The organism is Flavobacterium magnesitis (assembly GCF_041729735.1).
Classification (GTDB): Bacteria; Bacteroidota; Bacteroidia; order Flavobacteriales; family Flavobacteriaceae; genus Flavobacterium; species Flavobacterium magnesitis.
In genome coordinates this window covers 57,672-115,342 of sequence record NZ_JBCFQK010000005.1, presented here as the reverse complement: position 1 = coordinate 115,342, position 57,671 = coordinate 57,672, and the positions used below count along the sequence as shown (strand labels likewise).

At 33.4% G+C, this 57,671-nt stretch carries 47 protein-coding genes (2 of these 47 cut by a window edge); 12 read left to right on the top strand and 35 right to left on the bottom strand.

The genetic code is table 11. The features are described from left to right. From AAGV33_RS05580 to AAGV33_RS05560, 5 genes are all read right to left on the bottom strand, one after another. Positions 1-861: the 5' portion of a dienelactone hydrolase family protein gene (locus AAGV33_RS05580; RefSeq protein WP_373390966.1), read on the bottom strand. It extends 27 nt beyond the left edge of the window; only the first 861 of its 888 coding nucleotides appear in the window; the start codon lies at positions 859-861; its stop codon lies off the left edge, out of view. Positions 862-971: 110 nt separating this feature from the next. Then, positions 972-2,369: an alpha/beta hydrolase family protein gene (locus tag AAGV33_RS05575; RefSeq protein ID WP_373390965.1), complete on the bottom strand. Its 1,398-nt coding sequence runs from the start codon at positions 2,367-2,369 to the stop codon at positions 972-974. Between the two features lie 245 nt (positions 2,370-2,614). Further along, complete coding sequence (gene lysA / locus AAGV33_RS05570) at positions 2,615-3,835, bottom strand: diaminopimelate decarboxylase (protein WP_373390964.1); 1,221 nt, start codon at positions 3,833-3,835, stop codon at positions 2,615-2,617. A gap of 167 nt (positions 3,836-4,002) precedes the next feature. Beyond that, entirely contained in the window at positions 4,003-6,876 is a 2,874-nt protein-coding gene (locus AAGV33_RS05565; protein ID WP_373390963.1) for a type I restriction endonuclease subunit R, read from the bottom strand. Positions 6,877-6,982: 106 nt separating this feature from the next. Then, positions 6,983-7,909, bottom strand: coding sequence for a tyrosine-type recombinase/integrase (locus AAGV33_RS05560; protein ID WP_373390962.1), 927 nt, complete (start codon positions 7,907-7,909; stop codon positions 6,983-6,985). Between the two features lie 77 nt (positions 7,910-7,986). On the opposite strand from AAGV33_RS05560, the gene AAGV33_RS05555 reads away from it, so the two are divergent. After that, a complete protein-coding gene (locus AAGV33_RS05555; RefSeq protein ID WP_373390961.1) occupies positions 7,987-9,210 on the top strand; it encodes a restriction endonuclease subunit S in 1,224 nt (407 codons plus the stop codon). On the opposite strand, the gene AAGV33_RS05550 is transcribed toward AAGV33_RS05555, so the two are convergent. The 6 genes from AAGV33_RS05550 to gltB all read right to left on the bottom strand — a co-directional run bounded on the left by AAGV33_RS05550 (position 9,203) and on the right by gltB (position 19,704). Further along, the gene (locus AAGV33_RS05550; RefSeq protein WP_373390960.1) at positions 9,203-10,360 is read right to left on the bottom strand and encodes a restriction endonuclease subunit S; all 1,158 of its coding nucleotides are present in this window, start codon (positions 10,358-10,360) and stop codon (positions 9,203-9,205) included. The two genes, AAGV33_RS05555 and AAGV33_RS05550, sit on opposite strands and share 8 nt — an antisense overlap. Before the next feature lie 131 nt (positions 10,361-10,491). Continuing rightward, positions 10,492-10,992 (bottom strand): hypothetical protein, encoded by a 501-nt coding sequence (locus tag AAGV33_RS05545; RefSeq protein ID WP_373390959.1) that lies wholly within the window; start codon positions 10,990-10,992, stop codon positions 10,492-10,494. Beyond that, positions 10,989-11,735, bottom strand: a complete 747-nt coding sequence (locus AAGV33_RS05540; RefSeq protein ID WP_373390958.1) for a DUF3800 domain-containing protein — start codon at positions 11,733-11,735, stop codon at positions 10,989-10,991. The genes AAGV33_RS05545 and AAGV33_RS05540 overlap by 4 nt, the downstream gene beginning before the upstream one ends. 240 nt (positions 11,736-11,975) lie before the next feature. Then, a complete protein-coding gene (locus tag AAGV33_RS05535; protein ID WP_373390957.1) occupies positions 11,976-13,532 on the bottom strand; it encodes a type I restriction-modification system subunit M in 1,557 nt (518 codons plus the stop codon). Positions 13,533-13,724: 192 nt separating this feature from the next. Next, positions 13,725-15,185, bottom strand: coding sequence for a glutamate synthase subunit beta (locus AAGV33_RS05530; RefSeq protein ID WP_373390956.1), 1,461 nt, complete (start codon positions 15,183-15,185; stop codon positions 13,725-13,727). A gap of 4 nt (positions 15,186-15,189) precedes the next feature. Further along, a complete protein-coding gene (gene gltB, locus AAGV33_RS05525) occupies positions 15,190-19,704 on the bottom strand; it encodes a glutamate synthase large subunit (RefSeq protein ID WP_373390955.1) in 4,515 nt (1,504 codons plus the stop codon). Positions 19,705-20,127: 423 nt separating this feature from the next. Here gltB and sucC point away from each other — a divergent pair, with 423 nt between their 5' ends. The 3 genes from sucC (at position 20,128) to AAGV33_RS05510 (ending at position 22,673) form a co-directional block, all read left to right on the top strand. Next, positions 20,128-21,321, top strand: coding sequence for an ADP-forming succinate--CoA ligase subunit beta (gene sucC, locus AAGV33_RS05520; RefSeq protein WP_373390954.1), 1,194 nt, complete (start codon positions 20,128-20,130; stop codon positions 21,319-21,321). Between the two features lie 379 nt (positions 21,322-21,700). Further along, a complete protein-coding gene (locus AAGV33_RS05515; RefSeq protein ID WP_373390953.1) occupies positions 21,701-22,000 on the top strand; it encodes a hypothetical protein in 300 nt (99 codons plus the stop codon). Between the two features lie 331 nt (positions 22,001-22,331). Beyond that, positions 22,332-22,673 carry a hypothetical protein gene (locus tag AAGV33_RS05510; protein ID WP_373390952.1) on the top strand — a complete coding sequence of 114 codons (342 nt, stop codon included), beginning with the start codon at positions 22,332-22,334 and terminating at the stop codon, positions 22,671-22,673. 95 nt (positions 22,674-22,768) lie between these two features. On the opposite strand, the gene AAGV33_RS05505 is transcribed toward AAGV33_RS05510, so the two are convergent. From AAGV33_RS05505 to AAGV33_RS05495, 3 genes are read right to left on the bottom strand one after another with little or no spacing between them, the layout of a single operon-like run. Next, positions 22,769-23,236, bottom strand: coding sequence for a DUF1456 family protein (locus AAGV33_RS05505; protein ID WP_373390951.1), 468 nt, complete (start codon positions 23,234-23,236; stop codon positions 22,769-22,771). 39 nt (positions 23,237-23,275) lie between these two features. Continuing rightward, positions 23,276-24,316, bottom strand: a complete 1,041-nt coding sequence (locus AAGV33_RS05500) for an aminotransferase class I/II-fold pyridoxal phosphate-dependent enzyme (RefSeq protein WP_373390950.1) — start codon at positions 24,314-24,316, stop codon at positions 23,276-23,278. Between the two features lie 6 nt (positions 24,317-24,322). After that, entirely contained in the window at positions 24,323-25,333 is a 1,011-nt protein-coding gene (locus tag AAGV33_RS05495) for a dipeptide epimerase (protein ID WP_373390949.1), read from the bottom strand. Between the two features lie 322 nt (positions 25,334-25,655). Between AAGV33_RS05495 and AAGV33_RS05490 the strand changes: the two genes are divergently transcribed. Continuing rightward, positions 25,656-26,060, top strand: a complete 405-nt coding sequence (locus tag AAGV33_RS05490) for an excinuclease ABC subunit B (RefSeq protein ID WP_373390948.1) — start codon at positions 25,656-25,658, stop codon at positions 26,058-26,060. Here AAGV33_RS05490 and uvrB read toward each other — a convergent pair. From uvrB to trmD, 13 genes are all read right to left on the bottom strand, one after another. Next, complete coding sequence (uvrB, locus tag AAGV33_RS05485) at positions 26,057-28,048, bottom strand: excinuclease ABC subunit UvrB (protein WP_373390947.1); 1,992 nt, start codon at positions 28,046-28,048, stop codon at positions 26,057-26,059. The genes AAGV33_RS05490 and uvrB overlap by 4 nt on opposite strands. Before the next feature lie 171 nt (positions 28,049-28,219). Beyond that, complete coding sequence (locus tag AAGV33_RS05480) at positions 28,220-30,736, bottom strand: glycoside hydrolase family 95 protein (protein WP_373390946.1); 2,517 nt, start codon at positions 30,734-30,736, stop codon at positions 28,220-28,222. A 192-nt stretch (positions 30,737-30,928) separates the two neighbouring features. Next, positions 30,929-31,639: an endonuclease/exonuclease/phosphatase family protein gene (locus AAGV33_RS05475; protein ID WP_373390945.1), complete on the bottom strand. Its 711-nt coding sequence runs from the start codon at positions 31,637-31,639 to the stop codon at positions 30,929-30,931. A 115-nt stretch (positions 31,640-31,754) separates the two neighbouring features. Continuing rightward, positions 31,755-32,717: a 23S rRNA (adenine(1618)-N(6))-methyltransferase RlmF gene (gene rlmF / locus AAGV33_RS05470; RefSeq protein WP_373390944.1), complete on the bottom strand. Its 963-nt coding sequence runs from the start codon at positions 32,715-32,717 to the stop codon at positions 31,755-31,757. 231 nt (positions 32,718-32,948) lie between these two features. After that, positions 32,949-33,611: a thiamine diphosphokinase gene (locus AAGV33_RS05465; RefSeq protein WP_373390943.1), complete on the bottom strand. Its 663-nt coding sequence runs from the start codon at positions 33,609-33,611 to the stop codon at positions 32,949-32,951. Between the two features lie 277 nt (positions 33,612-33,888). After that, on the bottom strand, positions 33,889-34,707 hold the full coding sequence (locus AAGV33_RS05460; RefSeq protein ID WP_373390942.1) for a DUF4249 domain-containing protein: 819 nt from the start codon (positions 34,705-34,707) through the stop codon (positions 33,889-33,891). A gap of 28 nt (positions 34,708-34,735) precedes the next feature. Further along, the gene (locus AAGV33_RS05455; RefSeq protein ID WP_373390941.1) at positions 34,736-37,117 is read right to left on the bottom strand and encodes a TonB-dependent receptor; all 2,382 of its coding nucleotides are present in this window, start codon (positions 37,115-37,117) and stop codon (positions 34,736-34,738) included. Positions 37,118-37,223: 106 nt separating this feature from the next. Further along, a complete protein-coding gene (locus tag AAGV33_RS05450) occupies positions 37,224-38,495 on the bottom strand; it encodes an MFS transporter (RefSeq protein ID WP_373390940.1) in 1,272 nt (423 codons plus the stop codon). Positions 38,496-38,499: 4 nt separating this feature from the next. Further along, the gene (locus tag AAGV33_RS05445; RefSeq protein ID WP_373390939.1) at positions 38,500-38,730 is read right to left on the bottom strand and encodes a hypothetical protein; all 231 of its coding nucleotides are present in this window, start codon (positions 38,728-38,730) and stop codon (positions 38,500-38,502) included. 11 nt (positions 38,731-38,741) lie between these two features. Next, on the bottom strand, positions 38,742-39,332 hold the full coding sequence (locus AAGV33_RS05440) for a TetR/AcrR family transcriptional regulator (protein ID WP_373390938.1): 591 nt from the start codon (positions 39,330-39,332) through the stop codon (positions 38,742-38,744). 135 nt (positions 39,333-39,467) lie between these two features. Beyond that, positions 39,468-41,705, bottom strand: a complete 2,238-nt coding sequence (locus tag AAGV33_RS05435) for an NADP-dependent isocitrate dehydrogenase (protein WP_373390937.1) — start codon at positions 41,703-41,705, stop codon at positions 39,468-39,470. 272 nt (positions 41,706-41,977) lie between these two features. Continuing rightward, positions 41,978-42,328 carry a 50S ribosomal protein L19 gene (rplS, locus tag AAGV33_RS05430; RefSeq protein ID WP_373390936.1) on the bottom strand — a complete coding sequence of 117 codons (351 nt, stop codon included), beginning with the start codon at positions 42,326-42,328 and terminating at the stop codon, positions 41,978-41,980. 216 nt (positions 42,329-42,544) lie between these two features. Next, entirely contained in the window at positions 42,545-43,219 is a 675-nt protein-coding gene (gene trmD, locus AAGV33_RS05425; protein WP_373391031.1) for a tRNA (guanosine(37)-N1)-methyltransferase TrmD, read from the bottom strand. A 190-nt stretch (positions 43,220-43,409) separates the two neighbouring features. Here trmD and AAGV33_RS05420 point away from each other — a divergent pair, with 190 nt between their 5' ends. From AAGV33_RS05420 to AAGV33_RS05405, 4 genes are all read left to right on the top strand, one after another. Then, positions 43,410-44,408: an alpha/beta fold hydrolase gene (locus AAGV33_RS05420; protein WP_373390935.1), complete on the top strand. Its 999-nt coding sequence runs from the start codon at positions 43,410-43,412 to the stop codon at positions 44,406-44,408. 89 nt (positions 44,409-44,497) lie between these two features. Beyond that, the gene (locus AAGV33_RS05415; RefSeq protein ID WP_373391030.1) at positions 44,498-46,570 is read left to right on the top strand and encodes a M3 family metallopeptidase; all 2,073 of its coding nucleotides are present in this window, start codon (positions 44,498-44,500) and stop codon (positions 46,568-46,570) included. 138 nt (positions 46,571-46,708) lie between these two features. Further along, positions 46,709-47,863: an MFS transporter gene (locus tag AAGV33_RS05410; protein WP_373390934.1), complete on the top strand. Its 1,155-nt coding sequence runs from the start codon at positions 46,709-46,711 to the stop codon at positions 47,861-47,863. Between the two features lie 43 nt (positions 47,864-47,906). Further along, positions 47,907-48,839, top strand: a complete 933-nt coding sequence (locus tag AAGV33_RS05405) for a peptidylprolyl isomerase (RefSeq protein ID WP_373390933.1) — start codon at positions 47,907-47,909, stop codon at positions 48,837-48,839. A 147-nt stretch (positions 48,840-48,986) separates the two neighbouring features. On the opposite strand, the gene AAGV33_RS05400 is transcribed toward AAGV33_RS05405, so the two are convergent. Together AAGV33_RS05400 and AAGV33_RS05395 are read right to left on the bottom strand one after the other, a co-directional pair. Beyond that, the gene (locus AAGV33_RS05400) at positions 48,987-49,376 is read right to left on the bottom strand and encodes a GreA/GreB family elongation factor (RefSeq protein WP_373390932.1); all 390 of its coding nucleotides are present in this window, start codon (positions 49,374-49,376) and stop codon (positions 48,987-48,989) included. A gap of 339 nt (positions 49,377-49,715) precedes the next feature. Beyond that, positions 49,716-50,273 (bottom strand): thioredoxin family protein, encoded by a 558-nt coding sequence (locus tag AAGV33_RS05395; RefSeq protein WP_373390931.1) that lies wholly within the window; start codon positions 50,271-50,273, stop codon positions 49,716-49,718. A gap of 93 nt (positions 50,274-50,366) precedes the next feature. Between AAGV33_RS05395 and AAGV33_RS05390 the strand changes: the two genes are divergently transcribed. Further along, entirely contained in the window at positions 50,367-50,708 is a 342-nt protein-coding gene (locus tag AAGV33_RS05390) for a tRNA-binding protein (protein ID WP_373390930.1), read from the top strand. Between the two features lie 9 nt (positions 50,709-50,717). On the opposite strand, the gene AAGV33_RS05385 is transcribed toward AAGV33_RS05390, so the two are convergent. From AAGV33_RS05385 to AAGV33_RS05370, 4 genes are all read right to left on the bottom strand, one after another. Then, positions 50,718-51,527: a sulfurtransferase gene (locus AAGV33_RS05385; protein WP_373390929.1), complete on the bottom strand. Its 810-nt coding sequence runs from the start codon at positions 51,525-51,527 to the stop codon at positions 50,718-50,720. A 44-nt stretch (positions 51,528-51,571) separates the two neighbouring features. After that, positions 51,572-52,495, bottom strand: coding sequence for a mechanosensitive ion channel family protein (locus tag AAGV33_RS05380; RefSeq protein ID WP_373390928.1), 924 nt, complete (start codon positions 52,493-52,495; stop codon positions 51,572-51,574). 76 nt (positions 52,496-52,571) lie between these two features. Continuing rightward, a complete protein-coding gene (locus tag AAGV33_RS05375; protein WP_373390927.1) occupies positions 52,572-52,958 on the bottom strand; it encodes a PUR family DNA/RNA-binding protein in 387 nt (128 codons plus the stop codon). A gap of 72 nt (positions 52,959-53,030) precedes the next feature. After that, positions 53,031-54,791 carry an ABC transporter ATP-binding protein gene (locus tag AAGV33_RS05370; protein ID WP_373390926.1) on the bottom strand — a complete coding sequence of 587 codons (1,761 nt, stop codon included), beginning with the start codon at positions 54,789-54,791 and terminating at the stop codon, positions 53,031-53,033. A gap of 356 nt (positions 54,792-55,147) precedes the next feature. Between AAGV33_RS05370 and nusB the strand changes: the two genes are divergently transcribed. Further along, positions 55,148-56,059 (top strand): transcription antitermination factor NusB, encoded by a 912-nt coding sequence (gene nusB, locus AAGV33_RS05365; RefSeq protein ID WP_373390925.1) that lies wholly within the window; start codon positions 55,148-55,150, stop codon positions 56,057-56,059. 31 nt (positions 56,060-56,090) lie between these two features. Beyond that, complete coding sequence (gene yajC, locus AAGV33_RS05360; protein WP_373390924.1) at positions 56,091-56,363, top strand: preprotein translocase subunit YajC; 273 nt, start codon at positions 56,091-56,093, stop codon at positions 56,361-56,363. A gap of 67 nt (positions 56,364-56,430) precedes the next feature. Here the strand turns inward: yajC and AAGV33_RS05355 are convergent, their stop codons facing one another. After that, positions 56,431-56,889: a hypothetical protein gene (locus AAGV33_RS05355; protein WP_373390923.1), complete on the bottom strand. Its 459-nt coding sequence runs from the start codon at positions 56,887-56,889 to the stop codon at positions 56,431-56,433. A gap of 284 nt (positions 56,890-57,173) precedes the next feature. Next, positions 57,174-57,671, bottom strand: partial view of a peptidase T gene (gene pepT / locus AAGV33_RS05350; RefSeq protein ID WP_373390922.1) — the end only. The gene runs 774 nt beyond the window's last position; only the last 498 of its 1,272 coding nucleotides appear in the window; its start codon lies beyond the right edge, outside the window — the gene reads right to left on this strand; it ends in the stop codon at positions 57,174-57,176.

Genomic DNA, 57,671 nt, shown 5'->3' with positions numbered 1-57,671 from the left:
AATTGTTCTTGTCCATGCTAAAGTGGCTGCTTTTTCATCATATCGCGGCGTGGTATTATTATGAAAGCCATGATTGACATTTGGATAAAAATAAGCGGTGTTTGAAACTTTATTTTGGTTTAAAATCACTTCAAAAGCAGGCCAGTCTTCATTTACTCTGGTGTCTAAACCAGCATATTGCAACAATAAAGGAGCTTTAATTTGAGCGGCTTCTTCGGAAGTGGGCTGTCCACCATAAAAAGGAACAGCAGCGTTTAATGTTGGAATTTTAACCGCCATCAAATTAGCAATCCATCCACCGAAGCAAAAACCAACTACACCAATGTGTCCATTGCAATCAGGATGATTTTTTAAATAATGATAAGCTGCTATAAAATCTTCGAGCATTTCGTATCGGTCTCTTTTTTTCTGCATTTCTCGGCCTTCATCATCATTTCCAGGATAACCGCCTAACGGAGTTAAAGCATCAGGAGCCAAACTGATAAAACCTTCCACGGCAGTACGGCGACCTACATCTTCAATGTATGGATTCAAACCGCGGTTTTCGTGTACCACAATTACTCCAGGTAAATTTTTATTGTTTTTGCTGGGTTTCGAAAGTAAAGCTTTGATTTTTCCTCCTCCTTTTGGAGAATCATAAGTAATATAATCGGAATCAATTCTCGGATCATCTGGTTTTATGAGTATCGTATTTACATAATCAGGAGTGATAAAACTCAACAAGGAAGGTAGTGTAAGTGTTCCAACAGCAAATACCGAAAGTTTTTCGATAAACTGTCTTCTTTCAATTTTGTTATGAGCGTAATCATCGTACAAGTCAAATATTTCCTGACTTATATCTTCTTTGGTTATTTTTTTCATGATGGGAATCAATTGGTTTTCAGGATAGTTTAAATATACTTATTTATTTGGTAATTTTTGGAACAAAAAAAAGCTCCCGAAAGAGGAGCTATGGTAGATTGAAATTACAGTTATTTTTTTGTTTTGTCCAATTTTGGAGGGTTAAGATAGTTTTTAAAAAAACTATAAAGTGTATTGAGATCCTTTGCTGTTTGGGGAATAGCGTGTCCTTTTCCATAATTGATAAGAGAAGTTGTTGGAACAGCTAACTGGTCTAATTTCTTTTTTAAATGAATAATTTGATCTTCATAATAAGCATCGTCGTCAGTATTGTAAAAAAATAGAGTAGGAGCTGTTGCTTTGGTTTCAACCAAATAAGAAGAACCCATTGATTCCCATAATTTTCTGTTTTCTTCCAATGAACCCCAAACCCAAGGACATCTCAATTCTAAATTTTTGTCACCATCATCTGTAGTGTTGTAAATAAGAGTGTAATCAAAAACACCTGGTCCAAGTGCGGCAGCTTGTACATCATCGGAAATTCCAATGTGAAATCCAGTGTTTTCTAAACTTTCTACTTTTTTATCTCCAATAGCCATAGAACCTGCAGTTGATCCTCTGGAAAAACCAAAAATCCCTATTTTGTCCGAAAGCCCCATTTGCTTACCTAAAACACGCAAGGTTCGAATGGCCGATTTTACTTTTTGAGCAGCATCTGGATTAGTTTGAAATGATTTGTAGGTATCGTTAGCTCCGTTTACGGGTTTCCCTTTTCCCCAAGGACAGTATTTTGGATGATCAGCAATTGCCCACGCCATGCCATTAGCTGGAGCTCCTTCGAGAAAAGAATCATTAAAACCAGCAAACGAATAAGCTAGATTGAGTCTTTGGTCTTTAAAAGCATCCGTTAGCATTCCTTTATCCTTATCATAATTAGCATAGCTATTGCTGTATGAAAAAGACAAGATGGTAGGTACTTTGACCTTAGCATTTGCAGGATAAATAATATCCATGTGCAAAGAATCACCAACAATGTATTGTTCTGGTGTATTGTAAACTTTTGGATCATCAATAAAATAGCTAACATCTCGTGCTATTCGGTAGCCTTCAAACAAAACATACGATTTGTATTGAGAACAGTTTTTTAAACCGCAAAAACTTCCTGCTGCAATGGAGTCATTAATTGCTATGATGTCTTCATTTATTTTAAGAGCCTTGGCATTGCGGTTTTTCGAATAATTCAGTTCGATAACCCGATAACCTTCAGCAAGCAACCAATTCACGTCTTTTTTAATGCTATTTCGACCAATTTTTTTAATGGCAAGATTTTTTAAATATACTACCGTTAAGTAATTTCCATTAAAATCTTTAATTGGATTTTTAGATTCGGTTGTTTTGTATTCAATAGTTCCACCCGTAACTTTGCTAGTCCATTTTCCACAAGCTGCCCATAAATTTAAAGTTGCCAGAAGACTGAAAAAGAGTATAGAAATATGTTTTCTTGAAGAAGAGATAGAGAGGTATTTCATTATTTTCTTGTTTCGAGCAATGATTTTTATAGTTACAAAAATAACTTTTTAAAGTTTGATTTGGATAGGAATAGAAAAATTGAAAATAAGATTATGGCATTTTTTTACATGAAATTTTTATTATAGAAATCTTTGAAAAAATAAGTACTCTAATTGATAATTGCAATTTACTGACAGAGATTTTGGAAAGTAGAAAATATAAAAAAAGGAACTTAATTAAAAGTCCCTTTTTTTATGATTTGTATTTATTGTTTTGCTACCGAAGCTGGTAGTGGAATTTGATTTTTTAATAAATCTTCGAAAGTTTCATGAGCTCTAATAAGATGTCCTTCGCCATTAATCCACAATACTTCAGCTGGTTTGTATCTCGAGTTATAGTTTGAAGACATAGAATAGCAATAGGCTCCAGCGTTTCTGAAACAAAGGATATCACCTTCGGCAATTTCCTGAATTCTACGGTTGCTTGCAAAAGTATCTGTTTCGCAAATATATCCAACTACGGAGTAAAAACGCTCTTTTCCTTTTGGATTCGAAATGTTTTCAATATAGTGTTGTGAACCATAGAACATAGGACGAATTAAATGGTTGAATCCAGAATCAATTCCTGCAAAAACAGTAGAAGTAGTTTGTTTTACTACATTTACTTTTGCTAAAAAGAAACCTGCTTCACTCACTAAAAACTTTCCTGGTTCGAAAATTAAAGTCAATTCTTTACCATATTCTTCACAGAAAGCATTGAATCTTTTTGATAATTTTTTACCTAATTCTTCAATATCGGTTTCGATATCGTCTTTTTTGTAAGGAACTTTAAATCCGCTACCAAAATCCAAGAATTCCAGATTTTTGAAATTTCTAGCTGCATCAAATAAGATTTCGGCAGCATACAAGAACACTTCGATATCTAAAATATCAGAACCAGTGTGCATGTGAATACCCACGATGTTCATTTTTGTATTTTCAACAATACGCACTAAATGTGGTAATTGGTGAACGGAGATACCAAATTTACTATCAATATGTCCTACTGAAATGTTTTCGTTTCCACCCGCCATAACGTGAGGATTGATACGAATACAAACAGGAACAGTTGGATGTTTTGTACCAAATTGCTCTAGAATAGAAAGATTATCGATATTAATTTGAACTCCTAAAGAATGTACTTCTTCAATTTCTTCAAGAGAAACACCGTTTGGAGTAAAAAATATTTGATCAGGAGAATATCCAGCGTGAAGTCCTAGTTGTACTTCTTGAATAGAAACCGCATCCAAACAAGATCCCAAATCTCTCAACAATTGAAGAATGGCAACGTTAGACAGCGCCTTCATAGCATAATTGATACGTAGTTTTTCTACTTTAGAAAAAGCTTTCGTTAATCTCTCATATTGTGATTTTATTTTCTCGGCATCGTATACATATAGTGGACTGCCAAATTGATCTGCTAATTGAAGTAAGTCTTTTGATTGCATTGCTATTATTTTTACACAAATTTATTATTCTTTATCGATACCACAATAGATAAATATAAAACTAACAAATTGTAACAAATTGTTTTAAAATAAACATACAACGTTGTAATTATTAATTTTAGAACAAAATATAGTCGAAATAATAATGCTTATTGATAGTAATTTGTTTATTTTCCAGTTACTCCATTGACAAAAGTATCTACAAAACTTATAATCTTACTCAAAATCCGGTCTCCTGTTTTTTTACGCTGTAAAATAGATGGTTTTTCGCCTTCAATTAATTCTAAAATTTCATCACGTAATGGTTCTCTTTCAGCAAAAAGATAGTTTTCCAATAATTTTTCCGTTTTTTCTTCCGAAAGTTTTTCTTCGTCTACTAAAGCTTTAAAAGCTTTTATTTGCTCTTCATTCCAAAATTTTTCAAACTCGTCTGGAATAGTGTCAGTATCTTCAATTACGGGTAAGTTTTCCTGAATAAATTTATCAATTAGTTCTCGTTTACTTCTTAATGAAACTTGGCTATTTAATAGATTAGCGACTTCCTTTTCGATATTTTCTTTGTCTTTTGAATTGTTTTTAGATTTTAATTTAATCAATAATTGAATAATGTAAGTTACATTGATTGTATCGCTTTGAATTAATTCCAATTCAAAATCAATATCATTAAGTATGGATGTTTTACCATTACCTAGATGTTTTATAGTCTCTTTTAAATCTTGATATTTACCACTATAACTATCAAAAAGTTGTTCGTCAATACCCAAATCATCCCAAGTAAACTCTGTATAATGACTCATTTTTTTATAGAAACGCATTAGATTTCTAAAGGCAATGATAAATTGCATTTTATCATCCTCGGTGTATAAGTCATCCACAGAACGAACTTCTGGCACTAGTTTTAGCATTTTTTCTGCCGTTTCATTAAATTTTGCTACATAGTGCTCATAAGGTTCTAAAATAATTTCATCTATTGCTTCTTTGTTACTGAATAGAGTTATTGCTTCATCGGTTCTATCTTTTAAATTACGAAAACAGACAATATTTCCTTGTGTTTTGTTTTTGTCTAAAATTCGATTGGTACGACTAAAAGCTTGTATCAAACCGTGGTATTGCAGATTTTTATCTACATATAATGTATTTAGGTTTTTACTATCATAACCAGTTAGAAACATATTGGCAACCAAAAGGATATCAGTTTCGTGTTTTGGATGTTTTGATTTTCTGGCAACAGCATTGTAATAATTGTAAAACCCTTCGTTATCTTTAATGTTTTCTGACATCCCAAACATTTCGTTGAAATCATGGACATACGTTTCTAATAATTCTCTACGATGGGGGATATAATTATTTCCATATTCTGTTTGAGGTTCTGCAGCCATATTCAACTGCTGAACAACTCGTTCTTCCATTGGATCTTCATTTTGTGCATAACTAAAAATTGTAGCTATTTTTAGATTATGTTCTCCATTAAGTTTCTTTCGTTTAAAAATTTCGTAGTATTCAATCACTGCATCAATGTCTTGTACACACATCATTGCACAAAATTTTCCGCTTTGTGTCTTTTGGTCGTGATGCTGCACGATATAATCAACAATTGCATTTTTGCGTTGGGGTGCTTCAAATACTTCGGTTTCATTGATTTGTTCAATTTTTAAATCTATAATATGCTCTTTTTGTTTGAAAGTTTTGATATACTCTACTGAGAAACGTAATACATTTTCATCCCGTATAGCATCGGTAATGACATATTTGTGTAAACATTTTCCAAATAAACTGGTGGTAGTTTTTTCTCCATTGGCATTTTCTGCTAAAATTGGCGTACCCGTAAATCCAAAAAGTTGGATATTGGTAAAATGACTGACTATGTTTTGGTGTGTGTCTCCAAACTGTGAACGATGGCATTCATCAAAAATAAAAACCATTCGTTGGTGCAGAATATTCTTCATTTTGTAAAGATTTCTACCCGAAATGGCATTGTTTAATTTTTGAATCGTGGTTACAATAACTTTATTATTTGGTTCATTAAATTTACGAATCAGGTCATCTGTATTTGTTGCTGAACTGACACAACCTTTACTGAATTTATCATATTCTTTATTGGTTTGATAGTCCAAATCTTTTCTATCCACCACAAATACTACTTTTTCAATCGCTGGAATAGTCGATAAAATCTGGCTGGCTTTAAAGCTGGTTAATGTTTTGCCAGAACCTGTTGTATGCCAGATATAACCGTTCTTTCCAATGTCATAACCGTTTAAAATGGTGTTTTCAGATACTTTTTTAATGATGTTTTCGACCGCAAAATATTGGTACGGACGTAATACCATCAATATTTTATCGGTTTCATTCAGTACAATATACTTGCAAATCATCTTGCTGATGTGGCAAGGTTCCAGAAAAGTATCGGCAAATTCGGTTAAGATATTATTGAGCGGTTTGTTGTTTTCGTCTGTCCAATGAAAAGTTTGCAGGTATTCCTGCTTATGTGAGCCAAAATTGCTAAAATATTTGGTATTTACCCCGTTGCTGATAATGAATAACTGCACAAAATGAAATAACCCTTGTCCCGCACCATAACTGTGTTTTTGATAGCGATTGATCTGATTAAAAGCTTCTCTCATAGCCAGATTAGTACGCTTTAGTTCTATTTGTACTAATGGTAAGCCGTTGATAAGCAAGGTTACATCATAACGATTTTCGTATTTTCCTTGTTGTGTAATTTGGTTGGTAACCTGAAATTGATTTTGACACCAATGTTCACTTTGAATAAACTCAAAATAAAGATTATCGCCATTATCTCTTATAATATGCTGTTTCTGACGCAAGATTTTGGCTTTTTCAAACACCGAACCTTTGTTGAGAATGTTGAGTACTTTTTCAAATTCGGAATCGCTGAATTGAATGCGGTTGTGTTTTTCCAATTGCGTTTTCAGGTTGGCCAATAACGATTTTTCATCGGCAATGGTCACATATTGATAGCCTAATTTTTGTAATTGGGTAATAAGTTGCTCTTCTAAAACCTGTTCGGATTGTTTGGACAAAATAGTTGTGAATTATGAGTTATGTCAATGGTTGCTTGAATACTTTAATCGTTACAAACTTACAAAAACGAAACTAACAAATCACTTATAATTCACAACTTATAATTTACTTCAATGCTCTAAACATTTGGTCAATCGCTTTTTTCTTTTGTTCCATATTTGGATGCACATACAAGTTTAGAGTGGTACTAATGTTAGAATGTCCAAGTAAAACGCTGACAGTTTTGTAATCGCATTTGCTTTCAATACATCTGGTGGCAAAACTATGGCGAAGACCATGAAATTTGAGTTCTGGCATATTTAGTTCTCGCATTAGGTTTTTGTAATAACTTCTGTAGGTTCTTGGTTCGGTGGGTTTTTCGTCATTGGTTAATACAAAAAAGGAATTGTTTACAATTTTTTTGATGGGTTTTAGCATTCTTAATAAATCCTTACTCATTGGAATCTCCCGAATGGAATTTTTAGTTTTAGGTGTATCCAAAATAACTTCTGTTTTGCGAATGTTGTCTTCAATAACATAAATGCGTTGTATGGTTCTTTTTACGCTGATGATTCCTCTGTCGGTATCGATGTCTTCCCACGTGAGAGCACAAACTTCGCCAATGCGTATTCCGGCACTCAGGCAAATGAAAATTCCTAAATTCCTAAAAGTAAAATGCTCCTGAATGTAGTTCATTACCTTTTTTTGATTGGTTCGGCTCAATACTTCTACATCGTGTTTTTCTCGTTCTGTTGGGAATTGAATGTCGAAAGCTTGATATTCCAACCACTTATTTTTAGCTCCAAATTTGAGTACCATTTTCAATACAATCAAAATATCTTTGATGGTTTTGTGGCTTAATCTCTGCTCTATTTTTTGAAATACAAATTGCTGTACTTCTGCTTCTTCAACAGTGTATTGATTCCCAAAAACAGGCAATAAATGATTCTCAATTAAAAGCATATAAGCCGAAAAGCTCGATTTTTTGACATACTGCTTTTTGTCTGTTTTCCATAGGGCAATAACTTCTGAAATTTTCTTTTGTTTGTTCATAATTTGATTTTAAGATTTTTAATCTCAAAAGATAGGAATATAGGATTTGAAATCTTTAAGTTCTTAAGGTTCCTAATTTGAGATTTCCTGAGTTTAAGGGAGAATGGGAAGTGAAGAAATTGGGAGAAGTTGCGGAGTTTAAAGTAACCAATTCCTTTTCGAGAGATAATTTAAATTATGAAAATGGAACTGTAAAAAATATCCATTATGGAGATATTCATACCAAGTTTCAAACTTTGTTTGATATTACAAAGGAAACAGTACCATACATTAATGAAGAAATTTCAATAAATAGAATTTCCGAAGATTCTTATTGTAAGGAAGGAGATATTGTTTTTGCAGATGCTTCAGAAGATTTAAATGATGTTGGAAAAAGTATTGAAATTTTAAACTTAAATAATGAAAAATTACTTTCTGGTTTACATACACTCTTAGCTAGACCAAGAGCAAATTATTTTCAAATAGGATTTAATGGATATTTATTTAAATCGAATACTGTTAGATTACAAATACAAAAAGAATCACAAGGATCAAAAGTTTTGAGTATTAATGTTGGTAGAATTTCTAACGTAAAACTTTCTTTTCCTTCATTTTCTGAACAACAAAAGATTACTTCACTTCTTTCTTTAGTAGATGACAGAATTCAAACTCAAAGCAAAATAATTGAGAATCTGAAAACCTTAATTAACGCAACAAGCGAAAAATTATTTACACGAAAATTAAGGTTTAAAGATGATATTGGAAATGATTTTCCTGATTGGAAAAACAAATTAGGAAGTGAAGTGTTTGACAGTATTACAAACAAAAAACATAATTCAGATTTACCAATTTTAGCAATTACTCAAGAACATGGAGCTATTCCAAGAGATTTAATCGATTATCAAATTTCAGTTACAAATAAAAGTATTAAAAGCTACAAAGTAGTTGAAATAGATGACTTCATAATCAGTCTTAGAAGTTTTCAAGGAGGTATTGAATATTCAAATTATAAAGGTATTTGTAGTCCAGCTTATATTATACTGAGAAATAAAATTGAAATAGATAATCGATTCTATAAATATTATTTAAAAACTGATTCATATATTAAATTACTCAATAAAAAGCTTGAAGGAATTAGAGATGGAAAAATGATTAGCTACGCATACTTTTCTGAAATCAACTTATCTTTTCCTTTTATCGAAGAACAAACCAAAATCGCTAGATTCCTTTCATCGATTGACGATAAAATTAAAATTGAAAGAAAAATATTGGAACAATTAGAAACTCAAAAAAAATATTTATTATCAAATCTATTTATATAAAAAGGTTCTGCAACAAGTAGTTTTTTTGATTTTCATATTGAATTAGTAGTTGTTTTTCTATTTCAATTTTATCATCAATTTGAGATAAAAAAACAGCAATTTTGGTTTGTTCCTCAATTGAAGGTATTCCAAAATTTTCATTTTTATAATCCTTGAAGTATATATGTGGAATTGTACTACCTGTTACAAATTTTGTAAAATCAATATTGCTTAACAGATAAAATAAAAAATACGTATTGGTATTAGCTAGGGGTTTAATAATATCCATAGTTCCTAAAACAGAAGATTTTCCTTTGCAGTAAAAAAGTCTACCAACACCAGATCCATCTTTTACAATACTTATGTAATCGCTTTTTTCTTCATAGAAATCAACTTTCTTTAAAACTCCTGAAGCACCATAGATAATATATTCTCCGAAATTGTCTTCTATTTTGTTTGCTGATATACTAGAAGATTTCTTTTCACAAATTTCTCCTAGACTCTTATTCTCCCAATTAGGAAAATCTAGTTCTTTATTTGTTTTAAATCTCAAATTTTGCTTAAATATCTTATCTCTGAGATTTTGAATTAGGGATTCTAATCGTAGAATTATTTTGCTTTGAGTTGAAATTCTTTCGTCAATTAAAGACAAGAAAGAGGCTATTTTTTGTTGTTCCAATAATGATGGAATGGAGAAAAGTCCATTCTCAACAACATTCCAATCTGCTCTTGGCATCTTTGAACCACTCGATTGATTTGCTAAATCGATAAATGAATTAGTTTGAATTATTCTATACAAAAAATCATTTGAAATATTTGTTCCTTTTAATACCCATATTTCAGATGAGCACACACCATCAAAAGGTGCTTGGAGATGTTTTTTCAAATAAGGTCTCAATTTACCAAACAATACATCTCCTTCATTAAATACATTTTTTATACTGCCTGATTTACTTCCGTCAATATAACCAAGTAATTCTCCTGTTTGACTTGCCAAATGCTCTAATTCTATACACCTAATAGAACTTGTTGCATTTATTGGATTGTATTTGACTGATTTATTAGTTGCCACTTCTCCCAATTTCTTCACTTCCCATTCTCCCTTAAACTCAGGAAATCTCAAATTAGGAACATTGCTCATACTTTTGTTTTCTTTTTTTATCTCGGTCATAAAATCATCTTGTTTTTTTACATTAAGGATTCAACCTATTTGCTTTTTCATTTTTAATACTTACCTTTGCATCAGCTCAGTAACCATATTTTTAAGTTGTAAGTGTTAAAGGAGTATTAGAAGCCGTTTAGTTACACTAAGCGGTTTTGGTTTTTATAGTCTTCATATTCTTTCAGCAACTTTCTTTTGCGATGTTCGGTTTCTATGTAATAAGCCGTTATAAATAGATAATATTCTTTTCTTTCTGTTAGTATTACTATGTAATTTTCATTCTTGTTGAACAAAAGAATTCTTTCGTCTTTTTGTCTTTTGTTTTTCCAGATTAAAATTTCCTTGTGTGCATAATTTTCTATAACAAATCGAGGGAAACGTATGCGTTCCAATCTTCTAAAATCGGGTTGTCTGTTGTTTTCATCTTCTCCCTCGTGGGTAATATGATAAAAAGTGCGGTGCATTCCTTCTACTTCTGGATATTTCCTCACAGATACTTTATTGCCTTCATAAATAGGCTGTGCTTTTATAAAATCATTCTCAAAAACACTGTATATAGCTTCAAAATAAGACTGGAAATTTCCGCCATATTCATTTATGGATAGTAATTCAGGAAAAACTAAAGTATCTTTTGAACTCATAAAAAATTCGGCATTTGAGGTTCCCAAATAAAAACATTAAACTTACGTTCTTTAAGTAAAGTAGATTTAGTCAATGAATATTTTGAACGCTGTTTGACTAGATTAACCAACTCATTTTTGGCTTTGCTTTCTAATAATCCTCTATTAACATAAGCAGTTACGCCAACCAACAAATCTGCGAGTTGTAGAATTTCTACTTCGTGAGACCTTACTTGTTGTACTTTTTTTATAATTTCTTTGGAATAATCATATTTGTCATTCCTTAAAACCTGTTCGAGTTTGTGTACTTTTTCCTTACTTCTAGTGTCTTTAATGTCTATATAAATGTGATGGGAATTGTCTGGATTTAAGATGGCTTTCAGCATTCCAAAATACATTTTATAATAAAAAGTATCGTGCGTGTGGTTGAATTTTTTATAATCAACAGAAGACTTATTGGCAACTACTAATACCCGAAATTGCAAATCGTCATCATCAAAAAAATAGTTGATAACATCTTTATAGTACTCGATTTTCGATTTAGAAACTTTGTTCCATTTCAATTCATAATAGGTACGATTGTCTTTTTCGTTTTTCTTGTTCTTAGGGATAAGATTGTGCTTGATTTTAAAGCTATATAGTCTTTCAAAAATCTCTTGTTTTTTTTCAATGGGACAATAAACAGCTCCTAAAACCATTACTGATTCTTTGTCATTTAGGAGATGACAACTTTCATCACAATATATATTTATAGTTGGCTTCATTATTTTATGCTTTTAGAAACAGTTATTAAGTAATTCTTAATAACTGAATTCGACTTTAATTAGCTTTTTTTAGTGTGTTACATTGTATATGCTGAAATTTGATACCTAGTGTCAAAAAGTTAAGCAAGTTGTTTTTGATTCATCCAAACAGAGCCGTCTTTTGCATAAAGTGAAACAGTAAATTTGCCATCTTGGGTATTGTATATAATGATGTTTCGATCTTCCATAAACTTCTAACTATTAAAATACCAATCCTAATTCCTTGAAATACATCTCAATCTGAACATCCAAATCAGCTCGTTTAGCTTCCAATTCTTTTATGCTACTCATTACCGCTTGAATGTCAATCTCTTCCTGTTCTTCAAAAGTATCGACATAGCGAGGAATATTTAAGTTATAATCGTTATTAGCAATTTCTTCTAATGTGGCTTTATGGCTGTATTTTTCAATGACAGTTCTATCGCGATAGGTTGCTACAATTTTATCAATATGCTCATCGCGTAGCATATTCTGGTTTTTAACCTTTTCGAAACCTTTGCTTGCATCAATAAATAAAATGTCTTCTGGTGTTTCTCTACATTTTTTGAATATCAAAATACAAGTAGGAATTCCTGTACCGTAAAAGATATTAGCTGGTAAGCCAATCACAGCATCTAAATAGTTTTTTTGTTCAATCAAGTATTTTCGAATGTGCAATTCAGCTCCTCCACGAAACAAAACGCCGTGAGGTAAAACGATTGCCATAATACCGTTTTCTGCCAAATGATAAATCATGTGTTGTACAAAAGCAAAATCGGCTTTGCTACCTGGAGCTAATTTTCCATATTGACTAAAACGATCATCGGATGTAAATAGGGGATTAGCACTCCATTGTGCGGAAAATGGAGGATTTGCCACGATGGCTTCAAATTCTAAACCTTTGTGTTGCGGATGTTCTAAGGTGTCTTCTTGCTTGATGTCGAATTTTAGAAAATGGACACCGTGCAAGATCATATTCATTCGGGCAAGATTATAAGTAGTACGGTTCATTTCTTGTCCGTAAAAATTACTTACGTCTTCTACTTCTTTTGCTACACGAAGCAACAAAGAACCGGAGCCACATGTAGGATCATAGACTGATTTTAACCTGTTTTTTCCAGAGGTTACAATTTTGGCTAATATTTTACTAACTTCTTGAGGAGTATAAAATTCGCCTGCTTTTTTTCCTGCTCCGCTGGCAAATTGTCCAATCAAATATTCGTAAGCATCGCCTAAAACATCTAATTCAGTATGCTGTAATTTGAAGTCAATTTCATCCAGATGCATTAATACTTTTGCAATAATAGCATTTCTTGCTTCTGCTGTTTTTCCTAATTTTGTACTATTAAGATCCATGTCTTCAAAGAGATTATCAAAATCTTCTTCGCTTTGTGTACCCATTGTACTCAATTGGATGTTGGTCAGGATTTTTTGTAAATCTTCAAGGATAAAGGCATTGCTGTCGCTATTCCCACGTTTAGCAATTTCACTGAATAATTCTGAAGGTTTCAAGAAATAACCCAATTTTTCAAGAGAGGCTTCTTTTATAGCTTCAATATATTGCTTTCCGTTTTCAGTGTTTTCTTGTATGTCTCTAAAATATATTTTGTCTTGCTCTAAAATATTATTGGCATAAATTTCCATTTTTTCAGCCAAATATTTATAAAAAATGAATCCTAAAATATAATCACGAAACTCATCTGCATTCATTTTTCCTCTCAAGGCATTGGCAATATTCCAGAGCTGTTGTTCGAGTTGTTTCTTTTGGTCTTCTGACATTTTAAATAATTTGTTGCTTAATTGAGGATTTATAATCTTTAATGAGTGACTAAAAGTAATCTTTTTCGGTTGAATATTCTATCTTGTATTAAGATAATTTTGAAGGTTTATTGTAGATTAAGTCAGTTTTAGAAAACAAAAAAGGCTATCTGAAATTGTTTTCGGATAGCCTTTTTTAGTATTTATTGATTACTACAATGGAGGTAAATCACCACCTTCTTTGGTAGGTAAATTAGTTGATCCCATTAAGTATAAATCTACTTGTCTAGCAGCTTCTCTACCTTCGGAAATAGCCCAAACAATCAAAGATTGTCCACGACGCATATCACCAGCTGTAAAGATATTTGGAATATTAGTTTGGTATTTACCATATTCCGCTTTGTAGTTGCTTCTAAAATCCAATTCTAAACCTAATTGACTGCTTAATGTTTTTTCAGGACCTGTAAAACCTAAAGCTAATAAAGCTAAGTCACATGGCCAAGTTTTCTCAGAACCAGCAATTTCGATTAATTCAGGACGTTGTCCAGGAACCATTTTCCATTCTACGTTTACTGTTTTAAGAGCGATTAATTTACCATTAGCGTCTTTGATGAACTCTTTAGTATTAATTAACCAGTTTCTTTCAACCCCTTCTTTGTGAGAAGAAGAAGTTTTCAATTGTAGTGGCCAATAAGGCCAAGGAGTAGATTCGCTTCTTCCTACTGGAGGTTTTGGCATAATCTCAAAGTTAGTCACTGATTTTGCACCTTGACGGTTTGATGTTCCTACACAGTCAGATCCTGTATCTCCACCACCAATTACGATTACATCTTTTCCAGTTGCTAAAACCTGGTTTTCTATTTTTTGACCAAAAACTACTTTAGTTTGTTGCGTTAAGAAATCCATTGCCTGAACTACACCATCAGCATCAGCACCTGGAGTAGGTAAACCTCTTCTTTCTGTAGCACCGCCACAAAGTACGATAGAATCAAAAGCTTTTAAGTCATTAATATCGTAGTTAACACCAACATTAGTGTTTACTTTGAAAGTAATTCCTTCTGCTTCTAAGATAGCCACACGACGGTCGATAACTCCTTTTTCCATTTTGAAATTAGGAATTCCGTAACGTAACAATCCTCCAACAGCGTCATCTCTTTCGAAAACAGTAACTAAGTGTCCCGCTCTGTTCAATTGTTGTGCAGCTGCTAAACCAGCAGGTCCAGAACCTACAACAGCAACAGTTTTTCCTGTTCTTGTTTTTGGAGGTTGAGGTTTAATCCATCCTTCTGCAAAGGCACGCTCCACAATATTTTTTTCTATATTCTCAATAGATATTGGCTCTTCAATGATTCCCAATACACATGCTTTCTCACATGGTGCAGGACATAAACGTCCTGTAAATTCAGGGAAGTTATTTGTTGAATGTAGGATCCAAGAGGCTTTTTGCCATTCACCTTGGTGTACCATGTGGTTGAAATCAGGGATTAAATTCCCTAATGGACATCCACTGTGGCAAAATGGAATTCCACAATCCATACAACGTGATCCTTGTTTTGTAATTTCAGCTTCACTCAAAGGAACTGTAAATTCTTTATAATGTCCTACACGCTCTTGTACTGCTGTGTATGATTCATCTTTTCTTTCGAATTCTTTAAAACCTGTTACTTTTCCCATTGTATTATGCTGTTAATTCTTCTACCATTTGTACCTCAGTTTCCAAACGCTTTAATGCTTTTTTGTATTCTGTAGGCATTACTTTTACAAAATTTTCTAAGCTTGTATTCCAATCATTTAATAATTCGATACCTTTTGTACTACTAGTGTAGTCTACGTGTCTTTCTATTAAATGTCTTAATTCGTCGGCTTCGTTTCCTTCAACTGTTTCAAACTCGATAGTTTCAGTATTACATAAACCATTTTTGAATTTGTTTTCAGGATCATAGATATAGGCGATACCACCACTCATACCTGCTGCAAAGTTTCTTCCAGTTTTACCTAGAACAACTACTTTACCACCAGTCATGTATTCGCAACCGTGATCTCCCACACCTTCAACTACAGCTGTAGCTCCAGAGTTACGAACTGCAAAACGCTCTCCTGCAATACCGTTGATGAAAGCTTCCCCTTCAATAGCTCCAAATAAACAAACGTTACCTACGATAATATTCTCTGAGGCAACAAAAGTAGCTTTTGCTGGTTTTTTGATGATTAATTTAGCTCCGGATAAACCTTTTCCTAAATAATCATTTGTGTTTCCTTCAACAGTAAAAGTTAATCCGTGTGCACTAAATGCTCCTAAACTCTGACCTGCAGAACCTGTGAAATTAATGTTTAAAGTATCTTCTGGTAGGCCTAAGTGACCATATATTTTAGAAATCTCGTTACTAACAATAGCTCCCACTGAACGGTCGGTATTTTTAATAGGATATTCCAAAGTCATTTTTTCTTTTCTGTACAAAGCACGGTGAGAATCTTTCAAGATTTGGAAATCCATTACGTTGTCTAATCCGTGATCTTGTTTCTCTGTGTTACGAACGGTTTTGTATTTATAAGCATCTGGTCTGTGTAAGATAGATGATAAATCTAAACCTCTCGCTTTGTAATGCGTAATTGCTTTATTCGAATTGATTTTATGCGTTTGGCCAATCATTTCTTCTAAAGTTCTGAAACCAAGTGACGCCATGATACCTCTTAACTCTTCTGCAACATAGTAGAAGAAGTTAATTACGTGCTCAGGAGTTCCTTTGAAGTTTTTACGCAATTCTTTATCTTGAGTAGCAATACCTACCGGGCAAGTATTCAAGTGGCATTTACGCATCATGATACATCCAGAAGCAACAAGAGGAGCAGTAGCAAAACCAAATTCTTCAGCACCTAATAAAGCAGCTATAGCTACGTCACGACCTGTTTTTAACTGTCCGTCACATTCTACAACAATACGGCTTCTTAGGTTGTTTAATACTAAAGTTTGTTGTGCTTCAGCCAATCCAAGTTCCCAAGGAAGACCAGCGTGTTTTAATGACGTTAATGGAGAAGCTCCAGTACCACCATCATAACCAGCAATTAATACAACGTCAGCTTTTGCTTTAGCAACACCCGCAGCAATTGTTCCAACCCCAACTTCAGAAACTAATTTCACGTTAATACGTGCTTCTCTGTTAGCGTTTTTTAAGTCGAAGATTAATTGAGCTAAATCCTCAATTGAGTAAATATCGTGGTGTGGTGGTGGCGAAATCAATCCTACGAAAGGAGTTGAGTTACGAGCCGATGCAATCCAAGGCAATACTTTTTCACCTGGTAATTGTCCACCTTCTCCTGGTTTTGCACCTTGAGCCATTTTAATTTGAATCTCTTTTGCACTAGATAAATAGTGAGAAGTTACTCCAAAACGTCCAGAAGCTACTTGTTTGATAGCCGAGTTACGACTGTCACCGTTTACATCTGGTTGGAAACGAGTTCTGTCTTCTCCACCTTCACCTGAATTGGATTTTCCTCCAATACGGTTCATTGCGATAGCCAAGTTCTCGTGCGCTTCTCTAGAAATAGATCCGTAAGACATTGCACCCGTTTTGAAACGTTTTACAATATCAGTCCATGGTTCTACTTCGTCTAATGGAATTGGATCTAAGTTATCAAATTCGAATAAACCACGGATGGTCATTAAATTTTTAGCCTGATCGTTTACCGTTTTAGCATAAACATCATAACTGTCCTGATCGCTTAAACGTACTGCTTGTTGCAACTTAGCAATAGTAGTAGGGTTGAACATGTGTCTTTCCCCGTTACGTCTCCATCTGTATTCTCCACCAATATTTAAACCTAATCTGTTAGGAATTAATACATCTGGGTAAGCATATTGGTATCTTTCGCTAATTTCTTTTTCAATTTCATACAATCCAATACCTTCAATTCTTGAAGCAGTGTAAGGGAAGTATTTTTGAACAAATTTAGAGCTGAAACCAACAATTTCGAAAATTTGAGAACCTCTGTATGAATGTAAAGTAGAGATTCCAATTTTGTTCATGATTTTTAAAATTCCTGAACCAATTGCTTTGTTAAAGTTGTCAACTGCTTTTTGTTCGCTAATTCCAGTGATGAATCCTTCTTGTACTTGTACACGAATGATTTCGTTAACCATATAAGGGTTAATAGCACTTGCACCGTAACCAAATAATGTTGCAAAATGGTGCGGTTCACGTGGTTCAGCAGATTCGATAATAATATCAAAGTAAGAACGCTTACGTAAACGGTTCATTTGGTGGTGAACATAAGAACAAGCTAATAATGCAGGAATAGGAGCAAACTCTTTATTTACACCTCTATCAGATAAGATAATGATGTTAGTTCCTCTATCAACTGCTTTGCTGATTTGAGTGATAATGTCTTCTAAAGCATTTTCTAAACCATTTAAACCTTTATCTTTTGTATATAAAATTTCAATAGTTTCTGCTTTGAAATTATCGATATCAATATTTCTGATTTTTTCTAAGTCATCGTTAGAAATAACAGGATTTTGAATTCTTAATTTTCTACATTGTTTGCTAGAAATATCAAAGATGTTTCTGTCTTGACCTAAAGCTAAACTAATGTCAGTTACAATTTCTTCACGGATACCATCCAAAGGTGGATTAGTTACCTGAGCAAATAATTGTTTGAAATAGTTAGGAATCAATTGTGGTCTGTCAGATAAAACAGCAAGCGGAGTATCGATACCCATAGAACCCAAAGCTTCTTTTCCAGCTTGAGCCATTGGCGTAATCATATCCTGAATATCCTCTAATGTATAGTTGAATAAACGCTCTCTTGTTTTTAAATCGATAGTTTCAATTGGGCAAACTTTAGTTGTAGTAGGAACGTCTTTCAGGTTCAAACGGTATTGTTTCAACCATTCTTGGTATGGTCTTTCAGAAACAATTTTACTTTTGATTTCCTCATCATTGATGATACGTCCTTTGTTCATGTCAACTAAGAACATTTTTCCTGGCTCTAATCTACCGTGGCTTTCTACATCTTCTGGATCAACAGTTACAACACCAATTTCTGATGCCATAATCAATTTACCACTTTTAGTCACAGTATAACGAGAAGGTCTTAAACCGTTACGGTCTAATAATGCTCCTACATAATCTCCGTCAGAGAAAGGTACAGAAGCAGGTCCGTCCCATGGTTCCATGATACAAGCATTGTATTCGTAGAATGCTTTTCTTTCGTCAGACATGGTTTTGTGTTTTTCCCATGCTTCAGGAATCATCATCATCATTACTTCAGGTAATGATCTTCCAGTATGTGTTAGTAATTCAACTACCATATCCATAGAAGCTGAATCTGATTTTCCAGGTAAAATAATAGGGAATAAACGTTCTATCTGTGGTCCGAAGACATCACTTTTCATGATTTCTTCACGTACACGCATTCTACTTACGTTACCTCTTAAAGTATTAATCTCACCATTTTGACACATGTATCTAAATGGTTGCGCTAATTCCCAGGTTGGCATTGTATTCGTAGAGAAACGTTGGTGTACAAGCGCTAAACGAGTAACTAAATCCGTTTGTTGCAAGTCAGTATAATATGGCCCAATATCCTCAGGCATAATGATACCTTTATATATTAAGGTAGTAGTTGATAAACTTGGTAAATAAAAGTATGAACTTTGCGATATTTTAGAATTTGCAATAGCGTGTTCTGTAATTTTACGAGCAGCGTATAATTTAGCTTTAAAAGTAGCTTCATCAATAGCTTCACTTTTACCAACAAAGATTTGCTCAATAGTAGGTTCAGAAGCAGAAGCAATTTCACCTAATTGAGTTGAATCAACAGGAACTTCTCTCCATCCTAAAACAGTAAGTCCTTGTGCTTTAATTTCTTTTTCAAAGATATCTTTACAAAAAACGTATTGGTTTTTGATTTTTGGTAAAAATACCATTCCAACAGCATACTCACGAGCAGCAGGTAATTTGAAATCACAAACTCTGTTGAAATATTCGTGAGGAATGTCAATCAAAAGTCCAGCTCCATCTCCCGTTTTTCCGTCAGCACTTACACCACCACGGTGTTCTAATTTTACTAGAATTTCTAATGCGTCGTGTATAATTTGATTTGTCTTCTCACCTTTAAGGTTGCAGATAAAACCAGCTCCACAGTTTTCATGCTCGAATTCTGGCAAATAAAGGCCTTGTTCTTTAACTTTCATGCTTGATAATTTTTTTTACAAAAATAGATATTTCATTAAATATAATCCATCGATTGAGACTATTATAAGCTACTTTTACAGGAATAATAGAAAAAAGTATAATAAATAATAATAATTGCATTATTTGTGCTGTGTATTAACAAATTGTTAATGTAACTTCGTTTTTGAGGTGTTATTTTGACAATTATTTCTTATTTTTTTAAATTCATTATTGTTATATTCAAGATAAAAACGTCAGATCGTTCTATTTTTTGCTGCAAAATCTTTTTTTCGCTGAAAAAATGAACGCAAAAGCATCTTTTTTTAACTTTATTTATAAGATATTTTAAATCCTTAAAAACATTGCAGATTTTAGTTCATTTTTGCTACTTTTGTCGGACTCATATTTTGAAATAAATTCAGAATCCAGACAAATTCTATATTATGAACATACACGAATATCAAGGAAAAGAGATTTTAGCAAGCTACGGAGTACGCGTTCAACGCGGAATCGTTGCTAATAATGCGGTTGAAGCTGTTGCTGCTGCAAAACAATTAACTACCGAAACTGGAACAAGTTGGTACGTTGTAAAAGCACAAGTTCACGCTGGTGGACGTGGTAAAGGTGGCGGGGTTAAACTGGCTAAAAATTTACAACAAGTAGAAGAGATTGCTGGGCAAATTATTGGAATGCAATTAGTAACTCCTCAGACTTCTGCTGAAGGGAAAAAAGTGCACAAAGTTTTAATTGCTGAGGATGTTTACTATCCTGGAGAATCTGAAACTTCTGAGTTTTATGTTTCTGTTTTATTAAACAGAGGAACTGGTCGCAACATGATTATGTATTCTACTGAAGGTGGAATGGATATTGAAGAAGTGGCTGAGCACACACCACATTTAATTTTTACTGAAGAAATTGATCCTAATGTAGGATTACAAGGTTTCCAAGCAAGAAGAATTGCTTTTAACTTAGGACTTTCAGGAAATGCTTTTAAAGAAATGGTGAAATTCATCGATTCATTATACAAAGCTTACATTGGTTCAGACGCTTCTATGTTTGAAATCAATCCGGTTTTAAAAACATCTGATAATAAAATTTTAGCAGTTGATGCTAAAGTAAATATTGACGACAACGCATTATACAGACAAAAAGCTTATGCAGAAATGCGTGATATTCTTGAAGAAAATGCAATTGAAGTTGAAGCTAAAGAAGTAGGATTGAACTATGTAGATCTTGACGGTACTGTAGGTTGTATGGTAAACGGAGCAGGTCTTGCAATGGCAACTATGGATTTAATTAAATATGCAGGTTTTGAACCAGCTAACTTCCTTGACGTAGGAGGAACTGCTGATGCTAAACGTGTTGAAACAGCTTTCCGTATTATCTTAAAAGATCCAAACGTAAAAGCTATTTTAATTAACATTTTTGGAGGAATCGTTCGTTGTGACCGTGTTGCTCAAGGTGTTGTTGATGCTTACAAAAACATGGGAGATGCTATTAAAGTGCCAATCATCGTTCGTTTGCAAGGTACAAATGCTGAAATTGCAAAAGAATTAATTGATAATTCTGGTATGCCAATTTTATCTGCAGTTCAATTTCAAGAAGCTGCTGACCAAGTACAAGCTGCACTTTCTTAATTAAGAAAGAAAGTTAATATATAAAACCTGTCTCGTTCTAAAAACGAGACAGGTTTTTTTTGTTTCTGATCCATTTTCTACTTTAATTATCAATCTTTGTATTAATTTAATATTAAGTAGGGAATATGTGCTTTTTTTTAGTGTTTTGGTGGTTTTTATGCGATTAATGAAATTTTAAAGTTTCTTTTTTACAAAGCTCTTATTAATTGTTCTGAAAGTTTTTGTACCTCGCAAAAAGTGTAAAATGAACTCTTTTATGTTTAAGTTAAGTAATTGTTTTTGTGGTTTTTATGTTGGTAATCTGTGGTAATTTTGACCTGTAATTAAAAACAAAGAAATCATGAAAAAATTATTTTTATCTGTTATCGTTACTTTATTTATGAGTACAGCATTTGCTACGGATAAGTCTCCTAATACAGCAAAAAATTTTGATGAGACTTATAAAGAGTTAACTAAAATGTTGAATACGTATCCTAACTTAGGAGGATTAGAACAAGACGTTGTGGTAAAAGTGAGAATTGCAATTAATGAAAATCATGAAATTGTTGTAATGAGCACTAATACTACTAATGAAGATTTGAATTACTACATCAAAAATACTTTAAACTATCAAAAGCTATTAGCGGGAGAATTACAAGCTGGTAAAGGACTTGTTTTCTTGGTTAAGTTTACTAGGTAGTTTACAGTAAATCAATTAAAAAAAATCCTGATTTCGTTTTATAACGGAATCAGGATTTTGTTATTTAGAGCTATTTTAAACTGATTTATTCCTAATGATTTTAATGTTTTGATATTTTTGGTTAATTTTTTTTCAACGTATTTCTATTTTTTATGCGAATAATTTAATTTTAGTTTCGTTTTTTTATTTAGCTGATATTTTTTGTTAATTATTTTTTTTCAAATCGTAAATCGCACTGTGTCAGTGTTTTATTTGTTTTTTGAATAAGAGATTTACTTACTTTTACAATGAAATCGGAAACAATTTAATTCTAATTAAAAATTAAGAAATCATGAGAAAATTAATTTTATCCGTTGTTGTTACTCTATTTTTAACAACAGCATTTGCAGCTGACAAGTCAACAGACAATCCAACAGGGACTCTTAATGAGACTTACAAGGAGATAACGAAATTGCTTAATACTTATCCAACATTTAATGGTTTAGACCAAGATGTTCTAGTGAAAGTGAGAATTGCAATAAATGAGAATCATGAAATGGTAGTATTAAGTACTAATACGACTAATGAAAGTTTGAATTATTACATTAAAAACACTTTGAATTATCGAAAGCTATCAACAGGAGAATTAGAGGCAGGAAAAGGACTTGTTTTTTTAGTTAAGTTTACTAAATAAGGGCTGTGCATTAAACACAAAATCCCGATTTCGATTTTAAAACGAGACCGGGATTTTTTTTGTTTATATGTTAAAGAAATAAAAAACTTTTAACCTTAAGATTTTTTGCTTTTTCCGTTGTTGAATTTTACTTTTTCTACAACTTGTATTTTTGGAGCCGTTTTCGGATTGTTTTTGTTAAAAGGTTTTTTAGTAGCAGCACCTGATTTTGAAGGTTTTTGATCTCCTCTTCCTTTTTCATCATCTTTAGCTGTGGCTTTAAATTCGGATCTTTCTTTTGAACCGTCTTTTTTTGGAATTTCCGATTTGTGTTTCGCTAAAACTTCATTTGGATTTTTAGGATTTTCTTTAGTTCCACGCAAATGAATAACCAAAGCATTCAGGAAATTACGTAAAACCTGGTCTCCACATTCTACATAATTAGGGTGTTTTTCGTCGCGAAAAAAAGCACCTAATTCTGATTTTGAAATTCTGAAATCTACTAATTCCAATATTTCTACTATTTGATCATCACGAAGCATCAAGGCTACGCGTAATTTTTTAAAGATATCGTTGTTTGTCATTTTTGTATTTTTTACAAAGGTACGTTATTCTAGCATTAGCTAATCATTTTCGTTTTGGTATTGATTAAGGATTTCAATTATTTTGTCCAAATCCTTTTTCTTGTGATTGGCTGTAATGATAATACGATTCAAATAATCCGTTTCTGAAGTGTATTTAAAGTTGGTGATGATAATCTTATTCGATGCTAAAATAGTATTGATATTTTCGATTTTAGGGTAAATAACGGGGTAGTTTTGATCAAACAGAATGTTGGTATTGGGAATTAATTTCGAATGAATATAAGTCAAATTTTCCCTCATTTTTTTATTCTGTTTCCAATAAATTTTCTCTGCATCTGCTAAAGTTTGTACAAAAGCGGGATTCATTCCGGCACTCGAAACAAAAGTATCATTTTCCTTTATTTTAGTAATGAAATTAATGTCGCTAGCAATTACACCACCTGATAATCCCATAGCTTTTCCTAAAGAAGAAACCAAGATCTTTCGTTTAATATTCGGCTGATTTATTGTCGAAAAAATTCCGCTACCATTTTTACCTAAAATTCCAAGTGAATGCGATTCATCGATAACCAATGTAATTTCTTTATGATTTGGAATTTGTTCCAAAACAGAAAAATCAGCTGCTGTAACAGCATTGGAAGTAACAGCATCACTTAAGATGGTGATTTTTTCGAGTTTGTTATCCAATAATCTAGGATTTAATTTCTCATTTATAAAAAACGGAATACTATCTGGATTGCTAATGGCAACATGCGTATCTGGAAAATGATAAAAAACTGATTTTTCTTGTTTTAAAGATTCAAGAACCAATCGACCAGCTAACATCCCGGAAGAAACAGTAAGAGCGGCTTCGGCTTGGATAAATTTAGCCAAGAAAGTTTCTCCTTTTTCGTAAGCGGTTAGTTTGATATTGGCATTTCTGGAACTTCCATAAGCCGTTCCCCAGCGAGTAATATTTTTAAAGAGTATTTTTTGGAATTTTTTATTTGGCGGTAAGCCTAAATAAGCTGTTCCGCCAAAGTATAGGTATTTCTCTTCGTCAATTTTTAAAACCCGATCTGGGAATTCAGTTACTTTCATCAATTATTATTTTAAAACAACTCCAGTTCCATTCAATGCAGAATAGCCAATTTTACCATTTTGAATTTGTACTCCGCTGGCAATATCTTCAGATAAAAGCAAGGCACCGTCCATATCCACATAATCCAATTGAGGTAGTAAATGTGCAATTGCGGAAATTCCCACAGAAGATTCCGTCATGCAGCCCACCATGGTTTTTAGTCCCAGTTTTTTGGCTTGTTGAATCATTCTTCGGGCTGGAGTCAAACCGCCACATTTTACCAATTTGATATTCACACCATGAAAATGATTGTAGCATTTGGAAATGTCTTGTTCAATAATACAGCTTTCGTCAGCAATAATAGGTAAAACGGAATGTTTAAAAATAACTTCATGTCCTTTCCAGTCGTCCGCTTTTAGTGGTTGTTCCAGAAATTCGACACCTAGTTTTTTTAGTTCCACAGCATTATTCAATGTTTCCTCTATTTCCCAACCGCAATTAGCATCAATTCTAAAAATGGCATCCGTATGTTCTCTTAATGCTTTTACAATGGCAATATCATCGCTGGTTCCTAATTTTATTTTATAAATCGGCCATGGCAATTCTTTCATTTTAGTAACCATTTTATCGATAGAATCAATTCCGATAGTATAATTAGTCAAAGGGTTTCTTTCAATGTTATAATCCCAAAGTTCGTGTAGCTTTTTGCCTTTTTGGCGCGCATATAAATCGGTATAAGCCATGTCTAACGCACAAAGTGCAAACATATCATGTTTTAAATAAGGATGTACTTTTGCCCAGAATTCTTCGGGAGTTTCGTCAACAGTGGATTCTATGAGCGTTTGTATGGCCTCTAAATCCTGTTTCATCATGGGCACACTAATATTGTAATAAGGATTTGAAGTTGCTTCGCCATATCCGGAGAATCCACCACTTTTTAATTGTACTATTAAAGAAGGCTGGATATCAATTGACTCTCTGGATATTGTAAAAGTGTGCCTCAGTTTTAGCTCGTATTCTCTAATGATCAATTCCATAATAGTCTGGTTTTACGATAAAATTAAGCTATAAAAATGAATATTTTTTGGTGCAGATGAAGAATTTTGATTTTCTGATTTTTCTTATCTCATTTTGAATATATAATAAAAAAGAATACCCATAAAAGTGTTTTCTTTAAAATGAAGATTTTTGTTCTAAGTATTTACAAACAAAAAAGTCGTTTTTTTATCATTTTTAGCTCTTTTTAGGCTGTTTTGGGTTGACGTAAAAATGTGATTTTTCAATTAAATTGTTTAATTCTATGTTTTTCTTTGGGTTATTATCGTAAAAAATGATATTTTAGCTAAAATTATTTACGATATGGATGCTTACGAAGAAAAAAAGAAATTGCTTTTAGAGATGATTGCTTATGCGACAGTTGATGGTCAATTGAGTAAAAAAGGCTATGATTTTTTATTTCTAATTGCCAATGAATTGAATTTTGAAAAAGGAGGATTTATTGATTTGTTAAGTCAAAAATTGCCAAAGTTGTCTGATAATATGAAATTGAACCGAATCAAACAATTTTATAAGCTGGTTGTCTTTTTTCAGAATGATGGTATTTTATACAAGCAAGATCCAGACTTAATTGTTCATATTGCAATCAGTATGGGATTAGATACAGATGCCATCCGATATTTAATAAAAAAGGTGAAAAATGCACCTAATACAGTGATTTCAGATGAAGTTCTTTGGGATATTTTTAATGAAGAATCTCAATATTAAGCAAGTTGTTCCTGTAGTTTTTTAATTTCATCACGTAATTTTGCCGCTTGCATAAAGTCCAATTCTTTAGCGGCTTTTTCCATTGATTTACGCTTTTCCCGAATGCGTTTGTCAATTTCATCTTTCGATAAATATTCGTTTACTGGTTCTGCGGCAGTATTCAAAGTATGGCCCAGTTCGTATTCTACCAAAGGATTTTTGGTAAAAGCACTGTCGATTTTCTTATTCAATGCCTGCGGAACAACATTGTTTTCGGTATTAAAGTTAATTTGTTTGGTTCTGCGATAATTGGTTTCATCAATGGTTTTTTGCATACTTGCCGTGATTTTATCGGCATACATTATGGCTTTTCCATTTAAGTTTCTCGCCGCACGACCAATGGTTTGTGTTAATGAACGATGCGAACGCAGGAATCCTTCTTTATCTGCATCTAAAATTGCTACAAGTGAAACTTCAGGTAAATCCAATCCTTCACGCAATAAGTTCACTCCAATCAAAACATCAAAAATTCCTTTTCGTAAATCCTGCATGATTTCGATGCGTTCCAAGGTATCCACATCCGAATGAATGTAACGGCAACGAATACTTACTTTAGTTAAATATTTCGCTAATTCTTCCGCCATTCTTTTGGTCAAAGTGGTTACCAAAACACGTTCGTCTAACTCACAACGTTGTTGAATTTCTTCGATTAAATCATCAATTTGATTCAAACTCGGACGGATTTCGATAATAGGATCTAATAACCCCGTTGGACGAATCACTTGTTCTACCACAACACCTTCAGTTTTTTGCAGTTCGTAATCAGCAGGTGTTGCTGATACATAAATGACTTGATTTTGCATGGCTTCAAATTCATCAAATTTCAACGGACGATTATCCATAGCAGCGGGAAGTCTAAAACCGTATTCTACTAAATTTTCTTTTCGGCTTCTGTCGCCTCCGTACATGGCGTGTACCTGAGAAAGCGTCACGTGACTTTCGTCAACTACCATCAAATAATCTTTTGGAAAATAATCCAATAAGCAGAAGGGTCTTGTTCCCGCCTGTCGACCATCAAGATAGCGAGAATAATTTTCGATCCCAGAACAATAACCCAATTCCCGAATCATTTCTAAATCGAAATTGGTTCTTTCTTCCAGTCTTTTGGCTTCTAGATGTTTGCCTATTTTTTTAAAATAATCCACTTGTTTGACCAAATCCTGTTGAATTTCCCAAATAGCGCCTTGCAATACATCGGGCGAAGTCACAAACATATTAGCGGGATAGATAGTCAGTTTTTCGAATTTTTCAATGACCTGAGATGTTTTTACATCAAAGCTTTCAATTTCTTCGATTTCATCACCAAAGAAGTGAATTCGATACGCATCATCAGCATAGCTTGGATAAATTTCCACCGTATCACCTTTAATTCTAAAATTTCCAGGAGTAAAATCGGCTTCAGTTCTGGAATATAGACTTTGCACCAAACTATGTAATAATTTGGTTCTGGAGATTTCCTGATCTCGTTGAATTTCAATAACATTTTTTTGAAATTCCACAGGGTTTCCAATACCGTACAAACAAGAAACGGAAGCCACCACCACAATATCTCTTCGTCCTGAAAGCAATGAAGAAGTAGTACTCAAACGCATCTTTTCCAGCTCTTCGTTGATGGATAAATCTTTTTCGATAAAAACTCCTGTAACGGGCATAAAAGCTTCAGGCTGGTAATAATCGTAATAAGAAACGAAATATTCCACGGCATTGTTTGGGAAAAACTGTTTGAACTCCGAATACAATTGCGCTGCCAGAGTTTTGTTATGTGCCAAAACCAATGTAGGTCTTTGGACTTCCTGAATGACATTGGCCACCGTAAATGTTTTTCCCGAACCCGTAACTCCTAACAGTGTTTGGAATTTATCACCATCAATAATGCCTTGTGCTAATTTTTCAATAGCTTGAGGCTGGTCTCCTTTAGGTTGGTAATCAGATACGACTTGGAAATTCATGTGTTTTTCTGTTGCAAAGTTGGAAGTTGCAAAGTTACAAAGTTTATCGCCAATTCAATCTAAAGGAAAAGCTAAAGAATTGTGGTGCTTCATTCGAGAATAAAAAAAACAGTCGCTTTATTTAAAAAATAAAACGACTGTATAAAGGTTTTAAAACGTTGATAGTTTTAGTTATAATTTGATTATTTGATAGGTTTTACCTTTGGATGTTTTAAATGAAATTTGATAACCATTGTCCGTTTTTTGAGAAACAATCTCAGAGTTTTTGATTTTTACTGGAACTTTGGTAATGATAATACATTCGGCACCATTTAATGATTTTATAGATGCATCGTTCAACTGTTGGTTACTCCAATTCATGTCTATTTCAAAACCGCCTCTGGCAATCAATCCTTTTACGTGACCTTCGCTCCAGGCTTTAGGCAAGGCAGGCAATAATTGAATGTAATTGGCTTGACTTTGTAAAAGCATTTCCGCCATACCAGCCGTACCAGCAAAGTTTCCGTCAATTTGGAAGGGCGGATGTGCATCAAAAAAGTTAGGATACGTTCCTCCAGCACCATTATTTTTCTTAGCAGGATCAACATAATTGAGTAATTGTCTGATTAAAGAATAAGCATGATCGCCATCTTGTAATCTTGCCCACCAGTTAATTTTCCATCCTTTGCTCCATCCTGTTCCTTCGTCTCCGCGAACTTCAAGTGATTTTTTGGCAGCATTAAAAAAATCAGTGGTCAATGGAGTGATTTCTCTTCCGGGATGCAAACCAAATAGGTGAGAGGCATGACGGTGGTGAATATCTGTTTCTTCAAAATCCTTATACCATTCCATTAATGTTCCATTTTTTCCAATTTGTAATGGATACAGTTTAGCTCGTTTTGCAATCAAGGTTTCTCGGAAAGCTTTATCAGTATCTAATATTTCTGATGCTTCAATCAAATTATTAAATAAATCTCTAATAATAGACATATCCATCGTGGTAGCAACAGATACTGATTGTTCTTTGCCTTTACTGTCTTTGAATTTATTTTCAGGAGAAGTAGAAGGTGCGGTAACCAAATAGCCGTTTTTGTCTTCGACTAACCAGTCTAAAGAAAAAATTGCTGCATCTTTCATAACCGGATAAGCTTTTTCAGCCAGGAATTTTTTGTCTCCTGTAAAACGGTAATGCTCATAAAGATGTTGTGTAAGCCAGTTTCCGCCAATCCACCAGTTCGCCCAAACAGGATCACCGTCGCCTTTATCGCCTACAGGATTACTCAATGCCCATAAATCCGAATTATGATGAGCAACCCAGCCATTCGCATTATAAAATTCGCGTGCGGTAATTTTTCCAGTTTTAGCCAGGCTTTGAATCCAATCTAAAAGCGGCTGGTGCATTTCAGAAAGATTTGTTACTTCAGCTGGCCAGTAATTCATTTGGGTATTAATGTTAATGGTGTAATTTGAACTCCATGGCGCACGAAGTTCTTTATTCCAAATTCCCTGTAAATTAGCTGGAGGTCCGCCCGGACGGGAAGAAGAAATCAACAAATATCTTCCGTACTGAAAATATAAAGTTTCTATTTCAGGATCATAAGCACCATTAGAATAGGCTTTCAGTCGTTCGTTAGAAGGTAATTTTGTTTTAGTCGGATTGTTTATGGTATCTTTTACAGCAAAAGAAACTCGGTCAAAATAATGTTTGTAATCAGCAAGATGCTTTTTGTATAATTGAGCGTATGTTTTTTTAACCGCTTTATTGATTATATCGGATGCAATCTTATTTTCATCTTTTCCATCCTTATCTGGACATTTATCAAATCCGTTAAAACTAGTAGCTGCCGAAATGTAAAGTACCACTTCGCTGGCATTTTTAATTTCAATTCCTGAATTAGTTGTTGCAACACTTCCATCTTTGTTAACCGCTTTAATACGATATTGGTAACGCATACCATCACATCCATTAGGATCATCGTAGATAATTGGTTCTTTGCCTTCTGGATTATAATAGGACGGATTTACATTTGCAGGAGCTTTTCCGCTAATAATGAGTTCGTTATTTTCTTTAGTTGATGTGTTGTATTTTAATTGACTTTTAGCCGAAATATCAAAAGTAAGTGCTCCTTTTTTGCTTGACGAAATTCGAACCAACATTACATTGTCGGGTGCTGAAGTGAAAATTTCCCGAGTATATTCAACACCATTAATCGTGAATTTTGTGGTTGCAATTGCATTTTGAATATCCAAATCACGATAGTAAGCCGTAGGTTTTGTATTATTGAAATCCTGTTTGATAAGAATATCACCTAAAGGCAAATAGGATTGCGAATACAAACCTTGCATTTTCTTAGTTAACAAGTTGGCTTTAGTATAATCTTCCTCTTTTAGTAAGGCTTCTCTAATTTGAGGCAAATAGTTTTTTGACTCCGGGTTGACATTTGTTTTTACAGGGCCACCGCTCCATAAAGTACTTTCGTTTAGTTGTAAAAGTTCTTCTTCAACGCCACCAAATACCATTGCGCCAATTTTTCCATTTCCTACAGGCAATGCTTCCACCCATTTTTCAGAAGGTTTGTCGTACCATAATTTTAGGTCTTGTGTATTTGAATTGTTTTGCGCTTCACAAAAAGAAGTGAATAGGATTTGAACAGCTACAAATGAAATGATTTTGAGCTGATTTGGTTTTGTTTTGTAAAAAGTGAGCATAAAAAGGTTGGTTTTTAATAGTGTAGTTGAATAGTTTTAGGATTTTTATCTTGAGTTGCTAAAAATAACTAAAACCTACAACTTTAGAGTAATTTGTGGGAGAATTTTAGAAATATTGGAATTTAATGATCAGATAATTGCTAAATTTTGGATGCGTAGGGAGTTTTTGTTATAAATAATTGATTTGAAAAATTATATTTGGAATTTAACAGCTACAGGTTTGTGGTCGCTATGTTTAGTCCAATTTTCATATTTTCCAATTTCCACACTTTTAATTTTGTCAATTAGATTTTTTGATGCAAAGCAAAAGTCAATATGATATGGTCTTTCAATTTTTCTATGCATAAATAGGGTTGATATCGTTTCTTTTCCTTGTTCTTGATTATAGAAACTATGATATGTACTGTAAATATTTTTGTCTTTCAAGAGGTTAACGAGATTAGTATGGTTGTAGATTCTATTTGGCTTATCCCAAATAGAACTACTATTAAAATCTCCCACAAGAATTACATTCTCTTTATTTAATAAGTTGTCATAAAAATGTACTGCATTCCAAATTTGTTCTGTGTAGCAATCGTGATTTTTAGGTTTTTGAGCCCATATCGCAAAAACTATAAACTCAATCTCATCGTTTTTTATCGATAAGGGTAATACATATTTAAATTCAGGATTGTGAATACTTAGAAGTTCAATCTTAAAGTCTGAATATGAAAATATTCCAACTCCTTTGTTTAGGTTTTGTCCGAACCAAAATTGGTCTCTAGATTTAGTTACATCACTTTTGAAAATCAATTTATCTGGATGCTCACATTCAGGCACAATTAGAATGTCTGGTTGTTCAGCCAGAATAAATTCCGCTTTTTTACGGAAAGCCATATTACAATTCCAAGTTATTATTTTCATTCTGTTTGTTGTCGTAATGTGATTCCAGTTCACTCAATTTGGATTCACTTTTTACCATAAAATAGCTTATCAACTTTAGTGAAAATAATGTTTTATTATAAAGAAAATATTTTCTTTAGAAAAGAGGTTTTACTGCTTCGAATTTCCAGTTTTTTTGTTGGGTTTCGGTAAGGAAAGTCCAGGCAAGAATGCGGCTGGTTTTTTGTCCTTGTGCCATATCGATGGTTTTTATTTGGGCAGCGTTGACTTTATTTAAGGTTTTATAAAGACTGCCAAGATGCGATTGTTTAGAAACCAAACTGGTAAACCACAAACATTGCATTGGATAACGGGCGCTTTCGTAAATCATTTGGGTAATGAAACCAAGTTCGCCGCCTTCGCACCACAATTCGCTATTTTGACCACCAAAATTTAAAACCGCTTTGGTCGATTTTTTGTTTTCCAGATTATTGACTTTTCGAAGGCTGCCTTTGCTGGCTTCTTCAGCAGATTTATGGAAAGGAGGATTACAAATCGTGAAAGCAAATTTATCTTCGGGTGTGATGATGTTTTTAAAAACAAATCGTGGTTCCAGTTGTTGTTGCAAACTAATGGCTTCAATCAATTTTGGATTGGCTTCGATTATTTCGCTGCAATTGTTTAGGGCTTTTTCGTCAATGTCAGTGCCTACAAAACTCCAGTTGTAAACTACATTTCCAATGATTGGATAGATACAATTAGCACCAACACCAATATCAAGACCTTCTACTTCAGCTCCTGTTGGAATAATTCCGTTGTTGCTTTCAGCCAATAAATCAGCGATGTAATGAATATAATCTGCTCTGCCTGGAATAGGCGGGCAAAGGTAATCTTGAGGGATATCCCAGTTTTGAATGTCGTAATAGCTAATTAATAATGCCTTGTTCAAGGCTTTTACCGCTTGAGGATTACTGAAATCGATACTTTCTATTTGGTGTTCGTTAATGAAAACAAATGGTTTTAATTCAGGATAATTCCCGATTAGCAAGTCAAAATCATAGCGTAATCGATGTGGGTTCCTGGAATGTAAATTGGTTTTCTCAGTAATTGCTTTAGACATTTTATTTTTAATTTCGCCGCAAAGGTACGATTTTCAAATTTGTTTCTAGCTAATACTTAGTTATTTGGGTGTTAATTTATTGTAGTTTTTTTGGAATGCAATTTTAAGAAAATGTAATGATTTTGTGAGTTCATTTTTATAGTCGATAAGGATTTTGGAACATAGATTTAAGAAATTAAAATAATTTTATAAATTTCTCCAATCAGTGTTTCTTTTTATTTTGCAAATGAATTAATCCATGCATTCCATCAACAATAAATCGCCTTCTTGATGTTCAATTATAACTAAACCATCTTGAACCACATGATTGCTGCTTCCGGTGCGATAACCAATAGTCAGGCTGTCATTTTTTAATGGATAAAATAGATTTTCAGAATGAATTCCGCTGACATGACCTATCGGAATTAAAGAAATAGGTGTATTTGCAGTGTACCATTTTTCGAATTTTCGAGGCAATAAAAAAACCTTAGAATGATCGTCTAGGATTACAATTTTTAATTTATTGCGGTAGCGAACAATATTAGTCAGATTAGTAATAGTATGATCGGCTCTTTTCCCTGTTGCCCAAACTACATTTGCCGCAGGAATTTTTCTTTCGTACAAATAGTCAAACGCTTTTTCCAAATCAGTTTTGTCTTGGTCGGGCGTATGTACAATTTCCAGCGGATATTGTTTTTCTTTGTAATAATCAGGATCAAAATTGCCGTCGAAATCGCCTAATAAAACATCTACTTTTATCCCCAATTCGATTACGCGTTCGATAGCAGAATCCAGCACAATAACTAGCGGTGACCATTCGAGCAATTGTCCTAATAATTCCGGATTGCAGGCAGCGCCGTTAGCAATGATTAAAGCCGGTTCTTGATCGTCGCGAACAATGTGATGTGATGACAAAGGAATGTAGATTTAGGTTTCTGAGTTAGCAAATATAGCTAATTTTTTTACCGCAGATTAAAAGATTAGCACAGATTAATTTGAGTAAATCAGTGTAATATGCGGTAAAATGAAAAGATTTCGAATGTTATAGACCTAATAGTTGATTGGATTAAATTGCCTTTGGTTTTAGTCAAATTTCTATGGCTATTTTGGCTAAAGCCAATTTAGCTGTAAATCTAAATTCCGTTGACTAAAGTCAACGGCAATTGAAGTAATGGTTTAAAATTAAAATTCACTATTCAATCTCATAACGACGCATATCGGTTTCTCCTAAATAAAAATAACCCAACGGATAATTTTGAGGATTAGTTGTATTAACAATATTTCCTCTTACAGTTGCGGGTGGTGTTTGAAATGGGCCTCCAGAATTGCCAATAATACCAATTAGAATGTTCATGTAATTGTAATATTGTTTAGAAACACCATAGTGTGTTAACTCGATTATATCTCCTGCCTTTAATTCGTCATTTTGAGAACGGCTGGAATTTTCGTTTCCTTGAGAAAATCGGTCGTCATCTACATTATAACTTACCGTAGCTTCGTTTGAATATTCGTAACGATACAAATAATAATTGTCTGCGTCTGCTGGATCATTAAAAAAAGCTTTGATTTCGATATCTTTTCCTGTAAAACCTCCTTCGTTGTTTTGTTCAATTCGAGTAATGGGAGCTAAGGATTGAAATATTTCCGTTCCTGAGTAAGTTTCGCCATCGTGAATAATGGTTAGTGTATAATTTTCACCAATTTCAGGTTCGAAAGTCGTACAAGTATATTCGCCAGTGTTTGGAATTTCTTCGAAATCAAAAACAGTATTTTGGCTATTGGTTATAAAAACGGTTGCTCCCGTTACAATAGGAACTTCAGTGTCATAATAACCTGTGGTGGTGCTTAATTTTATTTTTTGAGCATTTCCTGTACTGCCTTTAATCCAGACGATTGATGCTTCAATAACTAAACGTGGAGCAGCGCTGTCCAATTCTAAATCGATTACTTCTTCGCAGCTGCTAAACAAACCGATAAAAAGTATTAAAAAGGGGAATAGTATTTTTTTCATTGTGATATGTTTTTTTTCGAAAGAAAATTTAGAATTTAAAATTATAACTTACCGCAGGTACAATTCCAAAAATGGATGTTTTTACCGCTTCATTCATAGCTGTATCCGTATTTTGTCTAAAGGCAATGGAAGCAGCATTCTGGCGGTTGTATAAGTTGTAAATACTAAAAACCCATTCGCCTTGCCAGTTTCTGCCTTTGTTTTTAGAAGGTGTTAAAGTAGCTGAAATATCTAAGTGGTGGTAAGTAGGCAAGCGATTTCCGTTACGCAAACCGTAGCTTGGTACAAATACATCTCCATATTGGTATTTGTTGTCAGGATAGGTAACAGGCTGTCCGGATTGTAAGGAAAAATTTGCTCCAAAATCCCATTTATCATTTAAATTATAAGCAGAAGTTATCGCTAAATTGTGCGTTTTATCATAAGCGGAATTGTACCATTTCCCATAATTAATTCCTATTTCTTCAGGAGTTCGACCTGGAGTTTGTTGTTCGGATTTAGATAAGGTGTAGGAAACCCAACCGTTTAAACGCCCTTCGTTTTTCTTTAGCATAAATTCCAAACCATAAGAACGCATTCTTCCGTTTAGAATGACTTGTTCGATAGCTTCGTTGGCAATCAAATCGGCACCATCGATGTAATCCATGCGGTTTTGGATTTTCTTGTAATAACTTTCTATTTCGATAGAATAATCGCCATTTCGAATGTTTTTAAAGTAACCAATGGCTACTTGATCAGCAATTTGTGGTTTTATGTAATTGTCACTTGGCATCCAGATGTCTAATGGAGTAGGCGAGGCGGTGTTAGAAACCAGCTGTAAATATTGTACCATGCGGTTGTAACTCGCTTTGATTGCCTGATCTTCTTTGAGTTGGTACGAAATTGAAAATCGCGGTTCGAAGTTGTCGTAACTTTTGATAGTTTTGTTTTTACCGTAATATTTAGTGCCTATTGGAGTTGCTTTTTCGTAAATCTGAAATTCAGAATTGAAGGTAACAGGATTGTCGTTTTCGTATAAATTAACTGTCGAATTTCCAATTCGAGAAAACATACTATAACGTAAACCATAAGCAAGACTTAGTTTTTTAGTGATCCTATTTTCGGCTTCAATATAAAGCGAAGGCTCAAAAGCATATTTTCTATCCAATTGGTCTGGATTGATACTGGATTCATCGTTAGATGGTTTAATAGTTCCCGGATTAAAATTGTAATAAAGAGCATTTACTCCATAATTCAATTTGAAATTATCAGAAATATAATGTTTAAAATCATATTTGATATTGTAGTTTTTAATGCCAGAATCCCAATTGAAACCTACAAAATCCAACTCCAATCCGTAATAATAATCACTGTAAATTACAGAAATATTCGAAAATAATTTATCAGAAAATAAATGATTCCAACGTAAATTTAAAGTAGTGTTTCCATAAGTATTAGAGAAACTTTCGTTGATAGCAAAAACGTCACGACCAAAATAACCCGATAAGTAAATGTTGTTATTGTCGTTAATTTTATAGCTCAATTTGGTATTCAAATCATAAAAATAAGCGGAGTTGTCTTTTTGTTCTTCGGATAATTTTAGAAATAAATGCGCATAGGAAGCTCTACCACCAATTAAAAACGAACCTCTGTCTTTTACAATTGGACCTTCGGCAAGCAAACGGCTGGAAATTAATCCAATTCCACCATTCATGTGGAAATCTTTACTGTTTCCGTCTTTTTGATAAATATCTAAAACTGAAGATGCTCTTCCGCCAAAACGAGCTGGAATTCCACCTTTGTACAATTTTAAATCTTTGATAGCATCTGGATTAAAAACAGAGAAAAATCCAAAAACATGCGAAGAATTGTAAATAGTTGCTTCGTCTAGAAGAATCAAATTCTGGTCGGCACCACCACCACGAACATTAAAACCCGATGCACCTTCGCCCGCATTTGTAACTCCTGGCAACAATAAAATGGATTTAATTACATCTACTTCTCCTAAAACTACTGGCATTTTTTTGATAGCAGCAATAGAAAGTTTGTTGACACTCATTTCAGGCGTTCGAGTATTCGCCCGACCCTGATTGTCTTTAATTACCACCTCGTCTAGCATTTCGCCGTTTTCATCAAGTGCTATATTCAGTTTAGTACTTTGGGTCAACGAAACGGTTTTTTGCACGTTTTGATAGCCAATATAACTGATGTTTAGGGTTTGATTCCCTTTTGGAACACTTATCGAATAAAAACCATATTCGTTAGTAGTTGTTCCAATTTTCAAATCAGGAAAATAGAGGTTTACACCAATTAAGGTTTCGTTATTTTTAGTATCAGTAATAATTCCGCTTAGGGTGAATTTATCTTGCGCAAAAGTGGTTAGACTAATAAACAGAACGGCGAAAAGGAGAATGTGTCTTTTTGTAATCATTTTACGATATTTGAATTGCAAATGTCAATTATTAGGATAGAAAAGCCAAGTCCACAACTGTTAATTAATGTTTAATATTGTGTGTTGTAACTTTTAATTACTTCAATTAGATTTCAGAAACGCTTAAAATAGGTTCCGAATCTTGTTCTGGATGCTTTTTCAAATGTTGATTTACCCGACTAAGTAAAAAAATCGACAAAATTGATATTCCAATGATTATAAAACCTAAGGTATTATAATGTTCCAATGCGCTGAAATTGTCTTTTTGAACTACAATTGTTCCTGCAAAGGCAGCGGCAATTCCGCCAGAAATTTGTTGTAAAGAAGAATTGATGCTCATAAACGCCCCTCGATCTTCTTTAGCAGGAATAGAAGTCACTAAGGCAGTAGAGGGAACCATTCGGCTCATTACTCCCATCATCATCAAAACATTGACAATGGCAACCAACCAAAACGGAGTTTCAGCAAGATTAGTGTAAATCGCAACGGTTATAATAGTCCAGATGGAAGCCACAGTAAAAATCTTGAATTTATCTATTTTATCACTTAGTTTTCCAATAATCGGCATAATAATCAATGTAGAAAATCCTGCAATCATAAACAGAAGCGGAAGTTGTTGTTCAGTAATTTTTAAATTATTAATGGCAAAAGCACTTCCGAAAGGCATTAGCATAAATCCTCCAACTGAAAGAATGGCTGTTGCCGCAAACCCAATGCGGTATTCTCGTTTTGAGATGGTGTGAATTAAATGCTGAAAAGCCGAATTTTTATTTGGTATCGCAAGATGTTCTGTGAGCGGTTTCAATTTCAATGCAATCAAAATAGCAATAATTGCTGCCATTGCGGCAACCCATAAAAATGGCGCATGCCAATCCCAGGCTGTGGCAATATAAAGTCCTAACGGAATTCCGAATATCTGGCTGGTGCCAAAAGCCATTTGGATAAAACCCATTACACGACCGCGTTGTTGCATCGAAAATAAATCAGTTACAATGGCCATAGAAATGGAACCAATAACGCCTCCAAATAGTCCAGTGAAGATTCTTGCAGCTACCAATAATACATAAGAATTAACCAATCCGCAAAGAATAGTTCCTAAGATAAATCCAGTATAAAATAACAGTAATAATTTTTTTCGGTCAAACTTATCAGCAAAACCAGCAGTAAGTAATCCTGAAATTCCGGCACTAAAAGCATAGGCAGAAACCACTAAACCAAAATGAGTTGGTTTGAGTTGCATGCTTTTCATTAAAATATCACCTAATGGCGACATGACCATAAAATCCAAGATAACGGTAAATTGGGTAATAGCTAAGATAAAAACAGCAAACTTTTGATAGGAAGTAAAAGGAATTGCTTGTTTTGTTGTATTTTTCATTTGCTTATTCACTTAATTCAGAACATTTAAAATCCTGTTCTGTTATTATTTTGATGATTTGTTCGGCTGTTAAAGTTTTGCTTTCTATTCGTAATACCGAATCAACATCTTCCAAATCAATATTCCATTGCTCGATTTCATGATTTGCGTTCAATACTTTGCTTATCACTTGTTTGTCTTTTTCAGTTTGGAGATTCGTTCCAAAAATGAAGAGGTTGGCAAATTGAGTTTCCATAAGTTAGAAATTTACGGTGTTAATGCTTTTATGACTAATTCAAATGTTTCATCAGTTGTTTTTTTGTTGAGTTTAAAAGGACCGCCTCCAAAATTTTTTCCATCTCTTTCAAAACGCAGTAAGGAGTATAATGGACCATAAGCCATGCTCCAAAAAACTTCTTTTGAAACTGGAATTAATTCTTTCTTTTCAACTGCATTATTAAAAAAGATTCCCATTGTAATCTTAAATTCTTGTAAGCTTTCTTCTAAAATATATTCACCATAACTAGAGTGGGTAAGTAATTCCCAACAATTGACTTCAAGCGGTTTGCTTTGTGAAAAACGGATTCTGTTCTCCCATTGTTTGTATAATCCTTTTTTGAAAGGCATCGTTGGAGAGAAATCTTTAGACATTTCGTCAAAGAAATTTTTTCCAATTTCGATTCCAATTTTTTTAATTAAATCCTCTTTGTCTGAGTAATAAATGTATAAAGTCGCTACTGAAATTTTACTTTCTTTAGCCAATCGATTCATGCTAAAACCTTCGATTCCTTTTTCTACAAGTAAAGCTATGGCTTTTTGTTTTACGATTTCTTCTTTATTACTGTCTCTAGTTCTCATTTGTTTTTTGAATTATGCGACAAAAGTATAAATTATAAGTGAATGTTCGTTTATTTATAAATGGAATTTTAAAAATAAAAAAAAAAAAAAAGACAACCCTTTCGAGTTGTCTTTTGAATATTTGTATAAAAATAATTAAGCTGTTTTTAATACTGCTATTTTATCTAAAATTGCGTTTAAAGTTGCACTTGGACGCATTACTTTGCTTACTAAAGCAGGATTTGGTTGGTAGTATCCACCAATTTCTTGCGCTTTTCCTTGAGCACTAATTAATTCGGCATCAATTTTAGCTTCGTTTTCAGTCAATTCTTTTGCAATTGGAGCAAAAATAGCTTGCAAGTCAGCATCTTTAGTTTGAGCTGCTAAAGCCTGAGCCCAGTATAAAGCTAAGTAAAAGTGAGAACCACGGTTGTCAATTTGACCTACTCTTCTAGCTGGTGACTTGTCATTTTGCAAGAATGCATCGTTAGCCTGATCTAAAGTTTCAGATAAAACAATTGCTTTTTCATTGTTCAAACTTTGTCCTAAATGCTCTAATGAAGCACCTAAAGCTAAAAATTCTCCTAATGAATCCCAACGTAAATAACCTTCTTGTGTAAATTGCTCTACGTGTTTAGGAGCTGATCCACCTGCACCCGTTTCGAACAATCCACCACCATTCATTAATGGAACGATAGATAACATTTTAGCAGAAGTTCCAACTTCTAAAATTGGGAATAAATCAGTTAGGTAATCACGCAATACGTTTCCTGTTACTGAGATAGTGTCTAATCCTTTTATAAGTCTTTCACAAGTAAATTCAGTTGCAGCAATTGGGTTTAAGATACGGATATCTAATCCGGCTGTATCGTAATCTTTTAAGTATAAGTTTACTTTTTCTATTAATTGTCTGTCGTGTGCTCTGTTTTCGTCTAACCAGAAAACTGCAGGAGTATCAGACAAACGTGCTCTGTTTACAGCTAGTTTTACCCAGTCCTGAATAGGAGCATCTTTAGCTTGACACATTCTGAAAATGTCATTCGCTTCAACAGCTTGTTCCATTAAAACGTTTCCGTTTACATCTACTACACGAACTACTCCGTTAGCTGACATTTGGAAAGTTTTATCGTGAGATCCGTATTCTTCTGCTTTTTGTGCCATCAAACCTACATTTGGAACAGATCCCATAGTGGTTGGGTCGAAAGCACCATTCTTTTTACAGAAATCAATTGTAGCAGTATATACACCAGCGTAAGAACGGTCTGGAATAATTGCGATTGTATCTTGTGGTTTTCCTTCTTTATTCCACATTTGTCCAGAAGTACGAATCATTGCTGGCATAGAAGCATCAACAATTACATCTGAAGGAACGTGAAGGTTAGTAATTCCTTTATCTGAATTTACCATAGCTAAAGCAGGACCATTTTCAATTGCTTGATTGATGGCAGCTTCTACTTCAGCTTGTTGTGGGTGACCAGCAATTTTTGCATATACATCACCTAAACCATTTTTAGTATTTACTCCTAATTCAGCAAATAAAGCAGCATATTTTTCGAATACAGCTGCGAAATATACTTCAACAATAGCTCCAAAGATAATTGGGTCAGAAACCTTCATCATTGTTGCTTTCAAGTGAACAGAAAGTAAAACTCCTTTTGCTTTAGCATCTGCAATTGTTTTAGCAACAAAAGATTTTAAGGCGTTCAGGTGCATTACTGAACTATCAATAATTTCACCTGCTTTTAATGGAGTACTTGCTTTAAGAACAGTAGCTGTTCCATCTTGTCCAATAAATTCGATTTTTACATCAGTAGCTTCAGCCACAGTAAGTGATTGCTCGCTTCCGTAAAAATCACCGCTTTCCATAGAAGCAACTGCTGTTTTAGAATCAGCAGACCAGGCTCCCATTGAATGTGGGTTTACTTTTGCGTAATTTTTCACTGCTTTTGGAGCTCTACGATCAGAGTTTCCTTCACGTAAAACTGGGTTTACAGCCGAACCTAATATTTTAGCATATTTAGCTTTAATTTCCTTTTCAGCATCATTTTGTGGATCTTCAGGGAAGTTAGGAACCTTGTATCCATGTGCTTGCAATTCAGCAATAGCTCCTTTTAACTGAGGAACTGATGCAGAAACGTTTGGTAATTTGATAATGTTTGCTTCTGGAGCAGTAGCTAGTTTTCCTAATTCAGCCAAAGAATCTTTTACTTTTTGCTCCTCAGTTAAAAACTCAGGAAAATTAGCAAGGATACGAGCAGCAACAGAAATATCTTCTGTTTCAATTTCGATTCCTGCAGTTGCAGTAAAAGCCTCAACAATAGGTAAAAACGAATAAGTAGCTAACAAAGGTGCTTCGTCAGTTAATGTGTAAACAATCTTTGATTTTTGTGTCATTTTTTTAATTTTATAATCGTAATCCTTTAAAAAAGAATGTGAAATGTATTTTTTGCTTTGAAAAAAGCAGTGCAAAGATATGTAAATCAGACTAAAATACCGTCTGGTTTGTTATAGAAATAAGCGAATTATGGGATAACTAACTACAAGGCTTTAAAATGTTATTTTTTTTGAAGAATGCCTGTTTCTTTGAGGATGCTGTTCTGGATTTAGATATAATGCAAAAAAAAGTCCCAACATTGTCGGGACTTTTATGATAAAGAGACAATAAATTATCTTCTTTTGTCTTTGATTTTTGCTTTTTTACCAGTAAGTTCTCTGAAGTAGAAAATTCTAGCTCTACGTACAGCACCTTTCTTATTGATTTCAATTTTTTGTAAAGCTGGCAAGTTAACAGGGAAGATACGCTCAACACCTACTGCACCAGACATTTTACGAATTGTAAAAGTTTCAGTACTTCCAGTACCTCTTCTTTGAATTACAACTCCTTTAAAGAACTGAGTTCTTGTTTTTTCACCCTCTTTAATTTCGTAGTAAACTGTAATTGTGTCTCCAGCTCCGAATTCAGGGAAATCTTTTCTTGTAACAAATTCGCTATTAACGAAATCTACTAAATTTGCCATTTTAATTGCTAATTATGGTTTTAAATCGAATCAACATTCACGGTTATCGCCAGAGGTTAATTAAATGTGGCTGCAAAAGTAGTTAAAAAAATTAAATTCCAATAAAAAAATCTCAAATTCCAATAAAGAAAATTAAACTTCAATAAAGTCAAATTCCAAATTCCATTTTTTTTACTGCTTAATCAATTGGAATTTGGAATTTTTAAAATTTGGAATTTATTCTAAAAGATCTGGTCGTCTGTTTTTAGTGTGTTCAAACGCCATGTCTTCACGCCATTTGTCAATTTTTGCAAAATTTCCGCTAGTTAATATTTCGGGAACTTTCCATCCTTTGTAATCTGCGGGTCTTGTATATATAGGTCCTGATAATAATCCGTCTTGAAAACTATCTGTCAAAGCTGAGGTTTCGTCACTCAAAACTCCCGGGATTAAACGTATTAATGCATCTGATAAAACCAAAGCGCCTAATTCGCCTCCGCTTAAAACATAATCACCAATCGAGATTTCTCTAGTAATAAAATGATCGCGTACTCTTTGATCTACTCCTTTATAATGTCCACACAAAATAATTATGTTTTCATACATAGACATGGTATTGGCCATTTTTTGGTTCAAAGTTTCTCCGTCAGGCGACATATAAATGATTTCGTCGTAACTTCTTTCGCTTTTTAAATGGGTAATACAAGCATCAATAGGTTGTACCGTCATTACCATTCCAGCACCGCCGCCATAAGGATAGTCATCCACACTTTTTTGTCGGTTAGTGGTGTAATCACGTAAATTATGAAAATGAACTTCCACTAAACCTTTGTCGATGGCACGTTTCATAATCGAAGCTTCAAATGGGCTTCGTAATAATTCTGGGAGAACGGTAATAATGTCAATTCGCATGATAATCTTCCAATAGTTAGGCTGCAAAGATACAATTTGCAACTGTTTTTAGAAGACATTCTTTTGTGTTGATTTAATTTTCGAATGAGAAGCGGAATTCAAAGAAATTGTAAAATTTCGAAAATAGTTTTCCGTTGCCCATTCTTTATGGTTAAATTTACAATTCCCCAAAATATTTAAAACAACAAAGATGAAATTACAATTATCCATCAGTCTATTTTTTATCAGCTTGTTTTCTTTTGCACAGCAAGCCCAATTGAAACAATTAGACATTAATTTAAAAACTTACAATTATCCATATCCAGTGCATTTTATTAGTTTATCAGTGCAGCAACAAAAATTGCAAATGGGTTATATGGATGTAAAACCAGAGAATTATAATGGCAAAAATATAATGCTGCTGCATGGTAAAAACTTCAATGGAGCTTATTGGAAAACCACTATTGATGCATTGGCAAAACAAGGATTTCGGGTTATTGTTCCAGACCAGATTGGTTTTGGAAAATCCGATAAACCGTTGCGTTTTCAGTATAGTTTTCAGCAATTAGCAGAAAACACAAAACGTATTTTAGATACTTTAGGAATTCAAAAAACAGCTGTTTTAGGCCATTCGATGGGAGGAATGCTTGCTACTCGATTTACTTTAATGTACCCGGAAACTATAGAAAAATTAATTCTTGAAAATCCTATTGGATTAGAAGACTGGAAATTAAAAGTACCTTATAAAAATGTCGATTGGTGGTTTGAAAGCGAGATGAACCAGTCTTATGATAAAATAAAAAAATACCAATTAGAAAGTTATTATGATGGAAAATGGAAACCAGAATATGATGAATGGGTAAATTTATTAGCAGGTTGGACACTTAATCCTGATTTTAAAAGATACGCCTGGAATGCAGCTTTGACTTATGATATGATTTTTAATCAGCCTGTAGTGTATGAGTTTCCAAATATCAAATCTCCTACCTTATTAATTATTGGAACAAGAGACAAAACGGCTTTAGGAAAACCATTAGTAAGCGAATCGGTTCGAAAAACGATGGGTTTATATGAAAATTTAGGAAAAGAAACCCAACGAAAAATCTCAGGTTCTAAATTAGTAGAAATTCCAAATATTGGTCACATGCCCCATATTGAGAGTTTTGATTTGTTTATAAAACCTTTGATTGCTTTTCTAGGAAATAAATAATTTTATGCTCTAAAATAAATAACTTCATGATACAAATCTTTCCCAAAATGATTGTAATGAGCTCTGTTTTTATGTTAGCTTTATTACAAATGCAAAAAATAAATGCGCAAAACGATTCCACAAAAATGACAAATCCACTTTTACAAGAAAGTAACTTACAGTATCAAGCTCCGGTTTTTGATAAAATTAAAGACGAGCATTTTAAACCAGCATTTGATTATGGTTTGAAGATACATGACAAAGAAATAGCTAAAATAACTAATAATGCGGCTAAACCCAGTTTCGAAAATACAGTATTGGCACTAGAAATAAGCGGAGCTGATTTAAAAAGGGCTAAGGCAATTTTTAACAATTTGGCAGTTTCAAATACCAATCCAACATTGCAAGCTATTGAAGAAGAATATGCTCCAATATTTTCTGCTCACAGCGATAAAATGTACTTAAATAGTAAACTCTATAATCGTATTAAAGCATTAGATTTAAAATCGCTAAAAGGAGAAGATAAGAAATTGACAGCCTATTATTTGCAACAATTTGAATTGGCTGGTGCTAATTTATCTGATGCGGATAAGGATAAAATGAAAAGAATCAATGGAGAATTGGCTAGTTTGGGAACCTTATTCAATAACAAATTATTAATTGCCAGAAAAAATGGTGCAGTTTTATTTGATAATGTAAAAGATTTGGATGGGTTAAGTACTGATGAAATTGCTGCTGCTAAAACAAAAGCAACCGAAGCTGGACAAGAAGGCAAATATTTAATTCCATTATTAAATACTACGCAACAACCTTTATTAGGAAGTCTTACAAATAGAGCAACACGTAAAAAAATATTTGAGGCTTCATCAAATCGTGCAGAGAAAGAGGATGACGGAGATACAAGAGCAGTATTAGAAAAAGCAGCAAAATTACGTTTGCAGAAAGCCAAATTAATGGGGAATAAAAATTTTGCCGAATGGAAATTACAAAACCAAATGGCAAAAACACCTGCTCCAGCTATTGATTTGTTAGCAAAAATTGCAACTCCAGCTGTGGCAAAAGCTAATGAAGAAGCAAAAGCAATTCAGGATTTAATCGATTCTCAAAATGGAGGATTTAAATTAGAACCTTGGGATTGGGATTTTTATTCTGAACAAGTACGAAAAGAAAAGTATGATTTAGATCAAAGCCAAATAAAACCTTATTTTGAATTAATTACTGTTTTAGAAAAAGGAGTGTTTTTTGCTGCAAAAAAAATGTATGGAATCACTTTTGTAGAGCGTCATGATTTGCCTGTATATCATCCAGATGTTAAAGTATATGAAGTGTTTGATGAAAATAGGAAGTCGATAAGTATTTATTACTTGGATTTTTATACCAGAGATAATAAAAAAGGAGGTGCCTGGATGAGTAATTTTGTAAATCAGTCTTTTTATTTAAAACAAAAACCAGTTATTGTCAATGTTTATAATTTCTCAAAACCAGTAGATGGAAATCCTTCATTAATTAGTTCTGACGATGTAATAACTATGTTCCATGAATTTGGACATACGTTGCATGGTTTGTTTGCTAGCCAACAATATGCTTCGATTTCTGGTACTTCTGTACCAAGAGATTTTGTAGAATTTCCATCTCAAATTAATGAACACGCCGCTTTAGATCCCGAAGTTTTAAAGAATTATGCCATCCATTATCAAACCAAAGAAGCTATTCCACAACAATTAGTTGATAAGATAAAAAAGGCAGAGACTTTTAATAAAGGTTATGAAGTAACCGAGATTTTAGCAGCTTCCATATTAGATATGGCTTGGCATACTGTAGAAAATGAATCTGATTTTAAACCTACTTTAGAATTTGAAAAAGAGGTGCTTCAAAAATACGGTTTACTAGTTAATGAAGTTCCTCCAAGATACCATTCGCCTTATTTTCAACATATTTGGGGTGGAGATGGTTATTCGGCAGGTTACTATGCTTATACTTGGTCTAAAACTTTAGATTATAATGCCTATGACTGGATGATGGCTAATGGCGGAATGACTCGGGCTAATTGTGACCGATTCAAAAAATATATTTTATCTGTTGGTAACAGTGTCGATTTAAACCAAGCATTCAGGGAATTTATAGGACATGATATGCAAATAGAACCCTATTTGAAAAATGCAGGACTAACGCAGGAAAAATAAAATTTTTAGAATTAAAAAAAAGATCGAAGATTTGGTTGATTTGATATGTACTTCGTTTTATTTAAAGAAAAATAAATAATTTTTATTTGGTATTAGTATTTTTGCAAAATGAATTTATCTCAAAAAAATGTCCTCTTTATGGCGGTAGCCACTGGACTAATAGTGGCTAATTTATATTATTGCCAACCTTTAATTGTTCTAATTGCTAATGAATTTAATATTCCTAATGCCGATGCAGGAACAATAACTTATCTAACTCAGGCAGGTTATGCTATCGGTTTATTTTTTATGGTGCCTTTAGGAGATAAGATTGAAAGAAAAAGCCAAATTTTAATTACCACTTTTGCTACAGTAATTGCTTTGATTATTGCTGCTACAGCACAGAGTTTCTTAATTTTAGAAATTGCTTCTCTTTTAATAGGGATTACTTCTATTGTACCGCAACTTATTTTGCCGTTGGCAGCTTCGTTGAGTAAGCCCGAACAAAGGGGTAAAGTGGTGGGAACTATTATGAGTGGTTTGCTAGTGGGAATTTTATTGTCCCGAACATTGAGCGGATTTATCGGGCAAGTATTAGGTTGGCGTGCTATGTTCTGGATTGCTTCTGGATTGTGTTTGCTGCTATTTTTTATTATCCAAAAACAATTTCCTTATAATAAACCAGAATTTAAAGGTTCTTATGGACAATTGATTTCTTCTCTTTTTAGTTTAATTAAAGAACAACCTTTATTGCGCGAAGCTACTTTAATCAATGTGTTTTCGTTTGCTCAGTTTGGTGCTTTTTGGACCACTATGGTTTTATTGCTTTCGGCAGAACCCTTTTCATTCAATAGTGCCACTATTGGTCTTTTTGGAATTGTGGGAGCTTCGGGTGCTTTGGCGGCTCCTTTAGTTGGAAAATTAGGAGATAAAGGCGGTTCCCGTATTGCTGTTGGTTACGGCTGTGCATTGATTGCTTTGAGCTTTATGATTTTCTATTTTTCAGGACAAAGTGTTATTGGTGTAATAATCGGAATCGTTTTGATTGATATTGGTTTACAAGGTGTTCATATTTCAAATCAAACCCGGGTATATTCGATAGTTCCTGAAGCCAGAAACAGGATGAATACTGTTTTTATGTCTTTTAGCTTTTTAGGAACAGCTGCTGGTTCAGCTTATGGTTTGTTTTTATGGGAACTGGGCGGATGGCATGCAGTAACTTTAGGATGTTTGCTTTTATCAGCTTTGGCATTTACCGTTTATGGGACAACCTATAAATCCAAACGGAAAGCATTAGAAAGCAACAACGGATAAAAAATTAATTTGTAAATTTGCACTTCAATAAAAATTTTAAAAAATGGAAAACGGAATATACGCTAAATTCAACACCTCAAAAGGAGCTGTTTTAGTAAAATTAACTCACGATTTAACACCAGGAACTGTTGGTAACTTTGTAGCATTAGCGGAAGGAAATCTTGAAAATAATGTAAAACCTCAAGGGACAAAATATTATGATGGATTGAATTTTCACAGAGTTATTCCTGATTTTATGATCCAAGGAGGTTGTCCTCTTGGTTCAGGAACAGGAGATCCAGGTTATAAATTTGATGATGAATTTCATCCAAGTTTAAAACATGATAAACCAGGAGTTTTAGCTATGGCTAATTCAGGTCCTGGAACAAATGGTTCTCAATTTTACATCACTCACGTACCAACTTCTTGGTTAGACGGAAAACACACTGTTTTTGGTCATGTAGTAGAAGGTCAGGATGTAGTGGATGCTGTTGCTCAAGGGGATGCTTTAGAAACTTTAGAAATTATTAGAGTAGGAGAAGAAGCTCAAAAATGGAATGCAGTTGAAGCTTTCCGTTCCTTTGAAGGAAATCGTAAAAAACGTTTGGAAGCTGAAAAAAATGCTGCTGAAGAAGCAATGGAAAAACTAGCTGCTGGATTTGAAAAAACAGAAAGTGGTTTGCGTTACCAATTCATCCAAAGAGGTGAAGGTAAAAAAGCAGAAAACGGAAAAACAGTTTCTGTGCATTACACGGGACAATTGCCTGACGGAAAAGTTTTTGATAGCTCTTACCCACGTAAAAAACCAATTGAATTTCCATTAGGAAGAGGAAATGTTATTGAAGGATGGGATGAAGGTATTGCTTTGTTACAAGTAGGAGATAAAGCTCGTTTTGTAATTCCATCTCATTTAGGATACGGATCTCGTGGTGCAGGAGGAGTAATTCCACCAAATGCTACTTTGATTTTTGACGTTGAATTAATGGACGTAAAATAATAATCAATGATCCATTTTTAGTGATCTTTTGATAATCAATAAAATCCCGACTCGTTTTTAAAAATGAGATTGGGATTTTTTTATGCCTTAACTTTAGATATAAAAAAAAACACCTTCATAAAGATGAGGTGTTTGTAAACCATAAAATTAGGTGTTTTTAGAATTAGTCACTGCAATTACTTTTAGTGTTTTAATTCCAGATGGTAATTGCCATTCTACTTCGTCATTTTCTTTAAAACCAATTACCGCCACGCACAATGGTGCTAAAATAGATACTTTTCCTTCTTTAATATTAGATTGCGAAGGCATTACAATTTGAATACTCATTTGTTTTTGAGTCTTTACATCTTCAATAACCACATGAGAATTGATTCGGATGATGGTGTCGTCCAGCAGGTCTTCTTTATTGATTATAGCACGATCTAATTCTTGTGTTAGCAATGCAATTTCTCGAATGTTACTACTGTCTTTGGCTTTTTTTGTTAATTCACGCAGTATGTTGTAATCTGTAATTGTTAAAATTGGAGTGGGTTTCATAATATTTAAATTTAAAAGTTATTTATAAAATAAAATCTCTTATCTCAGTTGCTAAAATTGTTTTAGCCCATGAGATAAAAAATAGTGAAAGAATAATTTGATTGGGAAATTCCAATCAAATAAAATATGTAATTAAAGAAATGAATCCTCCGCCTCGAAGAAAAATGGAATGGAGCGGAGGTCTAATTGATAAAGGCTTTGTTATGAGGAAAAAATGCAACAACGTTTTGCTTTCTTGAAGAAGAAAACAAAAAAGAAGGTGTCGATGCAAGTTGAATAGTTGTCATAAATAATGATTTTCCTAAAACAAAGTTAGTTAAAGATTTATACTTTATGCTGTTATTTCCATTTAATATTACAGCCAAGACTTGGTTTTTGCTCAGGATTAATAGTTCTATTGTATAAAATCCCATCAATTGCACCACGCAAGTCGCTTCCGCTTAAAGGAATTCCGTTTCCAGGACGGCTATCGTCCAGTTGTCCGCGGTAAACTAATTTATCCTGGCTGTCAAATAAATAAAAATCTGGTGTGCAGGCAGCGTCATAGGCTTTAGCCACTTCTTGTGTGATGTCAAATAAATAAGGGAATTCAAAGTTGTTTTCGAATGCAAATTCGGTCATCAACTCAGGAGAATCTTGCGGATAATTCACCACATCATTACTTGAAATAGCAATAATTCCAATTCCCTGAACTCTGTAATCATTGGCAATTCGAATAATTTCATCTAATACATGATGTACAAAAGGGCAATGATTGCAAATAAAAAATACGAGCGTTCCTTTCTCTCCTTTTAAATCAGCAAAAGTGAACCACTTTTTGTTATAAGTGGTGTCTTTTAAATAAAATTCAGGAGCTATCGTTCCTAATTCAAGCATGTTAGATGGAGTGCGTGCCATTGTTTTTTTGTTTAGAGTTTAAAGTTACTAAAATAGATGGCTATTTAGAAGGTAAAAACTAATTTTGAGTTTATAATATTTTTGAAATCAATTATGGAAAATAATTTAACCTGGAATGAATTTGAAAAAGTAGCCATGTATGTAGGCACAATAATGAAAGTTGCTGACTTTCCAGAAGCGAGAAAACCTGCTTTTCAACTCACTATTGATTTTGGTGAAACCATTGGAATCAGAAAAACTTCGGCACAAATTACCAAAAGATATACTAAAGAAGCGCTTTTAAATAGACAAATTGTTGCTGTTGTGAATTTTCCAAAAAAACAAATTGGAAAATTTATGAGCGAATGTCTGGTTTTAGGTGCTGTAGGTCAAGAAGGAGATGTTATCCTATTAGCTCCCGATTTTAAAATTGAAAATGGTTTACGAATAGGATAACACCGTTTTTTATTTCTCTATGGGTAAATTATGATCTTGTCCCCATTCGGTCCAGGAGCCATCATAAATTGCTTTTGGAGCATTTGAAGCAACCAATTCGTATGCAATTAAATCGATACAAGCTGTAATTCCTGAGCCACAGGAAAAATATAAGGGTTGGTTTTGGAATGGCAAAATATTCTCTAATTCTTCTTTAGGTAAAAATTTCCCTTCTTTCAATACTTTCGAAAAAGGAAGATTTACAGCTCCGGGAATATGTCCGCTTCTTAAGCCTTCTCTAGGTTCCTCGGTTTCGGCATGAAAACGATCTGATGAACGTGCATCAACAACTACTGCTTTTTGAGAACTGATATTCTCTAAAATTTGCTCCTTATTTTTAAACATTTCGGGTTTGAAATTGGCTTCAAAATTCCCTTCTGAATAATTTTTTGCAGCTACTTTTTCTGTTGGTAAATCTTCTTTTATCCAAGCAGGAAGTCCGCCGTCGAGTACCCAAACATTTTCATGTCCCATACTTTTAAACAAGTACCAGGCTCTTGGACTGGAATAAATTCCTTTGGTATCATAAACCACAATTTTACTGTTTTTGTTGATGCCTAATTTTCGGGCTTCGGCAGCAAATGCTTCTGGTTTTGGTAATGTGTTAGGCAAAGGATTTGAAGTGTCGCTGAACTTATTTTTAATATCAAAAGTACGTGCACCAACGATTTGCAAATCATGAGGCGGAGTATCTAAAACGGCATCAAGAATAATTAATTCAGGATCCTGAAGGTTTTCTTTAAGCCAGTTTACAGATACAATAGGGGTTTTTATATTCATAGTTCTTGATTATTTAAATTGCTTAGAATGGCTACGAAACCAATCTATAAAGTTGTTTCTGTTGCTTTAGTTTCGGCAGATTCAATGGCTTTGTGCACGACCAATTGTGGAAACGGAATTTCAATTCCTTCATTTTCAAAAGCAACTTTAATTCTTTTTCTAAGCTCACCAGTTATTTCCCATTGTTTGCTGGGTTGTGTTTCTCCTAAAATTTTTATAACAATAGAAGAATCAGCAAAATCATCAATTCTTAAAAATTGTGGCGCTTTTATAATGAAATTTTTCCATTCGGATTCATTAGCCAAATCATTTCCTACTTTGTTAATTACAGTTATAACATGTTCAATATTGGTGCTGTATCCAACGCCAATGTTTAAATTGATACGGGAAAAATCAGTAGAAAGATTAGACACTTTTTTAATTTCTCCATGAGGAATATGATGTACCGTTCCGTCCATGTCTCTTAAAGTTGTTTTTCTTAAACTGATTTGTTCTACAGCTCCGCTGGCAATATCAAAATCAACCACATCACCTACACGGTATTGGTTTTCCAGAATAATGAATAATCCTGAAATGATGTCGCGGATAAGGTATTGTCCACCAAAACCAAATGCTAAACCTACAATCCCCGCAGCGGCTAAAATAGGGCCAATTTCGATGCCAAATTCTCCCAATATCATTAAAAGAATAATGCATAAAATACCAATTTTTGCAGTAGTGGTAAAAATTTGGATTAGTGTGTTTTCTCGTTTTTCTTCTGCTTCCTTTGATGAGTGTCTATCGGGTCTTATTGCTATTCTCACTGCTTTTTCAATAAAACGATTTATAATTTTGTTCATGAAAAACGCAATGATAACAAGAAAAACTATTTTAATCCCACTGGTTAACAGCCAGGGAATAATTAGTTCGCTGTATTCTTTCAGATATTTACTTGTCATTTCTTCCCAATTAATTGTTGTTAAATTCATAGTTTATCAATTTTTATTAATGAAAAAGTCCAAAAACCGAATGATTTTTGGACTTGCTTTTATTTGTTTTGAGATATTAAATATCATCAAAATCAATATCGGTAAAACTGGATATTCCCGGAATAGCATCTTCTTCAGCACTTACTCTTTCCGTGGCATATTCTTTTTTGAAATCTTTTTGATGTCTTTCGGAGATAACTTCCTCTCCTTTGTGGTTTAAAACATAAGAAGTCATTTCGCCTAGAATTTCGGTAAAAGCGGTAAAATCTTCTTTGTACAAATATATTTTGTGTTTCTTGAAGTGAAATGAACCATCTTCTTCAGTAAATTTTTTACTTTCTGTAATGGTAATATAGTAATCATCAGCTTTTGTAGCTCTCACATCGAAGAAGTAGGTTCTTCGTCCTGCACGTAAAACTTTAGAAAAGATTTCTTCTTTTTCTAACATGTCATTTTCTCTCATAATCCGTTCTGTACAATAATATGGTTGTTAATTGAAACCAAAAATGATAAAAATATATGTATTAAGCAAGATTTAAAGTAATTCTTTTTCAGAAAGTTGTTTTAAATAAAGTGAAGCATAATACCCCTCTTGATTTATTAACTGGTTATGAGAACCTTGTTGGATGATTTTTCCATCTTCAAGAATGATTATTTTATCAGCATTCTTAGCTGATGAAACTCTGTGACTCACAATAATAGTTGTTTTGTCTTTACAAATAGCATTTAGGTTGTTTAAGATAGCCTCTTCGGTTTCGGTATCAACTGCTGATAAACAGTCGTCAAAGAGTAAAATAGGAGGGTTTTTGACAATAGCTCTCGCTATAGAAACACGTTGTTTTTGTCCACCAGAAAGTGTAATTCCTCTTTCGCCAAGAACAGTATCGTATTGTTTATTGAAACCCATGATGTTGTCATGAACCACAGCATTTTTGGCTGCGGCCATAACCTCTTCAATTTCTGCATCTTCTTTACCAAATCGAATGTTATTTTTAATGCTGTCAGAAAATAAAAAAGCATCTTGCGGCACAATCCCGATGCTGTTTCTTAAATCAAATAAGTTCAAACGGCTAATTTCTTTTTGGTCAATTTTAATCGCTCCATCGGTTACATCATACATTCTCGAAATTAACGATAGAATCGTCGATTTTCCTGAACCTGTTTTTCCTAAAATGGCTAGCGTTTCTCCTTTGTTTACAGTAAACGAAATGTTTCTAAGCGCCGTAATATTGGTATCTTCATAAGTATAGCTTACATTTTCAAAAGAAATAGCGCCTTCTATAATCGATTTTTCAGGATTATTGTTTTTAATTTCAGGTTTTATTTTCAAGAATTCATTCAGTCTTTTTTGAGAAGCTTCGGCCTCCTGAACCATCGAAGAAACCCAACCCAAAGACGCTACTGGCCAGGTAAGCATATTGACATATAAAATAAATTCGGCAATAGTTCCAATGCTTTTAATCGTTCCTTCAATGTACATTAATCCACCAAAATAGATCACAACCAAGTTACTAATTCCAATCAGCGCCAACATTAAAGGACCAAATAACGATTGTACTTTGGCTAAATCCAAACTTTTGCTTTTGCTTTCTAAAGCCAAAGCGTGCATGTTATCCTGATGTTGGTTTTCTAAAGAATAGGCTTTTATGACACGAACTCCCGAAAAAATTTCTTGTGTAAAACTGGAAACTTTGGATAAATATTGTTGAAAAGTGGTGCTTCGAATATTGATTTCAGTGCTTAGTTTAAAAATAGCATAAGACAATAACGGTAAAGGTAAAAGTGTGTATAAAGTTAGTAATGGCGATACTCTGTACATAAATATAATTACGATAGCAAAACGAATAACGGTATTGATGGTGTACATAACCGCGGGTCCTACATACATTCGAACTTTAGAAACATCTTCACTAATACGGTTCATTAAATCTCCCGTTCGGTTTTTTTTGTAGAAATTTTGAGATAGGTTTTCGTATTGTCTAAACACTTCATTTTTCAAGTCAAATTCAACATGACGGGACATAACAATCAAGGTTTGGCGCATTAAAAAGGTTAGAAAGCCAGCAATGATTGTAGTAGCAATAATCAGAAGAATATTATTGATTAATTCGTCCTGAATAACCGAATTTGAAATTGATTTGTCTTTTGCAAAATTTTCAATTGCCGCAAAGGATTTACTAATTAATTTAGGTGTAAAAAGAGAAAATATTTGTGCCACTATAGTAAATACAATTCCTAAAATAAAACGGTACTTGTATTTGATAAAATATTTATTGAGATAGAGTAATTCTTTCATTTCTAGACTAGGCTGTATTTTATAGAAAACAAAGATATAGCTTTAAAAGTAATAATTGTTAGCTATCTGTTTGCTGTTAAGTCTCATTTAACGTTTCATTAGGTAAATTCATCAGTTCAAAATAAAGCCACGAATTCACTAATTTAATCTATTGGATAGTATAATTTATTAAGATATGTAGTTGATTTTAAATTTTAAAAATAAAATTAGTGAATTCGTGGCAACAACTCAGGTGTTTTGCCTCTCTTTTTATCGCTTTAAATTTTATTTTGAAAAAGGAAATCCTTATTTTTGCAGACTAATTTAATAAAAGTTCTTACAAGGTGGTAAATAGACGACACATTCGCGTTAAAGTTATGCAAACCATTTATGCGATGCATCAAAACGGCTCTGATAACCTAGAAAAGGAAGAGAAATTCCTTTTTTACAGTATCGATAATATTCAGGATTTATACCTTACAATGATTTCTTCCTTACTAGAAATTTGTAAAAAAGAAATTCAATTTTTGCATTTGTCTAGTCAAAAACATTTGGCTACTCCAGCCGAACGTCAACCAAACGAAAAATTTATCAAAAACAGTATTTTTCAAATTCTAGCCGAAAACAATTCTTTAAGTATTGCTCTAGAAACTAGAAAAATTGATGCCTGGCATTTACACGAAGACTATATTTTGTTGTTGTTGAATGCAATTAAAGAAAGCTCGTTTTATCAAAAATACATGAGTAATCCCGAGCAGTCATTTGAAGAAGACCGAGAGTTGATTATTGATTTGTTTACTGAAGTGATTGTTCCAAATGAGAAATTATACGAATTCTTAGAAGACGATAAATTGACTTGGATTGATGATATTCCGATGGTGAATACACAAATTATCAAACAATTGAAAGCCATGAAACCTATCGAAAATGATAATTTCAGAGTGCCAAAATTGTACAAAGACAATGAAGACAGGGATTTTGTTAAAGATTTGTTTCGTAAAACCGTTTTGAACGAAGCTGCATTAGCTAAAGAATTTGTAGACAAGACACCTAACTGGGATAGCGATAGAATTGCTGAAGTAGATACAATTATTTTAAAAATGGCAATTTGCGAATTTTTAAAATTTCCATCCATTCCAGTGAAAGTAACTTTAAATGAGTATTTAGAATTAGCCAAAGAATATTCTACTCCTAAAAGCAGTATTTTTATCAACGGAATTTTAGATAATCTGGTTAAAGAATTAGAATCAAGTAAAAAAATGATTAAAGCCGGTCGCGGTTTAATGTAATATTTATAAATAAAAAACGAGAATCAAAATTATGGAACAGTTAAGTCAATTTGCACCGTTTATCTTAATGTTTGTGGTTATCTATTTCTTTATGATTAGACCACAACAAAAAAGAGCAAAACAAGAAAAAGAATTTGAAGGAAGCTTAAAAGTAGGGGATAGAATCATTACTAAAAGCGGTCTTCATGGTAAAGTGGCTGAACTAGCCGATACTACTGTAGTGGTTGAAACTATGGCTGGAAAATTGAAAATGGAACGTTCTGCAATTTCTATGGAAATGAGTGCTTCATTAGCTAAAAAATAATTCAATATTTGTTATAATAAAAGCCCCGATTCTTTTACTAGAGTCGGGGTTTTTACTTACTAGAAAATTATTTTTTCTTGCTTTTGTTCTTTTTGTTTTTCTTTTCTTTTTTAGCTTTTTTCTTGGCTTTTTTCTCTTTAGCCTTGGCTTTCAATTTCGCTTTTTTAGCTTTTTCCTTTTTAGCTTTCTTAGCCTTCGCCTTTGCTTTTTTTGCTTTAGCCTTCGCTTTTTCTTTAGCATTTGCTTTTAAAGCTTTCTTCTTTTCTTTGTCTTTCATCTTTTTCTTTTTAGTTTTTTTTGCAACGGCTGCGTCATTATTTTCTGTTGTTTCTGCAACTATAATCTCTTCGGTTTCAGATGGAACTTCCTCAATTATTTTTTCAACAATTTCCGGAGTTTCTTCTATTGGAGGAACAACTGGTTTTGGCGTAGCTCTTGGCTTTCTAGTTGTAGGTTTTACTTCTTTTAACGGTTCTTTAGGAGCAGCTTCATTTGCTTCCTTGTCGTTTGTTTCTTTTTTAATCATATTGATAATGTATTAAATGTTATGAAATTGTAAAATCTATGTAAGTAAAAATACAATTTATAAATGGGTTTCCAATGTTAAGTTTTTTTCAGACTCATGTCTAGCCTTACAAAATGCGCCGAGTCTACGACTCTAAGTTCCGTAGGAACGAAATATATTGTAGCAACGGATTTTAATTCGTTAAAAGGAACGGATAAATATTCTAGCAACCGATTTTAACCCATTGTAAACAAAAAAACCGACACATTGCTGCATCGGTTTAATTAATTAATTATGTTGAAGTATTATTTTCTCTTTTTAGGTTCTTCCAGACCAAAATTAGGTAAAGCGATAAGTTCTGCAATTTTCACAATTACTTCTACTGCTTTTTGCATGCTTTCTACAGGAACGTATTCGTATTTTCCGTGAAAGTTATGCCCACCAGCAAAAATATTTGGACAAGGCAATCCCATATACGATAATTGCGAACCATCTGTTCCTCCACGAATGGGTTTGATAATGGGTTTGATGTTTAATTCTTTCATTGCTTTTTCGGCAATATCTACAATATGTTTTACAGGAACTACTTTTTCCTTCATATTGAAATATTGATCTTTTATTTCAGCTACGACGATGTCTGCTCCAAACTGCTTCGCAAATTTCTTGTTGATTTTGCTGGCAATTTTCTGGATTTTCTCTTTTCTTTTTTCGAATTTTTTACTGTTGTGATCTCTAATGATTAATTCGACAACAGTTTCTTCGATGCTTCCGTTAAAGTGATGCACGTGATAAAAACCTTCATA

Excerpts from the sequence above, each read along its gene's own strand:
- AAGV33_RS05575 (WP_373390965.1), bottom strand. The coding sequence starts at position 2,369 with ATGAAATACCTCTCTATCTCTTCTTCAAGAAAACATATTTCTATACTC.
- lysA (WP_373390964.1), bottom strand. The coding sequence starts at position 3,835 with ATGCAATCAAAAGACTTACTTCAATTAGCAGATCAATTTGGCAGTCCA.
- AAGV33_RS05560 (WP_373390962.1), bottom strand. The coding sequence starts at position 7,909 with ATGAACAAACAAAAGAAAATTTCAGAAGTTATTGCCCTATGGAAAACA.
- AAGV33_RS05550 (WP_373390960.1), bottom strand. The coding sequence starts at position 10,360 with ATGACCGAGATAAAAAAAGAAAACAAAAGTATGAGCAATGTTCCTAAT.
- AAGV33_RS05545 (WP_373390959.1), bottom strand. The coding sequence starts at position 10,992 with ATGAGTTCAAAAGATACTTTAGTTTTTCCTGAATTACTATCCATAAAT.
- AAGV33_RS05540 (WP_373390958.1), bottom strand. The coding sequence starts at position 11,735 with ATGAAGCCAACTATAAATATATATTGTGATGAAAGTTGTCATCTCCTA.
- AAGV33_RS05535 (WP_373390957.1), bottom strand. The coding sequence starts at position 13,532 with ATGTCAGAAGACCAAAAGAAACAACTCGAACAACAGCTCTGGAATATT.
- AAGV33_RS05530 (WP_373390956.1), bottom strand. The coding sequence starts at position 15,185 with ATGGGAAAAGTAACAGGTTTTAAAGAATTCGAAAGAAAAGATGAATCA.
- gltB (WP_373390955.1), bottom strand. The coding sequence starts at position 19,704 with ATGAAAGTTAAAGAACAAGGCCTTTATTTGCCAGAATTCGAGCATGAA.
- sucC (WP_373390954.1), top strand. The coding sequence starts at position 20,128 with ATGAACATACACGAATATCAAGGAAAAGAGATTTTAGCAAGCTACGGA.
- AAGV33_RS05515 (WP_373390953.1), top strand. The coding sequence starts at position 21,701 with ATGAGTACAGCATTTGCTACGGATAAGTCTCCTAATACAGCAAAAAAT.
- AAGV33_RS05510 (WP_373390952.1), top strand. The coding sequence starts at position 22,332 with ATGAGAAAATTAATTTTATCCGTTGTTGTTACTCTATTTTTAACAACA.
- AAGV33_RS05505 (WP_373390951.1), bottom strand. The coding sequence starts at position 23,236 with ATGACAAACAACGATATCTTTAAAAAATTACGCGTAGCCTTGATGCTT.
- AAGV33_RS05500 (WP_373390950.1), bottom strand. The coding sequence starts at position 24,316 with ATGAAAGTAACTGAATTCCCAGATCGGGTTTTAAAAATTGACGAAGAG.
- AAGV33_RS05495 (WP_373390949.1), bottom strand. The coding sequence starts at position 25,333 with ATGGAATTGATCATTAGAGAATACGAGCTAAAACTGAGGCACACTTTT.
- AAGV33_RS05490 (WP_373390948.1), top strand. The coding sequence starts at position 25,656 with ATGGATGCTTACGAAGAAAAAAAGAAATTGCTTTTAGAGATGATTGCT.
- uvrB (WP_373390947.1), bottom strand. The coding sequence starts at position 28,048 with ATGAATTTCCAAGTCGTATCTGATTACCAACCTAAAGGAGACCAGCCT.
- AAGV33_RS05480 (WP_373390946.1), bottom strand. The coding sequence starts at position 30,736 with ATGCTCACTTTTTACAAAACAAAACCAAATCAGCTCAAAATCATTTCA.
- AAGV33_RS05475 (WP_373390945.1), bottom strand. The coding sequence starts at position 31,639 with ATGAAAATAATAACTTGGAATTGTAATATGGCTTTCCGTAAAAAAGCG.
- rlmF (WP_373390944.1), bottom strand. The coding sequence starts at position 32,717 with ATGTCTAAAGCAATTACTGAGAAAACCAATTTACATTCCAGGAACCCA.
- AAGV33_RS05460 (WP_373390942.1), bottom strand. The coding sequence starts at position 34,707 with ATGAAAAAAATACTATTCCCCTTTTTAATACTTTTTATCGGTTTGTTT.
- AAGV33_RS05455 (WP_373390941.1), bottom strand. The coding sequence starts at position 37,117 with ATGATTACAAAAAGACACATTCTCCTTTTCGCCGTTCTGTTTATTAGT.
- AAGV33_RS05450 (WP_373390940.1), bottom strand. The coding sequence starts at position 38,495 with ATGAAAAATACAACAAAACAAGCAATTCCTTTTACTTCCTATCAAAAG.
- AAGV33_RS05445 (WP_373390939.1), bottom strand. The coding sequence starts at position 38,730 with ATGGAAACTCAATTTGCCAACCTCTTCATTTTTGGAACGAATCTCCAA.
- AAGV33_RS05440 (WP_373390938.1), bottom strand. The coding sequence starts at position 39,332 with ATGAGAACTAGAGACAGTAATAAAGAAGAAATCGTAAAACAAAAAGCC.
- AAGV33_RS05435 (WP_373390937.1), bottom strand. The coding sequence starts at position 41,705 with ATGACACAAAAATCAAAGATTGTTTACACATTAACTGACGAAGCACCT.
- rplS (WP_373390936.1), bottom strand. The coding sequence starts at position 42,328 with ATGGCAAATTTAGTAGATTTCGTTAATAGCGAATTTGTTACAAGAAAA.
- trmD (WP_373391031.1), bottom strand. The coding sequence starts at position 43,219 with ATGCGAATTGACATTATTACCGTTCTCCCAGAATTATTACGAAGCCCA.
- AAGV33_RS05420 (WP_373390935.1), top strand. The coding sequence starts at position 43,410 with ATGAAATTACAATTATCCATCAGTCTATTTTTTATCAGCTTGTTTTCT.
- AAGV33_RS05415 (WP_373391030.1), top strand. The coding sequence starts at position 44,498 with ATGCAAAAAATAAATGCGCAAAACGATTCCACAAAAATGACAAATCCA.
- AAGV33_RS05410 (WP_373390934.1), top strand. The coding sequence starts at position 46,709 with ATGGCGGTAGCCACTGGACTAATAGTGGCTAATTTATATTATTGCCAA.
- AAGV33_RS05405 (WP_373390933.1), top strand. The coding sequence starts at position 47,907 with ATGGAAAACGGAATATACGCTAAATTCAACACCTCAAAAGGAGCTGTT.
- AAGV33_RS05400 (WP_373390932.1), bottom strand. The coding sequence starts at position 49,376 with ATGAAACCCACTCCAATTTTAACAATTACAGATTACAACATACTGCGT.
- AAGV33_RS05395 (WP_373390931.1), bottom strand. The coding sequence starts at position 50,273 with ATGGCACGCACTCCATCTAACATGCTTGAATTAGGAACGATAGCTCCT.
- AAGV33_RS05390 (WP_373390930.1), top strand. The coding sequence starts at position 50,367 with ATGGAAAATAATTTAACCTGGAATGAATTTGAAAAAGTAGCCATGTAT.
- AAGV33_RS05385 (WP_373390929.1), bottom strand. The coding sequence starts at position 51,527 with ATGAATATAAAAACCCCTATTGTATCTGTAAACTGGCTTAAAGAAAAC.
- AAGV33_RS05380 (WP_373390928.1), bottom strand. The coding sequence starts at position 52,495 with ATGAATTTAACAACAATTAATTGGGAAGAAATGACAAGTAAATATCTG.
- AAGV33_RS05375 (WP_373390927.1), bottom strand. The coding sequence starts at position 52,958 with ATGAGAGAAAATGACATGTTAGAAAAAGAAGAAATCTTTTCTAAAGTT.
- AAGV33_RS05370 (WP_373390926.1), bottom strand. The coding sequence starts at position 54,791 with ATGAAAGAATTACTCTATCTCAATAAATATTTTATCAAATACAAGTAC.
- nusB (WP_373390925.1), top strand. The coding sequence starts at position 55,148 with ATGCAAACCATTTATGCGATGCATCAAAACGGCTCTGATAACCTAGAA.
- yajC (WP_373390924.1), top strand. The coding sequence starts at position 56,091 with ATGGAACAGTTAAGTCAATTTGCACCGTTTATCTTAATGTTTGTGGTT.
- AAGV33_RS05355 (WP_373390923.1), bottom strand. The coding sequence starts at position 56,889 with ATGATTAAAAAAGAAACAAACGACAAGGAAGCAAATGAAGCTGCTCCT.